Annotated in this window: 53 protein-coding genes and 3 tRNA genes (2 of these 56 only partly in view); 39 read left to right on the top strand and 17 right to left on the bottom strand. The window is 71.2% G+C overall.

Annotated features, from left to right (window positions below):
• Positions 1-69, bottom strand: partial view of a ribonuclease D gene (locus ACFQS7_RS16665; protein ID WP_380068231.1) — the beginning only. It extends 603 nt beyond the left edge of the window; 69 of the gene's 672 nt are visible here — the first part of the coding sequence; the start codon lies at positions 67-69; its stop codon lies off the left edge, out of view.
• Positions 70-134: 65 nt separating this feature from the next.
• Positions 135-221 (bottom strand) — tRNA-Leu (locus tag ACFQS7_RS16670).
• A 182-nt stretch (positions 222-403) separates the two neighbouring features.
• Here ACFQS7_RS16670 and ACFQS7_RS16675 point away from each other — a divergent pair.
• The 4 genes from ACFQS7_RS16675 to ACFQS7_RS16690 all read left to right on the top strand — a co-directional run bounded on the left by ACFQS7_RS16675 (position 404) and on the right by ACFQS7_RS16690 (position 8,330).
• Entirely contained in the window at positions 404-1,363 is a 960-nt protein-coding gene (locus ACFQS7_RS16675) for a complex I NDUFA9 subunit family protein (protein ID WP_380068232.1), read from the top strand.
• A 241-nt stretch (positions 1,364-1,604) separates the two neighbouring features.
• Entirely contained in the window at positions 1,605-3,047 is a 1,443-nt protein-coding gene (locus tag ACFQS7_RS16680; protein WP_380068233.1) for an NAD(P)-dependent oxidoreductase, read from the top strand.
• A gap of 5 nt (positions 3,048-3,052) precedes the next feature.
• Entirely contained in the window at positions 3,053-7,591 is a 4,539-nt protein-coding gene (gltB, locus tag ACFQS7_RS16685; RefSeq protein ID WP_380068234.1) for a glutamate synthase large subunit, read from the top strand.
• Between the two features lie 70 nt (positions 7,592-7,661).
• The gene (locus tag ACFQS7_RS16690) at positions 7,662-8,330 is read left to right on the top strand and encodes a glutathione S-transferase family protein (RefSeq protein WP_380068235.1); all 669 of its coding nucleotides are present in this window, start codon (positions 7,662-7,664) and stop codon (positions 8,328-8,330) included.
• 116 nt (positions 8,331-8,446) lie between these two features.
• Here the strand turns inward: ACFQS7_RS16690 and ACFQS7_RS16695 are convergent, their stop codons facing one another.
• Positions 8,447-9,274 carry a tetratricopeptide repeat protein gene (locus ACFQS7_RS16695; RefSeq protein ID WP_380068236.1) on the bottom strand — a complete coding sequence of 276 codons (828 nt, stop codon included), beginning with the start codon at positions 9,272-9,274 and terminating at the stop codon, positions 8,447-8,449.
• 60 nt (positions 9,275-9,334) lie between these two features.
• Here ACFQS7_RS16695 and ACFQS7_RS16700 point away from each other — a divergent pair, with 60 nt between their 5' ends.
• Positions 9,335-10,198 carry an SDR family NAD(P)-dependent oxidoreductase gene (locus ACFQS7_RS16700; RefSeq protein WP_380068237.1) on the top strand — a complete coding sequence of 288 codons (864 nt, stop codon included), beginning with the start codon at positions 9,335-9,337 and terminating at the stop codon, positions 10,196-10,198.
• Here the strand turns inward: ACFQS7_RS16700 and ACFQS7_RS16705 are convergent.
• Positions 10,154-10,972, bottom strand: coding sequence for an alpha/beta hydrolase (locus ACFQS7_RS16705; protein WP_380068238.1), 819 nt, complete (start codon positions 10,970-10,972; stop codon positions 10,154-10,156). The genes ACFQS7_RS16700 and ACFQS7_RS16705 overlap by 45 nt on opposite strands.
• Complete coding sequence (locus tag ACFQS7_RS16710) at positions 10,969-12,138, bottom strand: fumarylacetoacetate hydrolase family protein (protein WP_380068239.1); 1,170 nt, start codon at positions 12,136-12,138, stop codon at positions 10,969-10,971. The genes ACFQS7_RS16705 and ACFQS7_RS16710 overlap by 4 nt, the downstream gene beginning before the upstream one ends.
• Before the next feature lie 177 nt (positions 12,139-12,315).
• Here ACFQS7_RS16710 and ACFQS7_RS16715 point away from each other — a divergent pair, with 177 nt between their 5' ends.
• Genes ACFQS7_RS16715 through ACFQS7_RS16750 form a run of 8 tightly spaced genes read left to right on the top strand, consistent with a single transcriptional unit; the run spans position 12,316 to position 19,241 of the window.
• Positions 12,316-13,641 carry an ABC transporter substrate-binding protein gene (locus ACFQS7_RS16715; RefSeq protein WP_380068240.1) on the top strand — a complete coding sequence of 442 codons (1,326 nt, stop codon included), beginning with the start codon at positions 12,316-12,318 and terminating at the stop codon, positions 13,639-13,641.
• On the top strand, positions 13,641-14,051 hold the full coding sequence (locus tag ACFQS7_RS16720) for a GFA family protein (protein ID WP_380068241.1): 411 nt from the start codon (positions 13,641-13,643) through the stop codon (positions 14,049-14,051). The genes ACFQS7_RS16715 and ACFQS7_RS16720 overlap by 1 nt, the downstream gene beginning before the upstream one ends.
• Positions 14,051-14,968 (top strand): carbohydrate ABC transporter permease, encoded by a 918-nt coding sequence (locus ACFQS7_RS16725; protein WP_380068242.1) that lies wholly within the window; start codon positions 14,051-14,053, stop codon positions 14,966-14,968. Before ACFQS7_RS16720 ends, ACFQS7_RS16725 begins: the two co-directional genes overlap by 1 nt.
• Positions 14,965-15,783: a carbohydrate ABC transporter permease gene (locus ACFQS7_RS16730; RefSeq protein WP_380068243.1), complete on the top strand. Its 819-nt coding sequence runs from the start codon at positions 14,965-14,967 to the stop codon at positions 15,781-15,783. Before ACFQS7_RS16725 ends, ACFQS7_RS16730 begins: the two co-directional genes overlap by 4 nt.
• Before the next feature lie 11 nt (positions 15,784-15,794).
• Complete coding sequence (locus ACFQS7_RS16735) at positions 15,795-16,097, top strand: hypothetical protein (protein ID WP_380068244.1); 303 nt, start codon at positions 15,795-15,797, stop codon at positions 16,095-16,097.
• Positions 16,094-17,179, top strand: coding sequence for an Ldh family oxidoreductase (locus ACFQS7_RS16740; protein WP_380068245.1), 1,086 nt, complete (start codon positions 16,094-16,096; stop codon positions 17,177-17,179). Before ACFQS7_RS16735 ends, ACFQS7_RS16740 begins: the two co-directional genes overlap by 4 nt.
• A 32-nt stretch (positions 17,180-17,211) precedes the next feature.
• Positions 17,212-18,327, top strand: a complete 1,116-nt coding sequence (locus ACFQS7_RS16745) for a glycosyltransferase family 4 protein (RefSeq protein ID WP_380068246.1) — start codon at positions 17,212-17,214, stop codon at positions 18,325-18,327.
• Complete coding sequence (locus tag ACFQS7_RS16750) at positions 18,324-19,241, top strand: glycosyltransferase family 9 protein (RefSeq protein ID WP_380068247.1); 918 nt, start codon at positions 18,324-18,326, stop codon at positions 19,239-19,241. The genes ACFQS7_RS16745 and ACFQS7_RS16750 overlap by 4 nt, the downstream gene beginning before the upstream one ends.
• 9 nt (positions 19,242-19,250) lie before the next feature.
• Here the strand turns inward: ACFQS7_RS16750 and ACFQS7_RS16755 are convergent, their stop codons facing one another.
• On the bottom strand, positions 19,251-21,137 hold the full coding sequence (locus ACFQS7_RS16755; protein WP_380068248.1) for a PAS domain S-box protein: 1,887 nt from the start codon (positions 21,135-21,137) through the stop codon (positions 19,251-19,253).
• Positions 21,138-21,258: 121 nt separating this feature from the next.
• A complete protein-coding gene (locus ACFQS7_RS16760) occupies positions 21,259-22,716 on the bottom strand; it encodes an NYN domain-containing protein (protein WP_380068249.1) in 1,458 nt (485 codons plus the stop codon).
• 142 nt (positions 22,717-22,858) lie between these two features.
• On the opposite strand from ACFQS7_RS16760, the gene thrS reads away from it, so the two are divergent.
• The 12 genes from thrS to ACFQS7_RS16820 all read left to right on the top strand — a co-directional run bounded on the left by thrS (position 22,859) and on the right by ACFQS7_RS16820 (position 32,670).
• Positions 22,859-24,814 (top strand): threonine--tRNA ligase, encoded by a 1,956-nt coding sequence (gene thrS / locus ACFQS7_RS16765; protein ID WP_380068250.1) that lies wholly within the window; start codon positions 22,859-22,861, stop codon positions 24,812-24,814.
• Between the two features lie 68 nt (positions 24,815-24,882).
• A complete protein-coding gene (gene infC / locus ACFQS7_RS16770) occupies positions 24,883-25,407 on the top strand; it encodes a translation initiation factor IF-3 (RefSeq protein ID WP_380068389.1) in 525 nt (174 codons plus the stop codon).
• A 219-nt stretch (positions 25,408-25,626) separates the two neighbouring features.
• On the top strand, positions 25,627-27,024 hold the full coding sequence (gene ffh / locus ACFQS7_RS16775) for a signal recognition particle protein (protein ID WP_380068251.1): 1,398 nt from the start codon (positions 25,627-25,629) through the stop codon (positions 27,022-27,024).
• A gap of 28 nt (positions 27,025-27,052) precedes the next feature.
• Positions 27,053-27,385 (top strand): 30S ribosomal protein S16, encoded by a 333-nt coding sequence (gene rpsP, locus ACFQS7_RS16780; protein ID WP_380068253.1) that lies wholly within the window; start codon positions 27,053-27,055, stop codon positions 27,383-27,385.
• Between the two features lie 27 nt (positions 27,386-27,412).
• Positions 27,413-27,934: a ribosome maturation factor RimM gene (rimM, locus tag ACFQS7_RS16785; protein ID WP_380068254.1), complete on the top strand. Its 522-nt coding sequence runs from the start codon at positions 27,413-27,415 to the stop codon at positions 27,932-27,934.
• Positions 27,931-28,719 (top strand): tRNA (guanosine(37)-N1)-methyltransferase TrmD, encoded by a 789-nt coding sequence (gene trmD / locus ACFQS7_RS16790; protein WP_380068255.1) that lies wholly within the window; start codon positions 27,931-27,933, stop codon positions 28,717-28,719. The genes rimM and trmD overlap by 4 nt, the downstream gene beginning before the upstream one ends.
• A gap of 23 nt (positions 28,720-28,742) precedes the next feature.
• The gene (gene rplS, locus ACFQS7_RS16795; protein ID WP_380068256.1) at positions 28,743-29,168 is read left to right on the top strand and encodes a 50S ribosomal protein L19; all 426 of its coding nucleotides are present in this window, start codon (positions 28,743-28,745) and stop codon (positions 29,166-29,168) included.
• A gap of 56 nt (positions 29,169-29,224) precedes the next feature.
• Positions 29,225-30,655: a 3-isopropylmalate dehydratase large subunit gene (leuC, locus tag ACFQS7_RS16800; protein ID WP_380068257.1), complete on the top strand. Its 1,431-nt coding sequence runs from the start codon at positions 29,225-29,227 to the stop codon at positions 30,653-30,655.
• Positions 30,655-31,269, top strand: a complete 615-nt coding sequence (leuD, locus tag ACFQS7_RS16805; protein ID WP_380068258.1) for a 3-isopropylmalate dehydratase small subunit — start codon at positions 30,655-30,657, stop codon at positions 31,267-31,269. Before leuC ends, leuD begins: the two co-directional genes overlap by 1 nt.
• Before the next feature lie 22 nt (positions 31,270-31,291).
• Positions 31,292-32,407: a 3-isopropylmalate dehydrogenase gene (leuB, locus tag ACFQS7_RS16810; protein ID WP_380068259.1), complete on the top strand. Its 1,116-nt coding sequence runs from the start codon at positions 31,292-31,294 to the stop codon at positions 32,405-32,407.
• Positions 32,408-32,488: 81 nt separating this feature from the next.
• Positions 32,489-32,565 (top strand) — tRNA-Arg (locus ACFQS7_RS16815).
• A gap of 28 nt (positions 32,566-32,593) precedes the next feature.
• Positions 32,594-32,670: transfer RNA gene (locus tag ACFQS7_RS16820), tRNA-Arg, on the top strand.
• A 16-nt stretch (positions 32,671-32,686) separates the two neighbouring features.
• On the opposite strand, the gene ACFQS7_RS16825 is transcribed toward ACFQS7_RS16820, so the two are convergent.
• From ACFQS7_RS16825 to ACFQS7_RS16845, 5 genes are all read right to left on the bottom strand, one after another.
• On the bottom strand, positions 32,687-33,220 hold the full coding sequence (locus tag ACFQS7_RS16825; RefSeq protein WP_380068260.1) for a cytochrome P460 family protein: 534 nt from the start codon (positions 33,218-33,220) through the stop codon (positions 32,687-32,689).
• 186 nt (positions 33,221-33,406) lie between these two features.
• A complete protein-coding gene (locus ACFQS7_RS16830) occupies positions 33,407-34,336 on the bottom strand; it encodes an ABC transporter ATP-binding protein (protein WP_380068261.1) in 930 nt (309 codons plus the stop codon).
• Positions 34,333-34,980, bottom strand: a complete 648-nt coding sequence (locus ACFQS7_RS16835) for an ABC transporter permease (RefSeq protein ID WP_380068262.1) — start codon at positions 34,978-34,980, stop codon at positions 34,333-34,335. The genes ACFQS7_RS16830 and ACFQS7_RS16835 overlap by 4 nt, the downstream gene beginning before the upstream one ends.
• On the bottom strand, positions 34,980-35,597 hold the full coding sequence (locus ACFQS7_RS16840; protein WP_380068263.1) for an ABC transporter permease: 618 nt from the start codon (positions 35,595-35,597) through the stop codon (positions 34,980-34,982). The genes ACFQS7_RS16835 and ACFQS7_RS16840 overlap by 1 nt, the downstream gene beginning before the upstream one ends.
• A complete protein-coding gene (locus tag ACFQS7_RS16845) occupies positions 35,597-36,496 on the bottom strand; it encodes a glycine betaine ABC transporter substrate-binding protein (protein ID WP_380068264.1) in 900 nt (299 codons plus the stop codon). Before ACFQS7_RS16845 ends, ACFQS7_RS16840 begins: the two co-directional genes overlap by 1 nt.
• 99 nt (positions 36,497-36,595) lie before the next feature.
• On the opposite strand from ACFQS7_RS16845, the gene ACFQS7_RS16850 reads away from it, so the two are divergent.
• From ACFQS7_RS16850 to ACFQS7_RS16865, 4 genes are all read left to right on the top strand, one after another.
• Positions 36,596-37,405, top strand: coding sequence for a class II glutamine amidotransferase (locus ACFQS7_RS16850; protein WP_380068265.1), 810 nt, complete (start codon positions 36,596-36,598; stop codon positions 37,403-37,405).
• Positions 37,402-38,226 carry a uroporphyrinogen-III synthase gene (locus tag ACFQS7_RS16855; protein ID WP_380068266.1) on the top strand — a complete coding sequence of 275 codons (825 nt, stop codon included), beginning with the start codon at positions 37,402-37,404 and terminating at the stop codon, positions 38,224-38,226. The genes ACFQS7_RS16850 and ACFQS7_RS16855 overlap by 4 nt, the downstream gene beginning before the upstream one ends.
• 93 nt (positions 38,227-38,319) lie before the next feature.
• Positions 38,320-38,493, top strand: coding sequence for a hypothetical protein (locus ACFQS7_RS16860; RefSeq protein ID WP_380068267.1), 174 nt, complete (start codon positions 38,320-38,322; stop codon positions 38,491-38,493).
• Positions 38,480-39,577 carry a tripartite tricarboxylate transporter substrate binding protein gene (locus ACFQS7_RS16865; protein ID WP_380068268.1) on the top strand — a complete coding sequence of 366 codons (1,098 nt, stop codon included), beginning with the start codon at positions 38,480-38,482 and terminating at the stop codon, positions 39,575-39,577. Before ACFQS7_RS16860 ends, ACFQS7_RS16865 begins: the two co-directional genes overlap by 14 nt.
• A 237-nt stretch (positions 39,578-39,814) precedes the next feature.
• Here ACFQS7_RS16865 and ACFQS7_RS16870 read toward each other — a convergent pair whose 3' ends face one another.
• A complete protein-coding gene (locus tag ACFQS7_RS16870; protein ID WP_380068269.1) occupies positions 39,815-40,312 on the bottom strand; it encodes a cupin domain-containing protein in 498 nt (165 codons plus the stop codon).
• Positions 40,313-40,382: 70 nt separating this feature from the next.
• On the bottom strand, positions 40,383-41,393 hold the full coding sequence (cysK, locus tag ACFQS7_RS16875; protein WP_380068270.1) for a cysteine synthase A: 1,011 nt from the start codon (positions 41,391-41,393) through the stop codon (positions 40,383-40,385).
• A 141-nt stretch (positions 41,394-41,534) separates the two neighbouring features.
• Between cysK and ACFQS7_RS16880 the strand changes: the two genes are divergently transcribed.
• From ACFQS7_RS16880 to ACFQS7_RS16915, 8 genes are all read left to right on the top strand, one after another.
• The gene (locus ACFQS7_RS16880; protein ID WP_380068271.1) at positions 41,535-43,637 is read left to right on the top strand and encodes an acetate--CoA ligase family protein; all 2,103 of its coding nucleotides are present in this window, start codon (positions 41,535-41,537) and stop codon (positions 43,635-43,637) included.
• Entirely contained in the window at positions 43,634-44,587 is a 954-nt protein-coding gene (locus tag ACFQS7_RS16885; protein WP_380068272.1) for a tripartite tricarboxylate transporter substrate binding protein, read from the top strand. The genes ACFQS7_RS16880 and ACFQS7_RS16885 overlap by 4 nt, the downstream gene beginning before the upstream one ends.
• Positions 44,584-45,327, top strand: a complete 744-nt coding sequence (locus tag ACFQS7_RS16890; RefSeq protein ID WP_380068273.1) for an enoyl-CoA hydratase/isomerase family protein — start codon at positions 44,584-44,586, stop codon at positions 45,325-45,327. The genes ACFQS7_RS16885 and ACFQS7_RS16890 overlap by 4 nt, the downstream gene beginning before the upstream one ends.
• Before the next feature lie 137 nt (positions 45,328-45,464).
• A complete protein-coding gene (locus tag ACFQS7_RS16895) occupies positions 45,465-45,833 on the top strand; it encodes a hypothetical protein (protein ID WP_380068274.1) in 369 nt (122 codons plus the stop codon).
• Positions 45,834-45,860: 27 nt separating this feature from the next.
• Complete coding sequence (locus tag ACFQS7_RS16900; RefSeq protein ID WP_380068390.1) at positions 45,861-46,487, top strand: extracellular solute-binding protein; 627 nt, start codon at positions 45,861-45,863, stop codon at positions 46,485-46,487.
• The gene (locus ACFQS7_RS16905; RefSeq protein WP_380068275.1) at positions 46,487-47,542 is read left to right on the top strand and encodes an ABC transporter ATP-binding protein; all 1,056 of its coding nucleotides are present in this window, start codon (positions 46,487-46,489) and stop codon (positions 47,540-47,542) included. Before ACFQS7_RS16900 ends, ACFQS7_RS16905 begins: the two co-directional genes overlap by 1 nt.
• A complete protein-coding gene (locus ACFQS7_RS16910; protein ID WP_380068276.1) occupies positions 47,539-48,372 on the top strand; it encodes an ABC transporter permease in 834 nt (277 codons plus the stop codon). The genes ACFQS7_RS16905 and ACFQS7_RS16910 overlap by 4 nt, the downstream gene beginning before the upstream one ends.
• On the top strand, positions 48,372-49,163 hold the full coding sequence (locus ACFQS7_RS16915; RefSeq protein WP_380068277.1) for an ABC transporter permease: 792 nt from the start codon (positions 48,372-48,374) through the stop codon (positions 49,161-49,163). Before ACFQS7_RS16910 ends, ACFQS7_RS16915 begins: the two co-directional genes overlap by 1 nt.
• 59 nt (positions 49,164-49,222) lie before the next feature.
• Here ACFQS7_RS16915 and hydA read toward each other — a convergent pair whose 3' ends face one another.
• Complete coding sequence (gene hydA, locus ACFQS7_RS16920) at positions 49,223-50,677, bottom strand: dihydropyrimidinase (protein ID WP_380068278.1); 1,455 nt, start codon at positions 50,675-50,677, stop codon at positions 49,223-49,225.
• A gap of 91 nt (positions 50,678-50,768) precedes the next feature.
• Between hydA and ACFQS7_RS16925 the strand changes: the two genes are divergently transcribed.
• Positions 50,769-52,031: a hydantoinase/carbamoylase family amidase gene (locus tag ACFQS7_RS16925; RefSeq protein WP_380068279.1), complete on the top strand. Its 1,263-nt coding sequence runs from the start codon at positions 50,769-50,771 to the stop codon at positions 52,029-52,031.
• Between the two features lie 6 nt (positions 52,032-52,037).
• On the opposite strand, the gene ACFQS7_RS16930 is transcribed toward ACFQS7_RS16925, so the two are convergent.
• Entirely contained in the window at positions 52,038-53,078 is a 1,041-nt protein-coding gene (locus ACFQS7_RS16930) for a TRAP transporter substrate-binding protein (RefSeq protein ID WP_380068280.1), read from the bottom strand.
• Between the two features lie 70 nt (positions 53,079-53,148).
• On the opposite strand from ACFQS7_RS16930, the gene ACFQS7_RS16935 reads away from it, so the two are divergent.
• On the top strand, positions 53,149-54,051 hold the full coding sequence (locus tag ACFQS7_RS16935) for a polysaccharide deacetylase family protein (protein ID WP_380068281.1): 903 nt from the start codon (positions 53,149-53,151) through the stop codon (positions 54,049-54,051).
• Here the strand turns inward: ACFQS7_RS16935 and ACFQS7_RS16940 are convergent.
• Positions 54,037-55,303, bottom strand: the 3' portion of a protein-coding gene (locus ACFQS7_RS16940) for a TRAP transporter large permease (RefSeq protein ID WP_380068282.1). Its footprint extends 38 nt past the window's final position; the window shows 1,267 of its 1,305 coding nt (coding positions 39-1,305); the start codon falls outside the window, past its right edge — the gene reads right to left on this strand; the stop codon is at positions 54,037-54,039. The two genes, ACFQS7_RS16935 and ACFQS7_RS16940, sit on opposite strands and share 15 nt — an antisense overlap.

Consider the following 55,303-nt stretch of genomic DNA (forward strand, 5'->3'; position numbering starts at 1 on the left):
ATGCCGGTGCAGGGTGATCACGGGACGGCTCCTCGGACGGGGGCCGCGCGGGAAGAGGAATGTGCGCACGGGTCCCGATGACAGGTTCAGCGGCGCTGGCCCCGGAAGGGGAGGTGTTGGCGACGGGAGGGGAGTGGTGCCCAGGAAAGGACTCGAACCTTCACGACCTTGCGGTCACTGGCACCTGAAGCCAGCGCGTCTACCAATTCCACCACCTGGGCACAGGGTGCGGCGCCAGCGGGGTGTTCTCCGCCGGGAGCGCGGAAATAGAGCGGGGGCCGAAGGCCGTCAAGCGCCCCGAGGGCGGGTTTTTGCCGCGACCCGCGATGGCCGCCGCGGCCGCCGGTTGGCGCCGCCGGCCGGCGCGCCATATCGTCCGGCTGCCTCGACAGGAGCCCACAGAATGCGCGGAACCACGGTACGCAAGGTCGCCACGGTCTTCGGCGGCACCGGCTTCATCGGCCGCTACGTGGTACAGCGGCTGGCCAGCCTGGACTATGTCGTCCGCATCGCCACCAGCCACCCGAGCGCCGGGGGCTTCCTGCAGACGCAGGGGCGGGTCGGGCAGATCGTGCCGCTGGCGGCCAGCCTGACCGAACCCGGGGCGGTGGCGCGGGCGGTGGCGGGCGCCGACCTGGTGGTGAACCTGGTCGGCATCCTGCATGAGCGGAAGCCGGGCGACTTCCAGCGACTGCAGGCCGAGGGCGCCGGCACCGTCGCGCGGATCGCCGCCGAGGCGGGGGTGGAGCGGCTGGTGCAGGTCTCGGCGATCGGCGCCGACCTGGAGAGCCCCAGCCAGTACGGGCGGACCAAGGCGGCTGGCGAGGCAGCGGTGCGGGCGGCCTTTCCCGGGGCGGTGATCCTGCGGCCCTCCATCGTCTTCGGGCCGGAGGACCAGTTCTTCAACCGTTTCGCCGGTATGGCACGGCTGCTGCCCTTCATGCCGGTGGTAGCGGGCGCGACGCGCTTCCAGCCGGTCTATGTCGGCGACGTGGCCGATGCGGTGGTGGCGGCGGCGACCCGCGACGACGTGGCGGGGCAGACCTACGAGCTCGGCGGGCCGCGGGTGATCAGCTTCCGCGAGCTGCTGCGTTTCATCCTGGACACCACCGGGCACCGCCGGCCGATGGTCGACATGCCGGACGGCCTGGTGCGGCTGCAGGCGCGGCTGTCGGAATACCTGCCCAACCCGCCGCTGACCCGCGACCAGCTGGTCATGCTGCAGAAGGACAATGTGGTGGCGGCGGGCATGCCGGGGCTGGCGGCGCTGGGGATTTCACCGAAGTCGGTGGAGGCGGTGGTGCCGGGCTACCTGGCGCGCTTCCGGAGCGGCGGGGGCCGACGACCAGCGACGGCCAATTGAAAGGTCCGAATCGGACCTACAAAGCGGCGGCGGTCGGGTTGTAGCAACTGCCGACGACCCGTTCGAGATTATATAGGACAGCTTTGCTGTCCTTATGTTGAAAAAACACTGGTCTCGCCCGGCGGCCAGTCGTATTGCTGCGCACAACGCCCCAACGGGCGGCCGGATGCGCGTGCCGGGGCGAAGGTCCCGACCCGCCGCGGATAGCCGTGCCGCCCTCTGTGCATGCAAGGACCGCGCCATGGCCGAACGGATGCTGCAATTCGTGCGTCTTTCCCAGGCCCAGCCGGAGAAACGCGACGTCGCCGCGCGCAGGTCCGATTTCGGCGAGATCTACCGCGAATTCGCCGCCGGCGAGGCGGCCCAGCAGTCCAGCCGCTGCAGCCAGTGCGGCGTGCCCTTCTGTTCGGTGCATTGCCCGCTGAACAACAACATCCCCGACTGGCTGAAGCTGACCGCCGAAGGCCGGCTGGAGGAGGCCTACGAGGTCTCCGCCGCGACCAACACCTTCCCCGAGATCTGCGGCCGCATCTGCCCGCAGGACCGGCTGTGCGAGGGCAACTGCGTCATCGAGAAGGGGTTCGAGAGCGTCACCATCGGCGCGGTCGAGAAATACATCACCGACACCGCCTGGGAGAAGGGCTGGGTCAAGCCGCCGATCCCGCGCGCCGAGCTGCCGTACAGCGTCGGCATCATCGGCGCCGGCCCGGGCGGGCTGGCGGCGGCCGAGAAGCTGCGGCTGCGCGGCTACCAGGTGCATGTCTACGATCGCTACGACCGGGTCGGCGGGCTGATGATCTACGGCATCCCCAACTTCAAGCTGGAGAAGGAGGTCGTCCTCCGCCGCTGGGAACAGTACGAGGCGGGCGGCATCCACTTCCACCTGAACTGCGCCGTGGGGCAGGACGTGACGCTGGCCGAGCTGCGCGAGCGGCACGATGCCGTCTTCATCGCCACCGGCGTCTACAAGGCGCGGGACATCGAGGGCATCGGCAGCGGCCTCGGCGGCATCGTCCCGGCGCTCGACTACCTGACCGCGTCCAACCGCGACAACCTCGGCGATGCGGTACCCGAATTCGCCTCCGGCGCGCTGAACGCGCAGGGCAAGCGGGTGGTCGTGGTCGGCGGCGGCGACACCGCCATGGACTGCGTCCGCACCGCGGTGCGCCAGGGCGCGGCGGCGGTCACCTGCCTCTACCGGCGGGACAAGGCAAACATGCCCGGCTCGATGCGCGAGGTGAAGAACGCCGAGGAGGAGGGCGTGGAATTCGTCTGGCTTGCCGGCCCCGAGGCCTTCGTCGGCGACGAGAGCATCACCGGCGTCCGCGCCGTGCGCATGCATCTCGGCCTGCCGGACGCGACCGGCCGGCAGCAGGTGGCGCCGATTGCCGGCAGCGGCTTCACCATCCCCTGCGACCTGGCGATCAAGGCGCTGGGATTCGACCCGGAGGACCTGCCGAAGGCCTTCGACGAACCGGCCCTGCCGGTCACCAGGTGGGGCACGCTGAAGGTGCACCACCGCACCATGATGACCGACCTGCCCGGCGTCTTCGCCGGCGGCGACATCGTCCGCGGCGCGTCGCTCGTGGTCTGGGCGATCCGCGACGGCCGCGATGCGGCCGAGCACATCGATGCCTATGTCAAGGCAAAGGCCGGCGCGACGCTGGCCGTGGCGGCGGAGTGACGAGCATGGACGACATCAACGAGACCGGCGCGGCCTTCGTCGAAGGCTTCCTGGCCGACCAGGCCCGGCTGGAAGCGGTGGGGATCGACACCACCGAGCACGACGCCTGCGGCGTCGGCCTCGTCGCCTCGTTGGATGGCAAGGCCCACCGCCGCGTCGTGCAGGCCGGCATCGATGCGCTGAAGGCGGTCTGGCACCGCGGCGCGGTCGATGCCGACGGCAAGACCGGCGACGGCGCCGGAATCCATATTGAGGTGCCGCAGGACTTCTTCGCCGAAGTCGTGCAGCGCGGCGGCGACCGCATGCGCCCGGGCCGCATCTCGGTCGGCATGGTCTTCCTGCCGAAGACCGACCTGGGCGCGCAGGAACGCTGCCGGCAGATCGTCGAGACCGAGATCCTCGCCGCCGGCTACGGGATCTATTCCTGGCGCCAGGTGCCGATCAACACCGCCTGCATCGGCGAGAAGGCCAATGCGACGCGGCCGGAGATCGAGCAGATCCTGGCCTACGACCCGGAGCAGCGCGAGGAGGCAATCGTCGAGCGGGACATGTATGTCATCCGCCGGCGGATCGAGAAGCAGGCCATCGCCTCGCAGATCCCCGAACTGTACCTGTGCTCGCTGTCCAGCCGCTCGCTCATCTACAAGGGCATGTTCCTGGCCGAGAGCCTGACCGAATTCTACCCCGACCTGCTCGATGCCCGCTTCGTCTCGCGCTTCGCCGTCTACCACCAGCGCTACAGCACCAACACATTCCCGACCTGGCGGCTGGCGCAGCCCTTCCGGATGATCGCCCACAACGGCGAGATCAACACCGTCCACGGCAACGCCAATTGGATGAAGAGCCACGAGACGCGGCTGAGCCACGCGCTGCTCGACCCCTATCTGGACGACATCAAGCCGGTGGTGCAGGCCGGCGGGTCCGACACCGCGACGCTCGACAACGTCTTCGAGCTGCTGGTGCGCGGCGGCCGCGACGCGCCGATGGCAAAGGCCATGCTGATCCCCGAAAGCATCGGCAACAACGCCACGATGCCGGATGCGCACCGCGACTTCTTCCTCTATTGCAACGCCGTGATGGAGCCCTGGGACGGACCGGCGGCGATCTGCGGCACCGACGGCCGCTGGATGATCGCCGGGCTCGACCGCAACGGGCTGCGGCCGCTGCGCTACACCCAGACCGCGGATGGGCTGCTGATCGTCGGCTCCGAGACCGGCATGGTGAAGATCGCCGAGGAGGCGATCGTCGCAAAGGGCCGCGTCGGGCCGGGGCAATGCATCGGCGTCGACCTCGCCGAGGGCAAGTTCTACACTGACGCCGCGCTGAAGGACATGATGGCGGCGCGCCGGCCCTATGGCCAGTGGACCGACCGCACCATCCGCATCGACGGCATCGTCAAGGCCGAGCAGAGTGAGCCGGTGACCTATACCGGGGAGGCGCTGCGCCGCCGCCAGCTCGCGGTCGGCTACACGCTGGAGGAGCTTGAAAGCATCCTGCACCCGATGGTGGAGGACAGCGCCGAGGCCATCGGCTCGATGGGCGACGACACGCCGATCGCGGTGCTGTCCAGCCAGTACCGCGGCCTGCACCATTATTTCCGCCAGACCTTCAGCCAGGTCACCAACCCGCCGATCGACAGCCTGCGCGAGACGCGGGTGATGACCCTGAAGACGCGGCTGGGCAATCTCGGGAACATCCTCGACGAGGACCCGACCCAGTGCGACATGCTGATGCTGGACAGCCCGGTGCTGTCCAACGCCGAATTCGCGGCGATGCGCGACTACATGGGCGCCACCGCCTGCGAGGTGGACTGCACCTTCGCGGTGGCGGATGGCGAGCCCGGCCTGCGCCGCGCGATGGAGCGCATCCGCCGCGAGGCGGAGGAGGGCGTCCGCAGCGGCTGCGCCCACATCATCCTGACCGATGAGCGCCAGGGCCCGGACCGCGCGCCGATCCCGATGATCCTGGCCGTTGCCGGGGTGCATGCGCATCTGGTGAAGACCTCGCTGCGCACCTTCACCTCGCTGAACGTCCGCAGCGCGGAATGCGTCGACGTCCACTACTTCGCCGTGCTGATCGGCGCCGGCGCCACCACGGTGAACGCCTACCTGGCGCAGGAGAGCATCGCCGACCGCCACCGCCGCGGCCTGTTCGGCGAAGCCTCGCTGAAGGACTGCGTCGCCCACTACAAGAAGGCGGTCGACAAGGGCCTGCTGAAGGTGATGTCGAAGATCGGCATCTCGGTCATCAGCAGCTACCGCGGGGGCATGAATTTCGAGGCCATCGGCCTGTCCCGCGCCCTGGTCGCCGAATTCCTGCCCGGCATCCCGTCCCGTATCTCGGGTATCGGCCTTTCCGGCATCGCCCGGCGCGTGCTGGCGCTGCACCGCACCGCCTGGGATGCCGACGTGGTGACCCTGCCGATCGGTGGCCTCTACAAGCTGCGCAAGCGGGGCGAAAGCCATGCCTTCGACGGCGGCCTGATCCACACCCTGCAGCGGGCGGTGGAGACCGACAGCTACACCACCTTCAAGCGCTACTCCGATGCGGTGCGCAAGCTCCCGCCCGTGGCGCTGCGCGACCTGCTCGACTTCCGCACCGAGAGCGCCAGGCCGATCGCGCTGGAGGAGGTCGAGAGCATCACCGAGATCCGCAAGCGCCTCGTCGCGCCCGGCATCTCGCTCGGTGCGCTGAGCCCCGAGGCGCATGAGACGCTGTCGATCGCGATGAACCGCATCGGTGCCCGCAGCGATTCGGGCGAGGGCGGCGAGGACCCGGCCCGCGCCCGGCCACGCGCCAACGGCGACAACGCCAACAGCTCGATCAAGCAGATCGCCTCGGGCCGCTTCGGCGTCACCGCCGAATACCTGAATGCCTGCAAGGAGATCGAGATCAAGGTCGCGCAGGGCGCCAAGCCCGGCGAGGGCGGCCAGCTGCCCGGCTTCAAGGTGACCGGGCTGATCGCTAAGCTGCGCCACTCGACCCCGGGCGTGACGCTGATCTCGCCGCCGCCGCACCATGACATCTACTCGATCGAGGACCTGGCGCAGCTCATCTACGACCTGAAGCAGATCAACCCGGATGCGACGGTCTGCGTGAAGCTGGTCTCGCGCTCGGGGATCGGCACCATCGCCGCCGGCGTCGCCAAGGCCAAGGCGGATGCCATCCTGGTTTCCGGCCACTCGGGGGGCACCGGCGCCTCGCCGCAGTCCAGCATCAAGTATGCCGGCCTGCCCTGGGAGCTGGGGCTGAGCGAGACCCATCAGGTCCTGCAGCTCAACCGCCTGCGCCACCGGGTACGGCTGCGCACCGATGGCGGGCTGAAGACCGGCCGCGACGTGGTCATCGCCGCCATGCTTGGCGCCGAGGAGTTCGGCATCGGCACCGCCTCGCTGGTCGCCATGGGCTGCATCATGGTGCGGCAGTGCCACAGCAACACCTGCCCGGTCGGCGTCTGCAGCCAGGACGAGACGCTGCGGCAGAAATTCGCCGGTACCCCGGAGAAGGTGATCAACCTGTTCAGCTTCGTGGCGGAGGAGGTGCGGGAGATCCTGGCCTCGCTCGGCTACAGCAAGCTCACCGACGTGATCGGCCGCACCGACCTGCTGAAGCAGGTCAGCCGCGGGTCGGAAGACCTCGACGACCTCGACCTCAACCCGCTGCTGGTCCAGGCGGATGCGGGGCCGCATGCCCGCTACTGCACCCAGGAAGGCCGCACCGAGGTGCCGGAGACCCTGGATGCGGACATGATCCGCGACGCCGCATCCCTGTTCGAGCGCGGCGAGAAGATGCAGCTGCAGTACAACATCCGGAACACCCACCGGGCGATCGGCACCAAGATCAGCAGCAAGATCACCCGGAAATTCGGCATGACCGGGCTGCAGCCGGGGCACCTGACCGTTCGCCTGCGCGGCACCGCCGGCCAGTCGCTCGGCGCCTTCGCGGTGCAGGGGCTGAAGCTGGAAGTCTTCGGCGACGCCAACGACTATGTCGGCAAGGGCCTGTCGGGCGCCAGCATCGTGGTGCGGCCGGCGCCCTCCTCGGCACTGGTCTGGAACGAGAACAGCATCATCGGCAACACCTGTCTCTATGGCGCGACCGCGGGCGAGCTGTTTGCCGGCGGCCTGGCCGGCGAACGCTTCGCGGTGCGCAACTCCGGCGCCACGGCGGTGGTCGAGGGCTGCGGGGCCAATGGCTGCGAATACATGACCGGCGGAACCGTGGTGGTTCTTGGCCCGGTGGGCGACAATTTCGGCGCCGGCTTCACCGGCGGCATGGCCTTCGTCTACGACCTCGAGGCGACCTTCGAGAAGCGCGTCAACCCGGACACGCTGCTCTGGTCGCGGCTGGCCTCCGCGCATTGGGACGGCGTGCTGAAGGGGCTGGTCGAGCGCCATGTGCAGGAGACGGGCTCGCGTCTTGCCGCCCGGCTGCTGAACAACTGGGCGCAGGAGCGGGCGCATTTCTGGCACGTCGTGCCGAAGGAATATGCCCGCTACTTGGCCCAGCCGATGGCCGAATCGGCGGCCGTCGCCGCGGAATAAATCAGGGAAAGGGAAGGCGCCGGGCCGCTGGCGCTTTTCCCGACCCGGCGCGGATGGCATAAGCCATGCCGTGCGAACCTTGTATCACCTGCCGCTCTCGCCCTTCGCCCGCAAGGTTCGCCTTGCGCTGGCGGAAAAGCGCATCCCGTTCGAGCTCCGCGTCGAGCGGGTCTGGGAGCGGCGGGCGGAATTCCTCGAGATGAACGCCGCCTGCACCGTCCCGGTGCTGCAGGAGGCCAACGGCCTGGCGATCGCCGACAGCTACGCCATCTGCGAATATCTGGACGAGGCCTATCCGGACACCGGCCTATTCGGACGAACCCTGGCCGAACGCGCCGAGACGCGCCGTCTGGTCGCCTGGTTCGACGGCAAGTTCGCCACCGAGGTCACCCGCAACCTGCTGTTCGAGAAGCAGATGAAGCGGCTGCTCGGCCGCGGCAACCCGGATGCCTCGGCGATCCGCGCCGGTTACCAGAACCTTAAGCCGCATCTTGAATATATTGGCTGGCTGGCGGAGACGCGGGCTTGGCTGGCCGGGCCGCAGATCAGCTTGGCGGATTTCGCCGCCGCCGCGCAGCTCTCGACGCTGGACTATATCGGTGACATCGACTGGTCGATGAACGAGGCGGCGAAGGACTGGTACGCCCGCTGCAAGTCGCGGCCCTGCTTCCGCGCGCTGCTGGCCGAGCGGGTCAGCGGCATCACTCCGCCGGCGCATTACGCCGACCTGGATTTTTGAGGCTCCGGCAAGCAGGAAGATTGGGGGAGACGGCATTCTCCCGTTCGACGCATGCGTTCAACGGGGAGGAAATGCCTTTTCCTCGCCAAATCTGCTTTTCTGTCCTCCTGCAAGGTCTAGCGCCGCTTCGGCCCCGCCTCGTTCAGCGCCAGGTTCTGCTGCGCCAAGTCGGCCGCGGCGCTGTCCGGCGCCACCTCGATCACCCGTTCCCAGTCCGCCCGGGCGCCGCGCGCGTCTCCGCGCAGCTGGCGGATGATCCCGCGTTCCAGCAGCGCCTCGGCATTCTCCGGCGCCAGGCGCAGCGCCTGGTCCACCGCGGTCGAGGCCTGGTCCACCTTGTCCAGGCGCCGCAGCGAGGCGGCGCGGAAGACCCAGGCCTCGGCCCGGTCGGGCGCTGCCTCCAGCACCCGCGCCAGGTCCTCCAGCGCCTCGTTGAAGCGGCCGAGCGTGCCGAGTGCCACCGCCCGGTCAAGCATCAGGTCGAGATCGCCCGGCACGATGGTCAGCCCCATGGTTGCCGCGGCGAAGGCGCGGCCGGACTGGTTGTCCAGCATCCAGGCCTGCACCGCCTGGGAGAAGATCGCCGCCCGCGCCGTGGCGCTGCCGGTGCTGTCGCGGGCGAGCAATTCCAGCCGCTCCGCCGCCTGTTCCGTCTCCCCCAGGCCGAGCAGGGCGAGCGCGCCGCAATGCCGGGCGCCCTCGCCACCCTGGGCCGCCTGCCAGCTTTCGGCGAAGGCCAGGGCCCCGTCGGGGTCCTGCCGCAGCAGGCCAAGGCATTCCTCGTATTGCGGGCCGGCGGCGATGCGCGGGATGTCGGGCGGCAAGGGCAGGGGCCCACCCGCGGCCTCGGCTTCCGGGCCGTGCAGCAGGAACAGCGCCGCTCCCGCCGCGATGGCGAGGCAGGCGCCGGCGGCGCCGAGCAGGACGGGGCGGATGCGCGTCACGTCGTGGGTCTAGCCGAGTGCGCGATTCTGCGCCAGATCGGCGGGATGGTGGAGCAAGGCATGAGCAGGCTGGTGATCGCCGGCCTCGGCTACAGCGGCAGCGCGGTGGCCCGCGCGGCGGTCGCGGCGGGCTGGGCGGTGCAGGGCACGGTGCGAAACCCGGCGCGGGCCGCGGCGCCGCCCGGCGTCGGGGTGGTGCGGTTCGACGAGGCCGGCTCGGCGATCGTCGCCGCCACGCATCTGCTGGTCACCGCGGCGCCGGGGGAGGCGGGCGATCCGGTGCTGGCCGCACACGAAGCGGTGATCCGCGCCGCGCCAGGGCTGCGCTGGGTGGGCTACCTGTCCACCACCGGCGTCTACGGCGACCGCGGCGGCGCCGAGGTGGACGAGGCGACCCCGCCCGCGCCCGGCCAACCGCGCAGCCAAAGGCGGCTGGAGGCGGAACGGCAATGGGAGGCCGCCGCCGGCTACGCGCTCGACATCTTCCGCACGGGCGGCATCTACGGGCCCGGCCGCAGCGCCTTCGACGACCTGCGCGAAGGCACCGCCCGGCGCACGCTGAAGCCCGGGCATTTGTTCGGCCGCATCCACCGCGACGACATCGCGCTGGCCGTGCTGGCGGCCATGCGCCAGGAGCGGCCGCCGGGGCCGCGGGTGCTGCACCTGGTGGACGACGAACCGGCCGAGAGCGCGGCGGTGGTCGAGGAGGCCGCCCGGCTGCTCGGCCTCGCGCCGCCGCCGGCCGTGGCCTTCGAGCAGGCGCTGCCCGGCCTGTCGCCGATGGCGCGCAGCTTCTGGGCGGAGAACCGCCGGGTGGCGAATGCCGTGACCAAATCGGCGCTCGGGATCGCGTGGCGGTATCCGAGCTACCGCGAAGGGCTACGCGCCATCCTCGCCGAGGAGCGCGGCCAGGGTCCGGCGTAGCAGCGCCAGGTCCTGCGGCCGCGACAGCCTGTGGTCGCCATCCTTGATGAGCGTCACCTGCACGTCCGGTCCTTCGATCGCGGCGGCGATGTGCAGCGCCGTCTCCCAGGGCACGTCCGGGTCCTGCTGGCCCTGCAGCAGCCGCACGGGGGCGGCGATCGGCAGCGGGGCCTGCAGCAGCAGGTGGTCGCGGCCATCCTGTAGCAGCGCGCGGGTGATGGGGTAGGGGTCGCCATAGGCGCTCGGCCGGTGCCAGACGCCGTCGCGCTCCATCACGGCGCGGATCTCGGGCGGCAGGGCGGCCTCGATCCGGGTGGTGAAGTCGGGTGCCGCGGCGATGCCGATGAAGCCCGCGACGCGCTCCGGTCGCTGCCGGGCGAGCAGCAGGGAGATCCAGCCGCCCATGGAGGAGCCGACGAGGATCTGCGGTCCCTCGGTCAGCGCGTCCAGCACGGCGGCGGCATCCGCCGCCCAGCGGCCGATGGTGCCGTCGACGAAGCGGCCGCCGCTGGTCCCGTGCCCGCTGTAGTCGAAGCGCAGGAAGGCCTGGCCGCGCCCGGCGCAGAAGGCGGACAGGTCTTCCGCCTTGCTGCCGGTCATGTCGCTGTTGAAGCCGCCGAGGAAGACGACGCCGGGACCACGGCCGGCGCGGCGGCGCCAGGCGAGCCCGACGCCGTCGCCGCGGTCGAGCTTGCCGGCGTCCTCAGCGGCTTCCTGGCGCGGCCGATCCGGACCTGCGCGCCGGTCGGCGCTGCGGTCCTCGGACGCGCTCACCGCCGCGGCAGCCCGCGCTGCGCCAGGTTGGCGAACAACGCGCCGGTGCCGAAGGTCCAGGGCGGGCAGGCATCGGTCCGCGCCACCTCGTTCACCAGCGCGCCTAGCCGCGGCGTGGCGATGCGGACGATGTCGCCCGGCTTGTGGGTGAAGCCCTGGCCCGGCGCGCCGCGGTCCTTGGACGGCGAGAAGGGCGTGCCGAGGAACAGCACCGCGCCGTCCGGGTATTGGTGGTGCGGCCCGATCAACTGGCCGACGATGTCGCGCAGGCCCCGGCTGATGGCGCCGATCGGCCCGGTCTCCTCCAGCCGGAAGCCGTCGGCGCCGTCGATCGAGAGCGACAATTCGGCGTCCCGCACATCCTCCAGCGCGAAGTCCGGCTCGAACAGCCGCAGCACAGGGCCGAGCGCGCAGGACGCGTTGTTGTCCTTGGCGCGTCCGAGCAGGAGGGCCGAGCGTCCCTCCACGTCGCGCAGGTTGACGTCGTTGCCCAGCATGGCGCCGAGGATCTCGCCGCGGGCATTCACCGCCAGCACCGCCTCCGGCTCCGGGTTGCTCCAGTGGCTGATCGGATGCACGCCGATCAGCGCGCCAGGGCCGACGGAGGCCATCGGCGGGCATTTGGAGAAGATCTCCGCATCCGGGCCGATGCCGACTTCCAGGTACTGGCTCCACCAGCCCTTGGCGACCAGCGCCGCCTTCAGCCGCGTCGCCTCCGCGCTGCCCGGCTGCACCGCGGAAAGGTCGTCGCCGATGATGCCGCGGACCTCGTCGCGCACCGCCTCGGCTTGGCTGGCATCGCCGCGGCAGCGTTCCTCGATCACCCGCTCCAGCATCGAGCGCACATAGGTCACGCCGCAGGCCTTCACCGCCTGCAGGTCGACCGGCGCCAGCAGCCAGGGCTTCTCCGCGTTGCGGCGGTGGTGCGCGCTGTTGGCCAGGGCGGCCGCCAGGTCGAGCGGCAGCGGCACGCCGCGGGCGCGGATGGCGGCGACCGGGTCGGCCTCGTTCAGCCAGGCGCTGACCGTGCCGAAGGCCGGCGTCATGTCGAAGGCGGCGCCGCGCAGCACCGCGACGGCCGAGGGGCCTTCCTTCGTCATCACCCGCGCGGCGAAGCAGCCGTCCCGCCAATCCTCCGGCAGTGCCATCCCATCGAGCCGCGGCATGCGCCTGATCCTCCCGTGCTTTCTGCCGCGTAGCCTAGCCGAGCCGCGCCCGGCGGGAACCCCCCGGGCCGGCTTCGGAACGGGCTTGCCGGCGGGGCGGCTTTCGGCCGACCATCCGGCGATACAGGCGGCGGGCATGCATCCGCGCCGGGAATGGGGGAGAGGTCCATGGTTGGCATGACGCGCCGTCGGGCGTTGCAGGCGGGTGCTGCGGCCTTGGCCGCCCCCGCCCTGGTCGAGCAGGCGCTTGCGCAATCCGGCTTCGACTGGCGCCGCTTCCGCGGCGAGCGGATCGAGGTGACGGTGCAGCTTTCGCCGCGCGGCCAGCTGCTGCAGAGGAACGCCGCGGAATTCGAGGCGCTGACCGGAATCAAGCTCGGGCTTGAGGTGGTGCCGGAACAGCAGCACCGGCAGAAGATCATCGTCGAATATGCCTCCGGCCGGCCCTCCTTCGACGTCACCGAGATCAGCCTGCACGTGAACAAGCGCCAGGTCGGCAAGGCGCGCTGGAACACCGACATCAAGGCGCTGATCGCCGACCCGGCGCTGACCGCGCCCGATTTCGACTTCGCCGATTTCGGCGCCGGCATGGTGCAGTACGCCACCCAGGGGGATGGCCGGATGGACAGCCTGCCGGCCTTCGCCGACTATTTCATCCTCTACTACAACAAGGAATTGCTGGCGGCCCGCAACGTCGCCGTGCCGACCACCTGGGACGAGATGTTCGAGGCGTCGAAGCGGTTGGCCGACCCGTCGAAGCAGATCCACGGCCATGTCGGCCGCGGCCTGAAGAATGCCAACGTGGTGCTGTGGTCGAGCTACCTGCTCGGCACCGGGCAGCGCGACATGATCGATGCCAACCGCCAGCTGATCACCGACACGCCGGACGCCATCTGGGCCGGCGAGATGTACAAGAAATTCCTGCGCGACGTCTCGCCGCCCGGCTCGATCGGCTTCAACTGGAACGAGTGCCAGACCACCTTCATGCAGGGCCGCGCCGCGATGTGGGTGGACGGCATCGGCTTCGCCGCCCCCTTGGAGGACAAGACCCGGTCCCGCGTCGCCGGCAAGGTCGGCTATGCGCTGGTCCCGAAGGGGCCGGGGCCGAACCACCATTGCGCGCTGTTCGGCGCCGGCTACGGCATCCCCGAGGCGTCGAAGAAGAAGGGCCCGGCCTGGTTCTGGATCCAGTGGGCGCTGAGCAAGCAGAACCAGCTGAAATTCCTCACCACCGGCGCCGGCGTCCCCGCCCGCAGCAGCCCCTTCGGCAACGAGGAGGCGGTCAGCCAGAGCCACTTCCCGCGCGACTTCTTCCAGACGCTTTCGGGCAGCGCCAAGATCGCCCGCGCCGGCCTGCCGGAGATCGTCCCCGTCACCCAGTTCCGCGACGTGATCGGCTCGGCGCTGACCAACACGCTGGGCGGCGCCGACGTGGCGACGGAGCTGAAGCGGGCGACGGCGGAATTCCGCCCCGTCCTCGAACAGTCCGAGCGGGAGAGCTGATGCCCGAGCTCCATGCCGGCGGTTGCCTCTGCGGCCGGGTGCGCTTCCAGGTCAGCGGCGCGCCGATCCGCACCTCGGTCTGCCATTGCGCCTTCTGCCAGCGGCGCAGCGGCAGCGCCTTCGCCGTGCTGCCCTTCTTCAAGGCCGAGGCGGTGGAGCTGACCGGCGCGCCGCCCGCCACCTACCGGCACATCTCGGACGAGAGCGGCCGCTGGCTGGAGATCGAGTTCTGCCCGCGCTGCGGCACCAATACCGGCCTGCGGGTGGAGCGCGCGCCGCAGGGCCGCATCCTGGCAGGCGGCTGCTTCGACGATCCCGGCTGGTTCACCGTGGATCGACACATCTGGACCCGGTCGAAGCGGGACTGGGTGGCGCTGCCCGCGGATTGCGTGCTGGAGGAGAAGGGCTGATGCCGCGCGACGCCGCGGCCTTCGAAGGCCCAGCCGCGGCGGCGGTGCCGCGCCGGCGCAACTATGCCCGCCGCTATGCCTGGTTCGTGGTGCCGGCGGCGGTGGTCGTCGTGGCCGTCATCGTCTTTCCCTGGGCCTTCACTTTGTATGTCTCCGCCTTCGACTGGCGGCTGGGCGGGGAGCGGCACTGGGTGGGCCTGGGCAACTACCAGACGCTCTTCACCGATGCCCGCTTCGGCTGGGCGGTGGCGCGCACGCTGTTCTACACCGCGCTCGCGGTGGTGCTGCCGATGCTGTTCGGCCTCGCTGCGGCGTTGTGCTTCCACCGCCGCTTCCCGCTGCGCGGCCTGGCGCGCACCATCTTCATCCTGCCGATGATGGCGACGCCCGTCGCCGTCGCCCTGGTCTGGACCATGATGTTCCACCCGCAGCTCGGCGTGCTGAACTGGCTGCTGGCGCAGGTCGGGCTGCCGCCCAGCCTCTGGGTCTATTCCGCCGATACCGTGATCCCGACGCTGGTGCTGGTCGAGGTCTGGCACTGGACGCCGCTGGTGATGCTGCTGATCCTCGGCGGCCTGGCCTCGCTGCCGATCGACCCCTACGAGGCGGCGAAGATCGACGGCGCCTCGCCCTGGCAGGCCTTTCGCCACATCACCCTGCCGCTGCTGGCGCCCTTCATCGTGGTGGCGCTGATCATCCGCACCATCGATGCGCTGAAGGCCTTCGACACGATCTACGTCATCACCCAGGGCGGCCCTGGCCAGGCCAGCGAGACCATCAACATCTTCCTCTACCTCCAGGCCTTCGCCTTCTACAATGTCGGCTATGCCAGCGCGGTGGTGGTGGTGTTCTTCGCCATCATCATGCTGCTGGCCGCCCTGTTGCTCTGGACCCGGCAGCGGGTGCGCGTCACGTGAGGCGCCTGCTCGAACGCCTCGGCTTCGGCTTGGCGGTGCTGGTGCTGATCTCGCCGGCGATCCTCGTCTTCCTCTGGATGCTCTCGCTGTCGCTGAAGAACGAGCTGGACAACACCGCCTGGCCGCCGGTGTTCATCCCCGACCCGCCAACCCTCGACAACTACCGCGACGTCTTCGCCCGCAACGATTTCCTGTTGTACGCCTGGAACAGCGTCGTGGTGTCCTTCTCCGCCACCGGCTTCGCCCTGCTGGTTGGCGTCCCCGCCGGCTACGGCATCGCCCGGATGCGGGCCATGCGCGCCGCGGCGCTGATCCTGATCGCCCGCATCACGCCCGGCCTGTCCTACCTCATCCCGATGTTCCTGCTGTTCCAGTGGCTGGAGCTGACCGGCTCGCTCCTGCCGATCGTCATCTCCCACCTGGTCATCACGGTGCCGATCGTGGTCTGGGTGATGATCTCCTTCTTCGAAGGCCTGCCGGGCGAGCTGGAGGAGGCCGCGCTGGTGGACGGCGCCACGCTCTGGCAGGCCTTCCGCCACGTGGCGCTGCCCCTGGCGCGGCCGGGGATCACGGTGGCGACCATCCTCGCCTTCATCTTCTCCTGGAACAACTTCGTCTTCGCCATGGTGCTGGCGGGCCGGGAGACGCGGACCCTGCCGGTCGCCGTCAACAACATGCTGACCTTCGAGCAGATCTCCTGGGGCCCGCTTTCCGCCGCGGCGCTGCTGGTCACCCTGCCGGTGCTGCTGCTGACCCTGCTGGCGCAGAAGCAGATCGTCACCGGCCTCACCGCGGGTGGGGTGAAGGGCGGTTAGCGCCGCGATCGGTGTCCGCCGTCCCGGCGGGCGTCGCATCCTGGACGCGGAAGGGGGGATGCGTCGCCGACCTCCCGGCCGACCTGGTCGTCCCGGTGCCGCCGGCGCGGCTCGCCTCCCGCAGCATGGTGCCGAAGCCGCCGGGCGGGCTGGTGGTTGACGAATCCTTCCCCGCCCGTGAGGAGAACGGCCTCACCATTGTCGACGCCACGCCGGAGGATATGACCCTGCGAGACTTCACTTGGCGGCATGCCGCGCCCGAGGCCATCGATCCCCTGGCGCCGGTCCGCATCATCAGGCTGGCCCGCGCGTGAGCCTGCACGCTGACCGGACCGCGGGCCCGCGGTACGACGCGGCGTCGCTCCGCAGCTTCGCCGCCGCCCTGTTCGAGGCCGGCGGGATGGCGGAGGAGAAGGCCGCGACCGTCGCCGAGATCCTCGTCGAGGGCGACCTGATGGGGCACGACACCCACGGCCTCAACCTGCTGGCGCCCTACCTGGATGGCCTCGCCTCGGGCGACATGCAGGGCGACGGCCGCCCCACCGTGCTCTCCTCCACCCCCGTGGCCGAGACCTGGGAGGGCGACAAGCTGCCCGGCCCCTGGCTGGTCCGCACCGCCGCCGACCTGGCCTCGGAGCGCGCGGCGATCTTCGGCCTCGCCGCCGTGTCGATCCGCCGGGCGCACCATATCGGCTGCCTCGCCGCCTACCTGCCGCGGGTGGTGGAACGCGGCCAGGTGATGCAGCTGCTCTGCTCCGATCCCGGCACCGCCTCGGTCGCGCCCTGGGGCGGCACGCGGCGGGTGATCACCCCGAACCCGCTCGCCGCCGGCTGGCCGAGCCCGGAAGGACCGGTGATGATCGACGTGTCCATGTCCATCACCACCAACGGCATGACCGGCCGCCGCCGCGCCGAAGGCACGCACTTCCCCTACGAGGCGCTGCTCGATGCCGAGGGCCGGCCAACCACCGACCCCGAGGCCTTCTTCACCGAGCCCGCCGGCACCCTGCTGCCGCTCGGCGGCATGGTGGCCGGGCACAAGGGCTTCGGGCTCGGCCTGATGGTCGAGGCCTTGACCTCGGCGCTGGGCGGTTACGGCCGGGCCGATCCGCCGGCCGGCTGGGGCGCCTCGGTGCTGGTGCTGGTGATCGACCCCGCCCGCTTCGGCGGGACGGACGCTTTCCTGCGCGAGACCGGCTGGATGGCCGATGCGGTCCACGCCAACCCGCCCGTCGCCGGTGGCCCGGCGCCGCGCCTGCCGGGCGAGCGCGGCTGGCAGCGCCGCCGGCAGGCCCTGGCGGAAGGCGTGGTGCTGCACCCGTCCATCCCGCCGATGCTGGCGGCCCGCGCCGCCAAGGCCGGGATCGCCGCGCCCGTGCCGCTCGGCCAGGGGTGACGCCCGGCGGCCCGGCGGCTACCACGCTGGCCATGCCCATGCCGCTCACCGTCCTGCAGGTCCTGCCCGCGCTCATCTCCGGCGGGGTGGAGCGCGGCACGCTGGAGATTGCCGGTGCGGTGGTCCGCGCCGGCGGCCGCGCGCTCGTCGCCTCCGCCGGCGGACCGCTGGTCGGGCCGCTGGAGCGGCTCGGCGCGCGGCACGTGACGCTGCCCCTGGCGACCAAGAACCCGCTGGCGATCCTGCGCAATGCCGGCCGCCTGGCGGCGCTGATCCGGGCGGAGGGGGTGCGGATCATCCATGCCCGCTCGCGCGCCCCGGCCTGGTCGGCGCTGCTGGCGGCGCGGCGCACGGGGGCGCATTTCGTCACCACCTACCATGGCACCTACAACGAGAATGTCCCCGGCAAGCGCCGCTACAACGCCGTCATGGCGCAGGGCGAGCGGGTCATCGCCATCAGCAGCTTCATCGCCGGCCATATCCGCGAACGCCACGGCACCGAGCCCGGCCGCATCCGCGTCATCCCGCGCGGCGTCGACACCGCGCTGTTCGACCCGGCTTTGGTCTCCCCGGCCCGGCTGGCGGCGCTGCGCGGCGCCTGGAACCTGCCCGCCAGCCGCCCCGTCATCATGCTGCCCGGGCGCCTCACCCGCTGGAAGGGCCAGGGCGTGCTGGTCGAGGCCATGGCCCGGCTGCCCGATGCCACAGCCGTGCTGGTCGGCGGCGGCGCCCGCTACCAGGCGGTGCTGGAAGCCCGTATCGCCGAACTCGGCCTGGCCGACCGGGTGCGGCTGGTCGGCCATGCCGAGGACATGCCGGCGGCGCTGCTGCTGGCCGATATCGTGGTGCATGCCTCGACCGACCCGGAGGCCTTCGGCCGCACCGTGATCGAGGCCCAGGCCATGGCCCGGCCGGTGATCGCCGCCGATCTGGGTGCCCCCCGGGAGACGGTGCAGCAGGGTATCACCGGCTGGCGGGTGACCCCGGGCGACCCTGCCGCGCTGGCCGCCCTGCTGCGCCAGGTGCTCGACCTGCCGGCAGCGGCGCGCGCCGCGGTCGGCGCCGCGGCGCGGGCGCATGTGCTGCAGGCCTACACCACCGCGGCGATGCAGGCGGCGACGCTCGACGTCTACCGGGAACTGGCATGAGCGAGCGGGTGCTCGTCATCAAGCTCGCCGCGCTGGGCGACTTCGTCCAGGCGTTCGGCCCCTTCGCGGCGATCCGAGCGCATCATCCGGGCGCCGAGATCACCCTGCTGACCACGCCGCCCTATGCCGAGCTGGCGCGGCTTTCCCCCTGGTTCGACGCGGTCTGGACCGATGGCCGGCCGTCCTGGTCCGACCCGGCGGCGATCTGGCGTCTGGCGCGGCGGCTGCGCGGCGCCGGCTTCGCCCGGGTCTACGACCTGCAGACCTCCGCGCGCTCCTCGCGCTACCGCTGGCTGGTCGGGCGCGGCGTGGAGTGGTCCGGCATCGCCCGCGGCGCCAGCCATCCGCACGCCAACCCGCGGCGCGACCTGATGCACACGGTGGAACGGCAGCGCGAGCAGCTGGAGATGGCCGGCATCCGCGAATTTCCCGCGCCCGACCTCGGTTGGCTGGATGGCGACGTCGCCGGCCTCGGCCTGCCGCCGCGCTTCGCCCTGCTGGTCCCCGGCGCCTCCCCGGCGCGGCCGGGCAAGCGCTGGCCGGTCGGGCATTTCGCAGCACTTGCCGCCGGGCTGGACCTGCCGGTGGCGGTGGTCGGCGGCCCGGCCGAGGCGCCGCTGGCGGCCGCGATCCTCGCCGCCGCGCCGGGCGGCGTCGACCTCACCGGCCGCACCGGCTATGCCGCGCTCGGCGCCGTCGCCCGGCGGGCGGAATTCGCGCTCGGCAACGATACTGGTCCGACCCACCTGATCGCCGCCACCGGCTGCCCGACGCTGGCGCTGTTCGGGCCGGAGAGCGAGCCGGCCCTTTGTGCGCCGCGCGGCCGGGCGGTGGCGGTGCTGCAGCGCGACAGCCTGGCCGGGCTGACGGTGGCCGAGGCACGCGTGGCGCTGTCCGGGCTGGTCGCCGCCTGAAGCCCGGCGCTATTTCGGCCGGACATTCGCCAGCGGCAGGTCGGCTTCCAGCAGCAGCCCGGCCGGCCGCCAGTCCCGGCTGAGGCGGCCACCGAGCTGGCGTTCCAGCGATGCCTCCACCACCCGGGTGCCGAAGCCGTTGGCCGGCGGCGGTGCGGCGATCGGCGGCCCGCCCACTTCCTCCCAGCGCAGGCGCAGCCGGCCGACCGCTTCGTCCACCCGCCAGCCCAGCAGCACCCGCCCGCCGGCGGCGGACAGCGCGCCGTATTTCGCCGCGTTGGTCGCCATCTCGTGCAGCGCCATGCCGATCGCCTGCGCCGCATGCGGCGCCACCACCAGCGCCGGGCCCTCCACCACGATCCGCGGCGCCGTCGCGGCGGTGCCGGCCTCGGGCAGGAAGGCGCCCAATTCGGCCTGCATCAGGCTGCCGAGATCGGCCCCGGTCCATTGGTTGGCCGCCAGCAGGCTATGCGCCCGGGCCAGCGCCGCGACCCGTCCCTCCACCATGCGGGCATAGGCGGCCGGGTCGTGCCGCGGCGTCAGCCGCAGCGCCGCCTGCACCACCGCCAGCACGTTCTTGGCGCGGTGGTCCACCTCCCGCACCAGCAGGGCCTGGTGTTCCTCGGCCCGCTTGCGGTCGGTGATGTCGGCGGCGACGCCGGCCATGCGCGGGCTGCCCGGCCCGCCGGGCGGCAGCATCCGGCCCCAGCTCTGCAGCCAGCGTTCCGTCCCGTCCGGGCGGCGGACACGGAATTCGGCGGCATAGTCGCCGCCGGCCGCCACTGCCGCGTGGTAGGCGGCCATGACGCGCGGGCGGTCGTCCGGGTGCATGCAGGCCTCGACCTCGGCCAGCGCGACCTCGTACTCCGCGGGGTCGTGGCCGAGGATGGTGGCGAGCCGCGCGTCCCAGCGGGTGCGGCCTCCCTCGGTCTCGGTCTCCCAGGCGCCGAGCCGGCCGGCGGTCATCGCCACCCGCAGATTTTCCTCGCTGCGGCGCAGTTCGGATTCCGCCGCCTTGCGCGCGGTGATGTCCAGGTGGGCGCCATAGGTGACCCGGCCATGCCCCAGGTCGACGCCCTGCACGCGGACCAGGACGTCGCGCAGCTCGCCGTCGCGGGTGCGGTGCTGCGCCTCGAATTCCTGGGCGCCGGGGCTGGTCCGGTGCGCCCGGCCGCGGCGCAGCATCGCCTCCCGGTCGCCCAGCGCGTCGATGTCGGCGATCGTGAGCTGGAGGAATTCCTCCCGCCCATAGCCGTAATCGGTGCAGGCCTGCGCATTGACGTCGAGGATGCGGTAGCTCGCCGGGTCGATGACGATGATGGCGAAGGGCGCGGTGTCGAACAGCACGCGGTAGCGGGTCTCGGCCTCCCGCCGCGCGGTGATGTCGTAGGTGACGCCGGCGGCGCGCAGCGCCCGGCCGGTCAGCGGGTCGCGTTCGGTCACCCGGCCCTGCGAGCGCAGCCAGCGCGCCCTGCCGCACGGGTCGGACACGCGGAACTCGACCGCATCGAATTCGTCGGTCCCCGGCTGGCGGCTCATGGCATGCAGGATGGTCGCGGCGCAGCGTTCCCGGTCCTCCGGATGCACCGCGTCGAGCACCTGCTGCGTGGTGCTCAGCATCCCGGTAGGGCGGCCATAGAGCGCCTCCCGCCCCTCCGAGCCGGTGACGTGGTCGCCGATCGTGTCCCATTCCCAGTGCGCCATGCGGGCGGCATCGAGCGCCAGGCGCAGCCGGGCCTCGCTGGCGGCCAGGGCGGCACGGCTAGCGCGCAGTTCCGCATTGGCCTGGCGCAACGCCTCGTTCGCCGATTCCGCGCTGCGCAGGTCGGCGGTGCGGGCAGCGAGGTCCTGCTGCGCCTGGCTCAGCGCCGTGGTGTCGGCGTCCTGGGTGCTCATGCGGCGGTGGTGCCGACGGCCCGGGAGGTCGCCATGTCCATGCCAATCCCTCCGATCGCCCATGGGCTGTCGAGCATAGACGTGTAGGCGTCGGGGTGACAGTGCGGACCCACCGGGAGGTTCAGGCGTCCAGCGTCGGCATCGCCACCTGCCCGCTCCCGCCGACCGGCGCCTCGGCGACCGGCTCCGGGGTGGCCGGGCCGGGGTCGCGGCGGGCGCCGAGGCCGATCCAGTCGCGCAGCGCCCCCAGCGTGTCGGGCGGCAGCCGCGCCCCGGCGGCGGCGGCGGCCCGGGTGAGCTCGGCGAAGAGCGCGCGGCCGAAGCGGCCGGGCGTCTCCTCGTCCGGGCTGGCGCGCCAGTCCACCCGGGCGCGTTGCAGCCAGGCGACCAGCGCCTCCAGCGACCGGGCCGGCAGGTCGAGCCCGGCGGCCATCGCCTCGGCGACCAGCGCGGCGCGCGGCTCCGGCCCCGGTGCCGCCTCCAGCGGCAACATGCCGGCGAGGCGGCGGAGGGCGAAGTCCAGCGCCTCCGGCCCCAGCTGCGGCAGGTCCTGGCCGGGGCCGATGGCGTCGCGCAATGCGGCCATCAGCCGCGCCAGCGGGTCGTCCGGCAGGTTGGAGGGCAGGCCGGGCTGTTCCAGCGAGGGGCGTTCATGCCGCGCCGGGTCGTACAGCCAGCCGCCGCCCGGCCCGGCTTCCAGCGCCAGGCCCTCGGCACCCTCAATCAGCTTGGCCAGGGTTCCGGCGCCGCCGAAGCGCGACTGCCGGACCCAGGCGCCGCCCAGCACATGGATGCGCTTGCCGAGCGCCGGCAGGTGCAGCGGATCGGCCGAGCCGGCCACCAGCCGCCGCAGCAGGGCGAGGATGGCGGCGCGCTGGGCCGGCGGGTCGCCGGGGTCGGGCGTGGCGTCGGCCAGCGGCTCGGGCGGCACGGCGGCGGGACGGGACGGGGCGGCGGTGGCCGGGGCCTCGCCGGGCGCCGCCTCGGCCAGCGCGGCGTCGGCGAATTCCTCGAAGGGGATGACCGCATCGGCGGAGGCCCGGAAGGCCTGGGCCGAGAGCGGGTGGGTGACCACCAGGCTGCGCCGGTCATGCGCCCGCAGCCGGTGCAGCAGCGGGGTGAAGTCGCTGTCGCCGGACAGGATGAGGAATTCCTCGAACCGGGTCGGGTGGCTCAGCGCGTCCAGGATATCCAGCGCCATCTCCATGTCGGCGCCGTTCTTCAGCCGCGACAGGCGCGGGCAGTCGACCACCTGGATGCCGGCGCGGACCAGGGCCGGGCGGAAGCGGCTGAAATAGACCCGCGGCTGCTGCAGCCAGGCGGCCAGGCTGCCGCCGTGCTCGGGTTCCGCCCAGCCGGCCGGGTTCAGGTAGCAGCGGCGGACCAGCAGCCGGCGCGGCTCGCCGCCGGCCCCGGCCTCCAGCCAGGAGAGCCAGCGGGCGGGCTCTGAGCCGAAGCTCCAGGCCGCCCATTCGTCGATCGCCGCCAGGCTGGAATAGACATTGTCGAAATCGATGTAGAGCGCGGCGCGCAACGGGGTGCCGGCGGCAGACATGCTGGGGGCCATCGTGGAGGCCATGTCGTCTCCTGGTATGTTGCGCACTGTCTATTCCGGTGGCGGGCCTTGTCCAGGCCTTGTTGCGGTGCGGCGTGCTTGACGCAGGGGAGGCCGCCTGCCCATGGTCCGCCCCCCGCGACCCCTCGACCGAATGAGCCCGCCCATGCCCGCGATCACCCTGCCCGACGGATCCGTGCGCCAGTTCGACGCGCCGGTCACGGGCACCGAGATCGCCGCGGCGATCGGGCCTGGCCTGGCCAAGGCAGCGCTGGCGATGCAGGTCGACGGGGTGACGCGCGACCTGTCGATGCGGGTCGGGTCGGACGCCACGGTGCGCTTCATCACCCGGCGCGATCCCGAGGCGCTGGAGATGATCCGGCACGACGCCGCGCATGTGCTGGCGGAGGCCGTGCAGGCGCTCTACCCGGGCACCCAGGTGACCATCGGCCCGTCGATCGAGAACGGCTTCTACTATGACTTTGCCCGCAACGAGCCCTTCTCGCCGGAGGATTTCGGCGCGATCGAGGCGAAGATGCGGGAGATCGTCGCGCGGAACGCGCCCTTCGTCCGCAGCGTGCTGCCGCGCGACGAGGCGATCGAGTTCTTCAAGGACAAGGGCGAGAAGTACAAGGCGGAGCTGATCCAGGACCTGCCGAAGAGCGAGGAGATCAGCCTCTACAGCCAGGGCGACTGGATCGACCTGTGCCGCGGCCCGCACATGCGCGGCACCGGCGATGTCGGCACCGCTTTCAAGCTGACCAAGGTGGCCGGCGCCTATTGGCGCGGCGACCACCGCAACGCGATGCTGTCCCGCATCTACGGCACCGCCTGGCGCGACCAGAAGGAGCTCGACGCCTACCTGCTGCAGGTCGAGGAGGCGGAGAAGCGCGACCACCGCAAGATCGGCAAGGAAATGCACCTTTTCCACCTGCAGGAGGAAGCGGCGGGCAGCGTCTTCTGGCACCCCAAGGGCTGGAAGCTGTACCGGGTGCTGGAGGACTACCTGCGCCGCCGGCTGGATGCGACGCGCTACCAGGAGGTCAAGACCCCGCAGCTGCTGGACCGCAAGTTCTGGGAGCAGTCCGGCCACTGGGAGAAATTCCGCCACGCCATGTTCATCGCCCGGGTCGAGGACGAGGCCGAGCAGGACCGGGTGCTGGCGCTGAAGCCGATGAACTGCCCCTGCCACGTGCAGATCTTCAACCAGGGGCTGCGTTCCTACCGCGAGCTGCCGCTGCGCATGGCCGAGTTCGGGTCGTGCCACCGCTACGAGCCCTCGGGTGCGCTGCACGGCATCATGCGGGTGCGGCAGTTCACCCAGGACGACGCGCATATCTTCTGCACCGAGGACCAGATCGCCGCCGAGACGGTGGAATTCGTGGCCCTGCTGTCCTCGATCTACCGCGACCTGGGCTTCCCCGAATTCCGGGTGAAGTTCAGCGACCGCCCGCCGACCCGGGCCGGCACCGACGCGGTCTGGGACCAGGCCGAGGGCGCGCTGCGCGAGGCCTGCAAGGTGGCCGGGGTCGAGTACACGCTGAACCCGGGGGAGGGGGCCTTCTACGGCCCGAAGCTGGAATTCGTCCTGCGCGACGCCATCGGCCGCGACTGGCAATGCGGCACGCTGCAGGTCGATTTCGTGCTGCCGGAGCGGCTGGATGCGGAATACGTGGCGGAGGACGGCAGCCGCAGGCGCCCCGTCATGCTCCACCGCGCCATCTTCGGCAGCTTCGAGCGCTTCCTCGGCATCCTGATCGAGCAATATGCCGGGCGCTTCCCGCTGTGGCTGGCGCCGGTGCAGGTGGTGGTGACCACCATCGTCTCCGATGCCGACGATTTCGCGCGGGAGGCCGCGGCGGCGCTGCAGAAGGCCGGGCTGCGCGTCGACCTTGATCTGCGGAACGAGAAGATCAACCGTAAGGTCGTTGACCACATCGACCAGCGCATCCCCGTGCTGGCCGTGGTAGGACGCCGTGAAGCAGAGGAGCGCAGCCTGGTGCTGCGCCGCCTGCCGGGCCGCGAGCAGGTGACGCTGCCGCTGGCCGAGGCGGTGGCGCTGCTGGCCGGAGAGGCGGTGCCGCCGGACCTGAAGGCCGACCGCATGGTTGCAGTCGGATAAGTCAAGCCCCATAACAGACCGCCAAGCCGTTCCCACAGCGACAGGAGCCGACCATAGCAAGAGGACCCATTTCCAATCAGCCGCCGACGCGCGATGGCCCAAGGGTCAACGAGGATATCCGCGTCCCGCAGGTGCGGCTGATCGACCAGGACGGCGAGATGATTGGCGTCATGACCGCGCGCGAGGCGATGCAACGCGCCTATGACGTCGGGCTGGACCTGCTCGAGATCAGCCCGAATGCCGTGCCGCCGGTCTGCAAGATCACCGACTACGGCAAATTCAAGTACGAGGCGCAGAAGAAGGCCAACGAGGCCCGCAAGAAGCAGAAGGTCGTCGAGATCAAGGAAGTCAAGGTTCGTCCGAACATCGACGACCACGACTACGACGTGAAGATGCGGCAGATGAAGGGATTCATCGGCGAGGGCGACAAGGTCAAGGTCACCCTGCGGTTCCGCGGGCGCGAGATGGCGCACCAGGACTTGGGCATCAAGGTGCTGGAACGCATCCGCGTGGAGCTGGGCGAGACCATCAAGGTCGAGCAGATGCCGCGGCTGGAGAACCGGCAGATGATCATGGTGCTGGCGCCCAAATAGGCGCCGGCCGACCACGCGGGCCCGGGGCGCCGCCCCGGTCCTGCCCGCTTTCCCTTGACGCGGCGCCCGACCGGGCGTAGCAGCCTCCTCCCCCGGGTTTCCCGGGTTGCGGTCCCCTGCCGGGCAGGGGGCTCCGTCGCTCCGCGAAGACTCGCGCAGCGGCGCGTTTTCCTTTGGGGGCATGCCGGCCCCCGCCGCGCGAAGGGTGACCCAGGCCGCATGTTCGAGGCCCTGTCCAGCAAGCTGAACGGCGTCTTCGACCGTCTGCGGCGGCGCGGCGCGCTGTCCGAGGCCGATGTCCAGGAGGCGCTGCGCGAGGTCCGCGTGGCGCTGCTGGAAGCCGACGTCGCCCTGCCCGTGGTCAAGGACCTGACCAACCGGGTGCGCGAGCGCGCGGTGGGCGTCGAGGTGCTGAAGAGCGTCTCCCCTGCCCAGCAGGTCATCAAGATCGTCAACGACGCGCTGGTCGAGGCGCTGGGCGGCGGCGAGGGCGACACCGGGGCGCGGGGCATCGACCTCAACGCGCCCTCGCCGGTGCCGATCCTGATGGTCGGCCTGCAGGGCTCGGGCAAGACCACGACCTCGGGCAAGCTCGCGCTGCGGCTGAAGAACCGCGACAAGAAGAAAGTGCTGCTGGCGTCCTTGGACGTGCACCGCCCGGCGGCCCAGCTGCAGCTGGAGATGCTGGCCAAGCAGGTGGGCGTCGCCTCGCTGTCCATCGTCGCCGGCCAGACGCCGCTGCAGATCGCCGAGCGCGCCATGGATCTCGGCCGGCGCGAGCTGTTCGACGTGGTCATCCTGGACACCGCCGGGCGCCTGGCGATCGACATGGTCCTGATGGCCGAGGTCGCCGCGGTGAAGGCGGTGACCAGGCCGCACGAAGTGCTGCTGGTGGTCGATGCGATGACCGGCCAGGACGCGGTGAACACGGCGCGGGCCTTCCAGGACCAGGTCGGCGTCACCGGCATCGTCATGACCCGGATCGACGGCGATGCCCGCGGCGGCGCCGCGCTGTCGATGCGCGCCGTCACCGGCGCGCCGATCAAGCTGCTTGGCGCCGGCGAGAAGCTCGACGCGCTGGAGGACTTCCACCCCGACCGCATCGCCGGCCGCATCCTCGGCATGGGCGACATCGTCTCGCTCGTCGAGCGCGCGGCCGAGACCATCGACCAGGCGGAAGCCGAGAAGATGGCGGCCCGCATGCAGAAGGGCCAGTTCAGCCTCGAGGACTATGCGAGCCAGCTGAAGCAGATCGGCAAGATGGGTTCGCTCTCCGGCATCCTCGGCATGCTGCCGGGGATGGGGAAGATGAAGCAGCAGATCGAGGGCGCCAACCTCGACAACACCATGCTGAAGCGGCAGGCGGCGATCATCGGCTCGATGACGCCGAAGGAACGGCGCGTGCCGGACCTGATCAAGGCCAGCCGCAAGAAGCGCATCGCCGCCGGCAGCGGGACCTCGGTGCAGGAGGTCAACAAGCTGCTGAAGAATTTCGACGACATGTCCGCGATGATGAAGCGGATGAACAAGCTCGGCCAGAAGGGGCTGATGCGCGGCGGACTAGGCGCGCTGATGCCCAAGGGGATGCAGCTCCCCGGTGGCCGGAAACCCTTCTGAACAATTCCACACGGAGCGACCCGATACCATGGCCCTGAAGATCCGCCTCGCGCGCGCCGGCGCCAAGAAGCGCCCCTACTACCACATCGTGGTGGCCGACAGCCGCAGCCCGCGCGACGGCCGCTTCATCGAGAAGGTGGGCAGCTACAACCCGATGCTGCCGAGCGAGCACGCCGACCGCGTCAAGCTGGAAGCCGAGCGCATCGCCCATTGGCTCGGCAACGGCGCCCAGGCGACCGACCGCGTGGCGAAGTTCCTCGGCCATGCCGGCCTGGCGCCGATGCCGGTCTTCCCGGAGCAGCCGAAGCAGTCGGCGCCGAAGAAGAAGGCGCAGGAACGCGCCGCCGCCGCGGCCGCCTGATCGGCCGCTGACGACGGGTCATAGGCGATGGGTGCCAACCGCATTCTGGTGGGGGAGATCGGCAGGCCGCACGGGGTGCGCGGCCTGGTGAAGCTGCGCAGCTTCACCGCCGATCCCGCCGCGCTCGGCACCTATGGCCCGCTGACGGACGAGGCCGGCACGCGGCGCATCGCGCTCATCATCCTGGCCGAGGGGCTGGGGCGGATCGAGGGCTGCGCCGACCGCGACGCCGCGCAGCGGCTGACCGGCACGAAGCTCTACGTGGACCGCGACCGGCTGCCGCCGCCGGAGGAGGACGAGTTCTACCTCGCCGACCTGGTCGGGCTTTCGGCCGCGACGGACACGGGGCAGGGGCTCGGCGTGGTGCGCGAAGTGGCGGACCACGGCGCCGGCCCCTTCCTTGTGCTGAGCGGCCCGCCCGAGCGGCTGCTGCCCTTCACCCGCGCCGTGGTGCCGGTGGTGGACATCGCCGGCGGGCGGCTGGTCGTGGTGCTGCCGGACGAGGTGGTTGTGCAGCCCCGGCCGGGCGATGCGGAGGATGCGGCATGAGCTGGCACGCCTCCGTCCTCACCCTGTTCCCGGAGATGTTCCCGGGGCCGCTCGGCCAGTCCCTCGCCGGCCGCGCCTTGCGCGACGGGCGCTGGGCGATCGACAGCTTCGACATCCGCAGCTTCGCCACCGACCGGCACCGCACGGTCGACGACACGCCCTTCGGCGGCGGGGCGGGGATGGTGATGCGGCCGGACGTGCTGGATGCGGCGCTCGCCGCCGCTTTGGCGACTAATCCCGATCGTCCCGCAGTCTACCTCACGCCGCGCGGGCGCCGCTTGGACCAGGCCATGGTGCGCGATTTCGTCGCCGGCCCCGGGCTGGTGCTGCTCTGCGGCCGCTACGAAGGGGTCGATGAGCGCGTCGTCGCGGCGCGCGGCCTGCAGGAGGTCTCCATCGGCGACTACGTCCTCTCGGGCGGGGAGCCGGCGGCGCTGGTGCTGCTCGATGCCTGCGTGCGGCTGCTGCCCGGCGTCATGGGCGCGGCCGAGAGCGGCGTCGAGGAAAGCTTCTCGAGCGGGTTGCTGGAATACCCCCACTATACGCGGCCGGCCGAATGGCAGGGCCGCACGGTGCCGCCGGTGCTGCTCTCCGGCCACCACGCCGAGGTGGCGCGCTGGCGCCAGGCCGAGGCGGAACGGATCACGCGCGAACGGCGCCCCGATCTGTGGGCGCGATACACCGAAAACGCCGGCCGGGACCGGGTGCCTTCGGCACCCTGCGTCACGGCGACCGAAAACGCCGCGGCGCCGGGGGCCATGGACGGCCGCCCGGCCGCCGCCTAGATATTCTGGAAAGGACTGAGACGATGAACCTGCTGCAGCAGTTCGAGACCGAGCAGATGGCTCGCCTCCTCGCCGCCCGCGCCGTGCCGGCCTTCTCGCCGGGCGACACCGTCCGCGTGATGGTGAAGGTCGTGGAAGGCGAGCGGACCCGCACCCAGGCCTATGAAGGCGTCTGCATCGCCCGCAGCAACAAGGGCGTGAACAGCAACTTCACCGTCCGCAAGCTGTCCTACGGCGAGGGCGTCGAGCGCGTCTTCCCGCTGTACAGCCCCTCGATCGCCGAGATCGCCGTGGTCCGCCGCGGCAAGGTGCGCCGTGCCAAGCTGTATTACCTGCGTGGCCGCACCGGCAAGCGCGCCCGCATCGCCGAGCTGAAGGTCAACCGCGACCTGCCGGCCGCTGCCGCTGCGGCCCCGGCCGCCGCGCCGGCGGAAGCCGCGCAGGGTTGATTGGGTACCGCCCCGCGCCGCAGGGCGCGGGGTGCTGGAATGGGTGGGGAAAAACGATGTCAGGGCAGAAGCCGCGCACGCTATTCGACAAGATCTGGGACGCCCATGTGGTGGATACCCTCCCGGACGGCACGGCGCTGCTCTACATCGACCTCCACCTGACGCATGAGGTGACGACGCCGCAGGCCTTCGCCGGCCTGCGCGCCGCGGGGCGCAAGCTGCGCCGGCCGGATGCGACGCTCGGCGTCATCGACCACAACATCGCCACCGACAGCTCCCGCTACACCGGCATCGTTGATCCCGAAAGCCGCTTGCAGGTCGAGACGCTGGAGAAGAACGCCGCCGAATTCGGCATGCCGCTGATCCCGCTGCTCGATGAGCGGCAGGGCATCGTGCATGTCATCGGCCCGGAACTCGGCCGATCGCTGCCGGGCATGACCATCGTCTGCGGCGACAGCCATACCAGTACGCACGGCGCCATGGGCGCGCTGGCCTTCGGCATCGGCACCTCGGAGGTCGAGCACGTGCTGGCCACCCAGACGCTGCTGCAGCGGCCGGCGAAGAACATGCTGGTCCAGGTGGACGGCACGCTGCCGGTCGGCTGTTCCGCCAAGGACATCACCCTCGCCGTCATCGGCAAGATCGGCACCGCCGGCGGCACCGGCCATGTGATCGAATATGCCGGCGAGGCGATCCGCGCGCTCGGCATGGCGGGGCGGATGACGCTCTGCAACATGGCGATCGAGGGTGGCGCCCGGGCCGGCATGGTGGCCCCGGACGAAACCACCTTCGAATACATCCGCAACACCCCGAACGGCCCCAAGGGCGAGGCCTTCGAGCAGGCGCTGCGCTGGTGGAAGACCCTGCCTTCGGACCCCGGCGCGCATTTCGACACCGTCGTCACCCTGCGCGCCGAGGACATCATCCCGCAGGTCACCTGGGGCACCAGTCCCGAGGACGTGCTGCCGATCACCGGCGTGGTGCCCGATCCGGCCGCGGCGACGGACGAGGCGCGCCGCGCCCAGCTGCAGCGCATGGTCGAGTACATGGGCCTGACGCCCGGCCAGAAGCTGCAGGACCTGAAGATCGACGTCGCCTTCATCGGCAGCTGCACCAACAGCCGGATCGAGGACATCCGCGCCGCCGCGGCGATCGCCCGCGGCCGCCGCGTGGCTGACCACGTGCGCGCGCTGGTGGTGCCTGGCTCCGGCCTGGTGAAGAAGCAGGCGGAGGCCGAGGGGCTCGACCGCATCCTGACCGAGGCCGGCTTCGAGTGGCGCGAGGCGGGGTGCTCCATGTGCCTCGGCATGAACCCGGACAAGCTGACGCCGGGCCAGCGCAGCGCCTCCACCTCCAACCGCAATTTCGAGGGCCGCCAGGGCCCGGGTGGCCGCACCCATCTGCTGTCCCCCGCCATGGCGGCGGCGGCGGCGATCGCCGGCCATCTCGCAGACGTTCGTGACTACCAGCCGAAGGAAGCGCTGTGATGCAGGCCTTCACCACCCTGACCGGGATCGCCGCGCCGCTGCCCAAGGCGAATGTCGACACCGACCAGATCATCCCGGCGCGCTTCCTGAAATCCATCGAGCGGACCGGCTTCGGCAAGAACCTCTTCGCCAATTTCCGCTACAATCCGGACGGGTCGGAGAATCCCGACTTCGTCCTGAACCAGGAACCCTATCGCCGCGCCGAGGTGCTGGTCGCCTTCGAGAATTTCGGCTGCGGCTCGTCGCGCGAGCATGCGCCCTGGGCGCTGCTGGATTTCGGCATCCGCTGCGTCATCGCCCCCGACTTCGCCGACATCTTCCACAACAACAGCTTCAAGAACGGCGTGCTGCCGGTGAAGCTGCCGCGCGCGGTCTGCGAGCAGCTGATTGAGGATGCGCGCATGGGCGAGAATGCCCGCATCACCGTGGACCTCGAGCGCGAGGTGGTGGTCCGCCCGAACGGCGAGGAGATCCCGTTCAAGGTCGACCCGCTGCGCCGGCACCTGCTTCTGAACGGGCTCGACGACATCGGCCAGACCCTGCAGCACGCGCCTGCCATCGACGCCTACGAAGCCAAGCAGAAGACCGCCCAGCCCTGGCTCAACGCCGGCTGAGCCGCGCCTGAGGAAACCGTCCATGCCCGCGAACAAGAAGCTGCTGGTCCTGCCGGGCGACGGCATCGGCCCGGAGGTGATGCATGAGATCCGCCGCGTCATCGACTGGATGCAGCACCGCCGCAGCCTGACCTTCGAGATCGAGGAAGGCCTGGTCGGCGGCGCCGCCATCGATGCGGTCGGCTCGCCCTGCCCGGACGAGACGGTGGCCAAGGCGCGCGCGGCCGATGCCGTGCTGTTCGGCAGCGTCGGCGGCCCGAAATGGGACAGCCTGCCCTTCGACCAGCGGCCGGAGCTCGGCATCCTGCGGCTGCGGAAGGACCTTGGCCTCTTCGCCAACCTCCGCCCCGCGGTGGTGCTGGAGCCGCTGGTGGATGCGTCGTCGCTGAAGCCCGAGATCGTCCGCGGCGTCGACATCATGGTGGTGCGCGAATCCACCGGCGGCGTGTACTTCGGCGAGCCGCGCGGCACCGAGACGCTGGCCGACGGCCGCCGCCGCGCCTTCGACACCGACGTCTACCACGAGGACGAGATCGCCCGCGTCGCCCGCGTCGCCTTCGACCTGGCGCGCAAGCGCCGCAACAAGGTGACCTCGGTCGAGAAGGCCAATGTCATGCAGTCCGGCCGGCTGTGGCGCGCCGTGGTCGGCGAGGTCCACAAGGCGGAATTCGCCGATGTCGAGCTGGAGAACATGTACGCCGACAACTGCGCCATGCAGTTGTGCAGCCGGCCGAAGCAGTTCGACGTCATCCTCGGCAGCAATCTGTTCGGCGACGTGCTGTCCGACCTGGCGGCGGCGCTGACCGGCTCGCTCGGCATGCTGCCCTCCGCCACGCTCGGGGCGGTCGATCCGGCCAGCGGCAAGCGCTACGCGCTGTACGAGCCGATCCACGGCTCGGCGCCCGACATCGCCGGCCGCGGCATTGCCAACCCCTGCGCCCAGATGCTCTCCTTCGCCATGCTGCTGCGCTGGTCCTTCGGTCTGGAGGAAGACGCCAAGCTAGTGGAGACGGCGATCGAGAATGTGCTGGCCGGCGGCCTGCGCACCGCCGACATCATGCAGACCGGTCGCGCCCGCGTCGGCACCTCGGTGATGGGGGAGGCCGTGGTGCGCGAGCTGGAGAAGCTTTCCGCATAACTTCGATGTCGGGCGAGAGAAGGGGGTTGCGCGGTCCCGCCGCCTCCGCTATTTCGCCCGCCTCGCCGCAAGGCGGCATGCGCGCCCGTAGCTCAGCTGGATAGAGCACCAGACTACGAATCTGGGGGTCAGGAGTTCGAATCTCTTCGGGCGCGCCACTTTCTCTTCTAACCTTTGCACTCCGGGGCGCCCGTAGCTCAACCGGATAGAGCACCAGACTTCGGATCTGGGGGTTAGGGGTTCAAATCCCTTCGGGCGCGCCATGTCCTCTCGCCGGCTTTACCGTCTCGGGTAGGCGGTGAAGACATAGTCCTTCGCCTGCACCAGCGTATGGCAGGCCGCGCCGCAGGCGGCGCCGGTGCCTTCGGGCATGAAGCGGTCAGTCGCCGGGTCGTAGTTGAACTGGGCATAGCCCCAACCGCCGCTGTCGCGGAACCGCGTGCTGTCCTTCACCATGAAGTCGATGTCCTTCAGCGCGCCCGGTACGGTGGTCGGGGCGGGCGCCTCGGCGCTTGTTGCCGTCTTCCAATGGATCTTCGCCATCTTCGCGCCATCGGGGACCGGCTTGCCGTTGCCGGGGAAGCCGGCTCGGTAGGCCTCGATCATCGCCGGATTGCCAAGGATGGCGGCCATCACCTCCCCGGCCTGACTGACGGCGATCGTCTGCCAGTCCTCGTATCCCTTGAATTCGGCGAAGGCGAGGCCGTCCGGCACCTTCAGGCTGTATCGGTCCTGCGCGAACAGGGCACTGCCGCCAAGGCTGGCGAAGACCACCACGGCGAAGGGCGTGAGCGTAGGCGGAATTTTCAGCATTGATCATTCCTCCGTCGCAATATGGCCAAGGCTAACGGTGCGTCAAAGTCATGATTGCTCTATGCGTTTGATCGAAATGGCATGGCGCCGTCAGGCAGGCAGATGCGCGGTTACTATCTTGCCGCGACGAAGGCCGGGCAAGAGACTGCTCAGGCGAACAAACCGCGTGCCGATACTTGCTGCGGTTTATCCGGGCCCGCTGGCCTTGGCCTGGTCCAGCACCGCGGCCAGGCTGATCGCTCCGCCGCCGGCCAGCGGCACCGCCGCCGTCCCCCGCGCCACCATCGCTGCCAGCGCATCCCGCAGCGAGGCCTCGGTGGGCAGCGGTTCGCCCGCGGCCGCAGCCCCCGCCACCGCCACCGCCGGGATCAGCGCCAACCGCTGCAAGGCGCGGTCGCGGCCGAGGAATTCCGCCACGAACCCATCCGCCGGCCGTGCCAGCAACTCGGCCGGCGGGGCGTGCTGCGCCAGCCGACCGTCACGCAGCATGGCGACCGTGTCGCCGAGGCGGACCGCCTCGTCCAGGTCATGCGTCACGATCAGCACGGTCTTGCGCAGCGTCTTCAGCAGCCGCAGCACCTCCTCCTGCAGCCGGCCGCGCACCACCGGGTCGACCGCGCCGAAGGGCTCGTCCATCAGCAGCACCGGCGGGTCGCCGGCGAGCGCCCGGGCGACGCCGACCCGCTGGCGTTCGCCGCCCGAGAGCTGGTGCGGCCGCCGCGCGGCGAAGCGGGCGGGCTCGAGCCCGGTCAGCGCCAGCACCTCCTCGACCCTTGCTGCGATCCGCGCCGCCGGCCAGCCCAGCAGCTTCGGCACCGTCGCCACATTCTTGGCGATGCTCCAATGCGGGAAGAGCCCGACCTCCTGGATGACGTAGCCGATGCTTCGGCGCAGCGTGACGGCGTCCATGCGCAGCGCATCCTGCCCGGCGATGCGCAGTGCCCCGCCGCTCGGCTCGATCAGCCGGTTGACCATGCGCAGCGTGGTGGTCTTGCCGGAGCCGGAGGGGCCGATGAGGGCGCAGCTCGTGCCCTCCGGCACCGTCAGGGTCAGGTCGTGCACGGAATCCGCGATGGCGCCGGGCCAGCGCTTGGTCAGCCCCTCCAGCTCGATCATGCGCCCTGCACCCTCGCCGCGAGGCGCCTTTCCAGCAATCCGAACCCCGCTTCCGTCCCCAGCGCCAGCAGGGCGATGGCGACGGCGCCGACCAGCATCCGCCCGGTGTCCAGCAGCGCCAGCCCCTGGGTCACCAGGTCGCCGAGGCCCCCGCCGCCGATGAAGGTCGCCAGCGCCGCGGCCGAAACCACCTGCACGGCGGCGATCCGCAGCCCGGCAAAGACCAGCGGCGCGGCCAAGGGCAGTTCCACCCGCAGCGCCCGCTGCAGCGGCGTCATGCCGAGTCCGCGCGCCGCCTCCAGCGCCGCCGGGTCGGCGCCGCGCAGGCCGGTGACGGTGTTCACCAGCACCGGCGGCAGCGCCAGCAGGGCCAGCGCGATGACCGAAGGCGTGAAGCCGACGCCGAGCAGCGGCAGCAGCGCCGCCAGCACGGCCAGGCTCGGGATGGTGCGCAGCGCGCCGGCCACGGCGATCGCCGCCTCCGCCGGCCGTGGCCGCTGCGCGACCGCGATGCCCACCGGCAGGGCGATGGCGATGCCGATCGCCAGCCCCACCAGCGACAGCAGCAGGTGGTCGCCGACCGCGGCGAGGAAGGTCCCGGGATGGGCGCCGAGCCAGGCCGCGGCGCCCGCCAGCGTCTCCATCAGGCCAGCACCGGCAGCCGGCGCTGCACCGCGCCGAGGGCCGCATCCAGCAGCAGCGCCATCGCCGTCACCAGCCCGGCGCCGACCAGGATCTTTTCCGTATGCCCCTGGTCCAGCCCGGTGAGGATCAGCGTGCCCAGGCCCCCGGCGCTGATATAGGCCGCGACGGTCGCCGCCGAGATCAGCGTGACGGAGGCCACCCGCAGCCCGCCCAGCAGCGCCGGGAGCGAGAGCGGCAGCTCGACCCGCCAGAGCCTCTGCCACGGCGTCAGCCCCATGCCCGTGGCTGCCTCCAGCACCGCCGGCGGCAGCGAGGCGAGGCCGGCGACCAGCGCGCGCAGCAGGATCGGCACCGCGTAGCTGACCAGCGCCACCAGCGCCGGCCAGAAACCCAGCCCCAGCACCGGCACCAGCAGGGCGAAGACCGCCAAGGTCGGCAGGCTGTAGAGCACCGAGGCCGTTCCCAGCACCGCGCCACGCGCCGCCGGCCGCCGCGCCACCAGCAGGCCGAGCGGCAGCGCCAGCAGCAGCGCCAGGGCCAGGGCGGCGGCGACCAAGCCCAGATGGGTCAGCGTGGCGGTGCCGATGGTGTCGAGGTTGCGCGCGGTCCAGCGCATCAGCCGAGGCCCTGGCGTGTCAGGAAGCGGGCGGCGACCTCGCGCGGCTCCTCGCCATCCTGGTCGACCTGGCGGTTCAGCTCCTGCATCACCGGGTTGTCGAGCTTCGCGCCGATGGCGAGCAGCGGCGCCGCGAGGCCCGGCCAGTCCCGCAGCGCCTGGTCGCGCACCACGGCGGCGAGCTGGTAGGGCGGCCAGAGCCGCTTGTCGTCGGCCATCACCGTGTAGCCGCCGACCGCGATCTGCCAGTCGGTCGCATAGGCATTCACCACATCGGCCTGGCCGTGCTGCAGGGCGGCGTAGCGCAGGCCGAGTGCGGCGAATTGCCGGAAGCGGCGGAATTCCATGCCGTAGACACGCTTCAGGCCGGGCAGCCCGTCCGCCCGGTCGGCGAATTCGTTCCCCGCCGCCAGCGTCAGCTGCGGCGCGGCGCGGGCGAGGTCCGAGAGGGTCACGAGGCCGAGCCGCTGCGCCGTCCGCGGCAGCAGCAGCAGGGCATTGCCGTTGTCGATGCCCGAAGGATCGAGCCAGGTGAGGTCGAACTGCGCCTGGTAGCCGGCGCGGACCTTGGCCAGCACCTCCTCGGCGGTGCCGACGGGCGGCTGCTTCAGCACCACGCCGAGCCCGGTGCCGGTATATTCGGGGTAGAGGTCGATCTCGCCGGCCAGCAGCGCGGCCTGGGCGATGGCGGTGCCGCCGAGGTTGACCCGGCGCTCGACGCGGGCGCCGGCCTTCTCCAGCCCCTGGGCGAAGAGCTCGGCGACGACGAGCTGTTCGGTGAAGTTCTTCGAGCCGATGCGCAGCAGGGGGGCGGCGCGGGCCGGGCCGGCCAGCAGCGCCGGCAGGGCCAGCGCGCCGCGTCGTCCGAACGTCCTGCCGAAGGGGGCCGCTTGCGTCATCCCCGGAAGCTAGCGCAGCCGGAGCGGAAAGGCGCAAGCCGGCCACGCGGTCGTGCCGCCCCGCTTCCACCCCGCCCGCCCCGGCCCTACCTTCCCGCCATGTGCGAACTCCTCGGCATGAGCGCCAATGTCCCCACCGACATCGTCTTCAGCTTCTCCGGATTGATGCGCCGCGGCGGCGAGACCGGGCCGCATGCCGATGGCTGGGGCATCGCCTTCTACGAGGACAAGGGCTGCCGGTCCTTCCACGACCCGCGCCCTTCCGCCCAATCCGAGGTCGCCCGCTTCGTCCGCACCCACCCCATCAAGTCCCGCATCGTCATCAGCCATATCCGCCGCGCCAACCGCGGCCGCATCGCGCTCGAGAACACCCATCCCTTCCAGCGCGAGCTCTGGGGCCGGCCCTGGACCTTCGCCCATAACGGCCAGCTCAAGGGGGTGAAGCGCTGGCGGCTCGGCGCCTTCGCCCCCATCGGCAGCACGGATTCCGAACATGCCTTCTGCTGGCTGCTCGACGCGCTGCGCACCCGCTTCCCCGTCGCGCCGTCGGACCGCGACCTGGCCGCGGCGGTCGAGGAACTGGCCCGGCGGCTCGCGGCGACCGGCGTCTTCAACATGCTGCTGTCGGACGGCCGCAGCCTGTTCTGCCATTGCTCCACCAGGCTGGCCTGGCTGACCCGCCGCGCGCCCTTCGGCCCGGCGACCCTGGTCGATGCCGACCTGGTGGCGGATTTCGAGCAGGAGACCACCCCCGACGACGTGGTCACCGTGGTCGCCACCCGGCCGCTGACCCGCGACGAGGCCTGGACCGTCATGGACCCCGGCACCACCGTGGTGTTCCGCCAGGGCAACCCGGTCCCCCTGCCGAAGCGGCGGGCCGGCCCCAGCACCAGAAGGAAAGCGGCATGAGCGAGACCCTGGCCGGCCGGCGCGTGATGGTGCCGGAGACGCGGGAACTGGAAGTCCTGGCGAGGATGCTGGAACGCCACGGCGCGGTGGCGCTGCGCTGCCCGCTGGTCGCCATCGTCGACGCCGCCGACCCGGCCCCCATCGAGGCCTGGCTGCGCCGCTTCATCGCCACCCCGCCCGACGACCTGATCCTGCTGACCGGGGAGGGGCTGTCCCGTCTGCTCGGCGTGGCGCAGCGGGGCGGGATCGAGGCCGAATTCCGCGCAGCACTCGCCGGCGTGCGGCGGATCGTCCGCGGCCCGAAGCCGCAGGCCAGGCTGCGCGCGATCGGCCTCTCGGCCGACATCTCGGCCGCGGAGCCGACCACGGCCGGCGTCATCGCCACCCTCTCGGCGCAGGACCTCACCGGCCGGCGGGTCGCGGTGCAACTCTATCCGGACAACCCGAACGACGCGCTGCTGGATTTCCTGGCCCGCGCCGGCGCCACCCCGGACGCCATCCTGCCCTACGCCTATGCCACCAAGGAGGACGACGCCCGGGTCGAGGCCATGCTGGCGGAGCTGGAGGCCGGGCGGATCGACCTGGCGGTCTTCACCTCCACCCCGCAGGTCAAGCGCCTGGCCGCGCTGGCCGGGGCGGAGCGGCTGCGCGCGGCACTCGGCCGCACCCGGATCGCCGCGGTCGGGCCGCTGGTCGGCCAGGCGCTGGAGGCCGCCGGCGGCGTCGTCTCGGTGATGCCGGAGGACAGCTTCCACATGAAGCCGATGGTGAATGCCATCCTGGCGGCGATGGGCGCAGCGGAAGCGGGGGATCCGGCATAATCGCTTCGGATCGTCGTTAAATCCATTGACCTGCGTATTTCGGGCGTGGATTATCCGCCGGCGGGCCGGGCCCGCTGACGGAGACCATGTGACATGCTTGCGCTCGATGCCGCCCTGGCCCTTCCCGCTGCCCTGCCGGCCGAGGCAGGGCTGCTGCTGGCCCTGGCAGCGGGCCTCGCCGCCATGGTGACGCTTGGCCCGGCCGAGGCGCCGCCCTCGGAAGAAGTCACCGCGGCTGCCATCTTCGCGCTGCATGGCCATGTCTGAGGGCGGGGCGGGCAAGCAAGCTTGGGGAGGGAAACGTATACCCTCCCCAGGCCCCACCCTTCCTATCTCTGGGTCGAGGCCTGCCGCGCGGCAGGTCTCGACCCAGAGAAATAGAGGCTACCGCCTCCCCGGCCTTCCCCGCCGGGGTCTGCTCGCCGCCGCGGTCGCCCTGGCCAGCCCGGCCCGCGCCCAGCCCTGGCCCGACCGGCCGATCCGCTTCGTCGTCCCGGTCTCCCCCGGCGGCAGCGTCGACCCGCTGGCCCGGCTGATCGGCCGGCACCTCGGCGACGCGCTGGGCCAGCCGGTGGTGGTGGAGAACCATGCCGGGGCCGGCGGCAACATCGCCTTCGAGCTCGTCGCCCGGGCCCGGCCGGACGGCAACACGCTGCTGGTCGGCTGGGACAGCCTGGCGATCAACCCGGCGATCTTCCCGCGAGTGGACTACGACCCGATCCGCGACTTCGCCCCTGTCATCCAGACGGTGCGGACGGCGCAACTTCTGGTGGTGCGGGACGGGCGCGGGGTCGCCAGCCTGGCGGAATTCCTGGACCTCGCGCGGCGGCGGAGCTTGACCCTGGGCTCGCCGGGCAACGGCAGCATCGGCCACCTGGCCGCGGCGCTGCTGCGGTCCCGCGCCGGGGTGGAATGGACCCATGTGCCCTATCGCGGCGGCGGGCCGGCGATGGCCGACCTGATCGCCGGGCATATCGACGCGGTCAGCCTGACCCTGCCGGCGGCGACCGAGCATGTCCGGGCCGGGCGGCTGCGGGCGATCGCGGTGACCACCGCCGCCCGGTCGCCGGCGCTGCCCGCGGTGCCGACCCTGGCCGAGAGCGGCTTCCCCGGCTTCGAGGTCACCTCCTGGCAAGGGCTGCTGGCACCAGCCGGGACCGACCCCGCGGTGCTGCGGCGGCTGAATGCCGAGGTGGCGCGGATCCTGGCGCTGCCGGAGGTCGTGGCGCAGCTTGCGGCGCAGGGCTTCGAGCCGGTGGGCGGGGCGCCGGCGGTGCTGGCGGCCCGCCTGGCCGAGGACGTGCCGCGCTGGCCGGGGGTGGTGGCGCTGGCCGGGGCCCGGGTGGACTGAGGCGCGCCGCTTGTATTTCGGCGCCCAGCGTGCGATAGGAATATTGTCAACGGCAGCGCCTTGCCCGGCTTGGCTTGCCGACGCCGCTTCAAATCCTCAAATCCGGAATTGCAAAAGCGGCGCCGGCGCAAGGCCAGGTTCGATCTGGCCTCGCGCCGGATGGGGCCGTTGCGGCCTCAAGGACCTTGAGGCGAGTCGGGCGGAATTGCCGGGTTTTGCCGCTTCAATAACCCCGGCTCAGACGCCGCCATGTTTGTGGATCGGGTCGATCCAGAGGACGTGCTCCGGCTTCTCCACCGGCTCGATGTCGAGGTTCACCACCACCGCCTCGTTGTCCGAGCGGACCAGGACGCAGGACAGCGTCTCGTCCGTGCTCGCGTTGATCTCCTGGTGCGGGACATAGGGCGGGATGAAGATGAAGTCGCCCGGGCCGGCCTCGGCGGTGAATTCCAGCCGCTCGCCCCAGCGCATGCGGGCGCGGCCGGAGACGATGTAGATCACGCTTTCCAGCGCGCCGTGGTGGTGGGCGCCGGTCTTGGCATCGGGGTGGATATGCACGGTGCCGGCCCAGATCTTCTGCGCGCCGACGCGGGCGGCGTTGATGGCGGCGGCGCGGTTCATCCCCGGAGTCTGCGCCGTGTTGGCGTCCAGGCTGTCGCCCGGGATGACCTTGACGCCCGAGGTCTTCCAGCCGTCGGGCGGGACGTCGTGGCTATGGTGCCCATCATGCGGCATGGCTGCGATCCTTCTGGAGTCACGATAATGGATGGGGCACGGAGGTTGACCGTCCCCCGGCCCCGGCTTCCTACAACCCGGCAAAAAGCTCGGTGGAGAGATAGCGTTCCGCGAAGGACGGCGCGATCCCGACGACCAGCCCCCCCGGCATCTCGCACGCCACCTGCAGCGCGGCATGCAGCATGGCGCCGGAGGAGATGCCGACCGGCAGGCCTTCCACCTGGGCACAGCGGCGGGCGGCGGCGATCGCCTCCCGCTCGCCGACGCGCATGATGGTGTCGATCGCCCCGAGGTCGAGCACCGCCGGCTTGAAGCCCGCGCCGATGCCCTGGATGCCGTGCGGACCGGGCTCGTCGCCCGACAGCACGGCGGATTCGGCCGGCTCCACGCCGATGATCCGCAGCCCCGGCTTGCGCGGCTTGAGCGCCCGGGCGATGCCGGTCAGGGTCCCGCCGGTGCCGAGGCCGCCGATGACCACATCGACCTGGCCGGCGGTATCGGCCCAGATCTCCTCGGCCGTGGTGGCGGCGTGGATGTCGGGGTTGGCGGGGTTGTCGAACTGCTTCGGCATCCAGGCATCGGGGGTTGCGGCGACGATCGCCTCGGCCCGGCCGATCGCGCCGGCCATGCCGCGGCGGGCGGGGGTCAGCTCCACCTCGCCGCCCATCAGGCGGATCATCTTGCGGCGTTCGATGCTGGCGCCGTCGGGCATGACGACGATCAGCCGGTAGCCCTTGGCCGCAGCGACGAAGGCCAGCGCGATGCCGGTATTGCCCGAGGTGGGCTCGACCAGTGTCGAGCGACCGGGGGCGATGAGGCCCTCGCGCTCGGCGGCCTCGACCATGGCCAGGCCGATGCGGTCCTTCACCGACCCCAGCGGGTTGAAGAATTCCAGCTTGATGGCGAGGTCGGCCGCGAAGCCATCGGCCGCCTTCAGCCGCTGCAGGCGGACCAGCGGGGTGGAGCCGACGATGTCCAGCACGCTGTCGTAGATGCGGCCATGCGCGGGCAGGGGTTCGGCCCCGTGCGGGTCGGGGATCGGGCGGGGGGCACGGCGGGGCAGGTGGGCGATTTCCGACATGCGACTGCAATATCACCGTTCGCTGCCGTAGATCAGGGGGCAGGCGCGGGAAAATGAAGCGCCGGCGCGGAAAATACCGCCGGGGCTGGGCGGCGGCCGGCGCCGCGTGCCAAGCTTGCCGCCGAGGGAACGACCAAAGCCATGCCAGAGACGCCGCCGGACCGGATTCCGCTTGCGCAGATCGTGAACCCGCGTTCGGTCGCCGTCATCGGCGCCTCGGACGATGCCGGGAAATTCGGTGGGCGGGTGATCCACTACCTGATCAAGCATGGTTTCCCCGGCCGGCTGCTGCCGATCAACCCGGTGCGCGCGACGATCCGCGGCCTGCCCGCCTATCCCGGCATCGGCGCGGCGCCCGGGCCGGTGGATGTCGCGGTGCTGGCGGTGCCGGCCGCGGCGCTGCTGCGGGAGATTGAGGCCTGCGCCGCGGCCGGGGTCGGCGCCTGCGTCGTCATCACCGGCAAGCTGGCCGATGCGGGGGAAGCCGGCGCGGCGCTGGAGGCGCAGGTCGTGGCGGTGGCGCGGGCGGCGGGGATGCGGCTGGTCGGGCCGAATTGCCTCGGCCTGTTCAATGTCACCGATGCGGCGATGCTGTCGTCGTCGCTGGCGCTGGAGGTCGAGCGGCTGAAGCCGGGCGGGATCGGCATGGTCAGCCAGTCCGGCGCGCTGATGGGCGCGCTGGTGTCCTTGGGGCACCGGCACGGGGCGGGGTTCAGCCGCTGCGTCTCGGTCGGCAACCAGGCGGACCTGGAGCTTTGCGACTTCCTCGCCTACCTGATCGAGGACCCGGCGACTCGGGTGATCGCCCTCTATGTCGAGGGGCTGAAGGACCCGGCGCGCTTCGCCCCGCTGCTGCGCCGGGCGCGGGCCGCGGGGAAGCCGGTGCTCTGCGTCAAGGCGGGGCGGAGCGAGGCGGGGGCGCAGGCGGCGCGCAGCCATACCGCGAGCCTGGCCGGCAGCCACGCCGCCTTCGCCGCGCTCTGCCGCGATGCGGGCGCGGTGCTGCTCGACGATCCGGCGGCGATGGTGCTGGCGGCCGACGTGCTGGACCGGCTGGGCGGGCTGCCGCGGGCCGGGCTGGGAGTGGCGGTGGTCGCCTCCTCCGGCGGCAGCACGGTGACGACGACCGACATGCTTGCGGCCCATGGCCTGCGCACCGCCGCCATGTCGGACGCGACCCGGGCGGAGATGGCGCGCTGGATGCCGGCGAGCCATGTGCATTTGCCGCTCGATACCGGCAGCTTCCACGACAATACCAGCGAGGCTGCGCTGGCCGGGTGCCTGCGTGCCTTCATGGCCGACCCCGACACCGGCGCCATTCTGGTGCCGATGACGACGCAGCCGGCCATGGCGAAGCGTGCCGCGATGCTGCCGCCCTTGGCGCGCGAGGGCAGCCGGCCCTTGCTGTACGTGATGATGGCGGGCGAGGTGGGCGATCCGGCGCGGGCGGCGATGCGCGCCGCCGACTTCCCCTATTTCGACCATGTCGCCCAGGCGCTGGCGGTGCTGCGGGCGCTGGAGGCGGAGGCCGCGGGCCGCGACCGCGTCGGGCGGCCGGCGCCCGCACGCCCGGCCGGGATGGCGCTGCCGGAGGCGCTGCCCACCGGCGCGCTGCTGGAGGCGGAGGCGAAGCGCCTCGCCGCGGCCTATGGCATCCCGGTGACGCGGGAGGCCTTCGCCGCCACCGAAGCGGAAGCGGTGGCGGCGGCCGAGGCGATCGGCTTCCCCGTGGTGCTGAAGGGCGTCAGCCGCGCCGTGGTGCACAAGAGCGACCTTGGCCTGGTGACGCTGAACCTGCGCGACGCCACGGCGGTGCGCGCCGCGCATGGGTCGCTGCTGGCCCTGCCGGTGCCGCTGGAGGGCGTGCTGGTGCAGGAGATGGCGCGGGGCGAGGCGGAACTGATCCTGGGCGCGCGGCACGAACCCGGCCTCGGCGCCTTCGTCCTCGCCGGCACCGGCGGCGTGCTGGTGGAGGTGCTGCGCGACGTGCGACTCGCGCCCGCGCCGCTGCGGCCTGACGATGCGCGGGCGATGCTGCAGGGCCTGGCCTTGTGGCCGGTGCTGGAAGGCGTGCGCGGCCGGCCGGCGCTGGACGTGGCTGCGGCGGTGGATGCGCTGGTGCGGCTGTCCTGGCTGGCGGCCGATCTCGGGGAAGGGCTGGTGGAGATGGACCTCAATCCGATCCTGCTGCGCGCCGCGGGCGCGGGCTGCATCGCGGTCGATGCGCGGGCGGTGCTGCGATGATCCCGCGGCGCGTGCTGCTGGGCGCGCTGGCAGCGCCGGCCATCGCCCGGGCGCAGGGCGCATGGCCACAGCGGCCGGTCACCCTGATCGTCCCCTACCCGCCGGGCGGCAGCACCGACAACGTCTCCCGCCCCATCCAGCAGCCGCTCTCGGCGCTGCTGGGGCAGAACGTGCTGATCGAGAACCGCGGCGGCGCCGGCGGGTCGATCGGCGCCGCGGCAGTCGCCCAGGCCAGGCCCGATGGCTATACGCTGCTGGTCTTCCCGACCGCGATCATGACCATCAGCCCGCACATGATGCGGCTGCCCTACGACCCGGCGCAGGATTTCACCCCGATCAGCCTGCTCGGCATCTCGGACGGCGCGGTGGCGATGCATCCTTCCGTCCCGGTGCGGACGATCCAGGAACTGGTCGCCTATGCCAGGGCCAATCCCGGCAGGCTGCGCTTCAGCAGCGCCGGCAACGGCACTATCACCCAGATGACCGGCGAGATCTTTGCCAGCGCCGTCGGCATCCGGCTGGAACACGTGCCCTATCGCGGCTCGGCCCCGGCGCTGACCGCGGTGATGGCGGGCGACGTCGAACTGCAATTCGACCCGATCGCCATCCCGGCGATCAAGGACGGCCGGCTGATCGGCCTGGCCACCACCGGCGAGACCCGCAGCCCGGAACTGCCCGACCTGCCGACCTTGCGCGAACTCGGCATGTACGGCGCCGGCGGCCTGTCCTTCTTCGGCCTGGCCGGCCCGGCCGGCCTGCCGCCCGAGATCGTCGCCCGGCTGGCCGCGGCGCTGCGCCAGGTGCTGGCGATGCCGGAAGTGGCGCGTGCCATGGCGCCGGTCGGCCTGCGGCCGCAATTCGAGACCGGCGCGGCCTTCGCCGGCCGCATAGTGCAGGATCGCGCGATCTTCGCCGAGGCCGTGCGCAAGACGGGAGCCCGCGTCGAATGAGCTACGAGCATATCAAGGTCTGGCAGGACGGCCCTGTCACGGTGGTCGCGCTGAACCGGCCGGACAAGGGCAATGCCATCTCGAAGCGGATGGCGGAGGAGATCCAGGCGGCGATGACCGCCTTCGCCGCATCCGAACAGAAATGCGCCGTGCTGACCGCGATGGGCACCAAGGCCTTCTCCTTCGGCGCCGACGTCACCGAGCCGCCGGAGCTCTGGCGCGCCGTGCCCAATGTGGGCTGGCAGACCGACAAGCCGCTGATCGCGGCGCTGGAGGGCTGGTGCATCGGCGGCGCGCTGGTCCTCGCCATGATGGCCGACCTGGCGATCTGCGGCGCCAAGGCGAAGCTGTACTACCCCGAGGCCAAGATCGGCCTCACGGGCGGGATGATCGCCGCCCTACCGTCCCGCATCCCGCACAAGATCGCCATGGAGCTGATGCTGCTCTGCCGTGTCTTCGACGCCGAGCGGTCGGAGCGCGTCGGCCTGGTGAACGAGGTGGTGCCGGAGGGCGAGGCGCTGGCCCGTGCCATCGAGTGGGGCAAGGAGATGGCCGGCTATGCGCCGATGGTGCTGGGCGGCATCAAGCGCATGGTGCTGGACGACATCCTGCCGCGCGGCCCCTCCGAGCAATGGGCCTTGCAGCACCAGCGCCTCTCGGCGATCCGCGAGTCGGAGGATTTCCAGGAAGGTGGCAAGGCCTTCCGGGAAAAGCGGCCGCCGGTGTTCAAGGGCCGCTGATCTTGCGCAACGGGTAGGCAGCGGCGGCGCGATGCTGGGCAGCGCAGCGCCTTCCGGTGCGGTGCCCTGCGCCGCGTCGCCGAGGCACGCGGCTTGCTGGACAGCCCATGACGGAGCCTTCACACGGAGACGAAGCAATGCTGATCCGCCCGACACGGCGCGCCCTGCTGGGCGGCGCCACCCTGCTCGCCACGCCCGCCATCCTGCGCGCCCAGACGCCGGAGATCTTCGTCGGCGGCCCGGCCTCGCCCGGTCTGACCGACATCCTGTTCCCGCGCATCGAGAAGAAGCACGGCTTCAAGATCCTGTTCGAGGGCACCAACAGCCTCATCAACCTCGAGAAGATCCGCAGCAACCGCGCCCGCCCCACCATGACGGTGACGATGATGGACGATCCCGTCCTCATCCTCGGCGAACGCGAGGGCGTGCTGGAGCCGCTGCGTGGCAAGGCCATTCCCAACATGGCCGACCTGCAGCCGGAAGCCCGGCCGCGCGACGCCATGTGAGCAAATTGGTGCTTCCCCGCCGCCTCGATCAGCTACCAGACGCAGAACGTGAAGCCTGCGCCCACCAGCTATGCCGAGGTCTGGGACCGGAAGTACCGCGACAAGGTCATCCTGATCTCGATGCGCATCACCCAGGCGGTGGTGCCGCTGCTGGCGGCGACCAGCCTGGCCACCGGCAAGCCCATGGCGGAATGCCTGAAGCTGGCCGACGAGGGCTTCGGCAAGCTGCGCGAGCTGAAGCCGAACATCCTGCAGATCACCACCAACCCGCCGCAGGCGCAGCAGCTGCACGAGAGCGGCGAGGTGGACCTGTATTTGTCGCCCGACAGCCGCACCACGCTGTTCCGCAAGAGCCAGAAGGCCCCGGTCGACCTGGCCTTCCCGAAGGAGGGCACGGTCGCCATGCCGGCCGGCGTCGCGCTGGTGAAGGGCGGGCCGAACCAGGCCCTGGGCGAGAAATTCATCAACGAGCTGCTGGACCCCGAGACCCAGGCGCTGATCGCCGGCACCTTCTATTCCAAGCCGACCAACACCAAGGCCGTGGCCCCGGCCGGGCTGAACCTGCCCGAGCTGGTGGTGCTGGACTGGGAGTATTTCGCCGACAACCGCAACCGCTGGATCGAGCGGTTCGAGCGGGAGATCAGCGCGCGTTGATGCGGGGCCACCTGACCGTCGCCGGCGTCACCCGGCGCTTCGGCGCCGCGGTGGTGCTGGACGACCTCTCGATCGCGGTGGCGCAGGGGGAATTCGTCTCCCTGCTCGGGCCTTCGGGCTGCGGCAAGACCACGCTGCTGCGCTGCGTCGCCGGGCTGCTGCAACCGGATGCCGGGCGCATCAGCGTGGCGGGGACGGAGATCACCCGGCTGCCGGCGCATAAGCGCAACGTTGGCGTGGTGTTCCAGAACTATGCGCTGTTCCCCCATCTGACGGTCGCCGAGAATATCGGCTTCGGGCTGCGCGCGCAGGGCGTGGGCCGCGCCGAGGCGGCGCCGCGGGTGGCCGAGGCGCTGGCGCTGGTGCGGATGACGGAGCATGCGGCCAAGCCGGTGACGGCGCTGTCCGGCGGCCAGCAGCAGCGCGTCGCCGTGGCGCGGGCGCTGGTGGTGCGGCCGTCCCTGCTGCTGCTGGACGAGCCGTTCAGCGCGCTCGACCGCAAGCTGCGGGAGATCATGCAGGTCGAGCTCAAGCACCTGCTGCGCGAGGTCGGCATCACCGCGATCTTCGTGACGCACGACCAGGAGGAGGCGCTGGTCGTCTCCGACCGCATCGCGGTGATGAATGCCGGGCGGATCGAGCAGCTTGCCGATCCGGCGACGCTCTATTCCCGGCCGGAGACCTTGTACGTGCTGGACTTCGTCGGCCAGTCGACGCGGCTGGCCGGGCGGGTGACCGCGGCCTCGGCCGGGGCGGTCGAGGTGCGGACCGCGCTCGGCGCGGTGCGCGCGTCCGGCCATTTCGCGCCGGGTAGCGCCGTGGTGGTGGCGGTGCGGCCGGAGGCGGTGACCCTGGGCCACGGCGAGAACACGCTGGAGGCACGGGTGCGGGAGATCTCCTTCCTCGGCTCCCGCACGCAGCTGCACCTCGGCCTGGCCGATGAGGGCGACCGCGGCATGGTGGAATTGCCGCGGCTGCCGGAGGGTGTCGGGCCGGGGAGCGCGGTGACGCTCGGCTTCCGCGCCGCCGATGCCATGGTCTTCCCCGCGTCATGAGTGCGCGCCGCATCGACCCGCTGGCGCTGCTGGCCCTGCCGGGCGTCGTCTTCCTCGGCGTGGTCTTCCTGCTGCCGCTCGGGCTGCTGCTCTGGTCCTCGGTCCGCGGGGCGGAGGGATTCACCCTGGCCGGCTACTGGCGCGTGCTGGGGGACGACTACTATCGCGGCGTCATCCTCGCCTCCTTGCAACTCGGCCTGGTGACGACGTTCGGCGCGCTGCTGCTGGGCTACCCGGCCGCCTTCGCGCTGGCGCGCGCCCGCGGCACGGCGCAGGTGGTGCTGTTCGCGCTGGTCTTCCTGCCGCTCACCGTCTCGATCATCGTCAAGTCCTTCGGCTGGGGGATCGTGCTGCGGCGCGACGGCATCCTGAACTGGGCCATGCTGAACCTCGGCCTGATCGAACGGCCGGTGCGGATGATCTTCACCGAGGGCGCGCTCTATGCCGGCATGATCAACGTCTTCCTGCCCTTCATGGTGCTGCCGATCTTCTCCGTCGTGCGGATGATGGACCCGCGGCTGCCGGATGCGGCGGCGACGCTCGGCGCCTCGCCCTGGTTCCGCTTCACCCGGGTGACGCTGCCGCTGTCGCTGCCGGGGGTGGTGGCCGGCGTCTCGCTGGTTTTCTCGCTGGCGGTCGCCGCCTATGTCACGCCATCCCTGCTGATGGGCGACCGCTACATGACGATGTCGATGGTCATGGCGAAGGCCTTCCTCAACCTGCGCGACTGGCAATTGGGCGCGGCGATGGCCGCCGTGCTGCTGGCGGTTGCCGCCGCGGTGGTGGTCGGCGCCTCGGTGCTGCAACGCCGGCTGGGGGGCGGGCGCTGATGGAACGCCTTGGCATCGGGCTGGCCTGGACCGCGCTGGTCGCGGTCATCCTGTTCCTGCTGCTGCCGATCGTCGTCGTCATCCCGGTCTCCTTCACCGAATCGACGGTCTTCCGCTTCCCGCCGGAAGGCTTTTCCCTACAGTGGTATGCCAAGATCCGCAGCGTGGACGGGCTGCTCGGCGCGCTCTGGCTCTCGGCACGGATTGCCGCCCTGGCGACCGCGGTCTCGCTGCTGCTGGGCACGCTCTGCGCCATCGCCTTGGTGCGCGGCGCGGTGCCGGGGGCGGGGGCGATCACCACCTTCATGGTCTCCCCACTCATGCTGCCGGGCCTGGTGCTCGGCATCGCCCTGCTGCAGGCGATGCGGGAGGTGGGGCTGCGCGACGCCTGGTGGTCGCTGCTGCTGGCGCATGTGGTCATCACCATGCCCTTCGTGATGCGCACGGTGCTGGCGAGCCTGTCGCTGTTCGACTTCGCCATGGTGGATGCGGCGAGGACGCTGGGATGCAGCTACCCGGTCGCGCTGTGGCGGGTGCTGGTGCCGAACATCCTGCCGGGCTTCGTGTCCGGCGCGCTGTTCGCTTTCATCGCCAGCTTCGACAACTACCCGGTGTCGATGTTCCTGGTCGACGTGCGCACCAAGACGCTGCCGATCCAGCTGCTGAACTACCTGGAGATCAGCCCCGACCCGACCTTGGCCGCCGTCAGCACCGGGTTGATCGGGCTGACGGTGCTGGTGCTGGTGTTGTGCGACCGGCTGGTCGGGCTGCGGCGGATGGCGTCGATCTAGCGCAGATCGCCGCGGGGCGGCATCGCCTGACGGCGTGAATCCGCGCGGAAAACGACAGGCTAGACGGCGACGCCATCGACCGGGTTGAAATAGCCGGGAAAGACGCCGCGCGGCTTGATCAGGTCGTAAGGGCCGCGCGGCAGGAACCGGCCATGGCCGGCTGCACCCACCACGCGGCCGTCCTGCACCACGGCGATGCCGCGTACCAGCGTGGTTTCCGGCCAGCCGGTGACCTCGAAGCCCTCATAGGGCGTGTGGTCGTTGGCGTCCTGCACCAGCGCCTGGGTGATGGTCACCCGCTTCGCCGGGTCCCAGATCGCGATGTCGGCGTCGCACCCGAGCGCGATGCTGCCCTTGCGCGGATGCAGGCCGAACAGCTTCGCCGCATTGGTCGCGGTGATGGCGACGAAGGTCGGCAGGTCGATGCGGCCCTTGGCCACGCCTTCCGAGAACAGGATCGGCATCCGCACCGCCAGTCCCGGCACGCCGTTGGGGATCTGGGTGAAGGGCGCGTCGAGTCCGACCGCTGTCTTGCCGTCCGGCCCCTCGTAGCGCGAGGGCGCATGGTCCGAGGTGACGTTGCCGATGACGCCGCGGCGGATCATCTCCCACAGAGCCGCCTGGTCGGCGCGCGACCGCGGCGCCGGGCTGCAGACATACTTCGCGCCCTCGAAGCCCGGCCGGTCGAGATCGTCCGCGGTCAGCACCAGGTATTGCGTGCAGGTCTCGCCCCAGACCTTCAGGCCACGCTGCTGCGCCCGCTCGATCTCCTCGGCGCTTTCGCCGCCGCTGACATGGAAGACCTGGATGGGGACATCGAGCGCCTCGGCCATGGCGCAGACGCGATGGACGCATTCGCGCTCCACCACCATCGGCTTGGCCCAGGCATGGTGCTTCGGCCGCGTGAAGCCGGCGGCCAGCAGCGCCCTGGTATGGAACTCGATCAGCTCGTGGTGCTCGGCATGGATGCAGACCAGGGCGCCGAGCCGCCGTGCCGCGGCCATCACCTCCAGCGCCTGGCCGTCGGTGACGCGGGCGCCGGCGTAGGTGAGGAAGATCTTGAAGCTGCGGTGGCCCTCGGCGACCAGCTTCGGCAGTTCCTCCGCCAGGATCTCCGGCGTGGGATCGGTCAGGATCATGTGGAAGCCGTAGTCGATGCGGCTCTGCTGCGCGCGTGCCATGTGCTCCGCCACGCCTTGCGCGATGGAGCCGCCGCGTTCCTGGCGGGCGAAGCCGATGACGGTGGTGGTGCCGCCGACCGCGGCCGAGGCGCTGCCGCTGGCGAAACTATCGGCGTTGACGGTCGGGCCGCCGCGTGGCTCCTCGATATGGGTGTGGCTGTCGATGCCGCCGGGCAGCACCAGCTTGCCCGTCGCGTCGAGCTCCCGCGCGCCGGCGCCGAGCCCGCGGCCGAGCGCCACCACCTGGCCGCCGGTGATGCCGACATCGCCGGAAAACACGTCGCTTGCCGTGGCGATGGTGCCGTGGCGGATGACGAGGTCGAAATCGGGCATCTATGGCTCTCCGGTGCGTCGTGATGTTGCGGCGCATTGCAGCCGATCGGACCCCGCGCCACAAGGGCGGCGGCAAGGCGACGGGGGCGACATGGACGGCGATGCGGCGGTGCGGATGGCGGGGCTGGTCTTTGCGGCGCTGCGCGAGGCCTCGCTCGATGCGCCCGGCGTCAGCCGCGCCAGCTACGGCCCGGGCGAGCGGGCGGCGCATGCCATCCTGCGCGCGGCGGCGGAGGAGGTCGGGCTCGAGGTCGAGACCGACCCGGTCGGCACGCTGTCGATGACGCTGGCCGGGGCCGATCGCGGCGCCTCGCCGGTCGTCATCGGCTCGCATCTCGATGCCGTGCCGCATGGCGGCAATTACGACGGCGCGGCGGGTGTGGTGATGGGGCTCGCCTTGGCGGCGCGGCTGCGGCAGTCGGGGCAGGTGCTGCCGCGGGACCTGGTGGTCCTCGGCATCCGGGCGGAGGAGATGTGCTGGTTCCCGATGCTCTATCTTGGCAGCCGCGCCGCCTTCGGACTGCTGGCGCCGGATGCGCCCGACACGCTGCGGCGGACCGACAGCGGCCGTACCCTGGCCGAGCACATGCTGGAGGAAGGCTTCGACCCGGACTTCATCCGCCAGGGCCGCAGCTCGCTCGACCCCGCCTATATCCACGCCTTCGTCGAGCCGCATATCGAGCAGGGGCCGGTGCTGGTCGAGGCCGGGCTGCCGGCGGCGGTGGTCACCGGCATCCGCGGCAGCCTCCGCTACCGCGCCTGCACCGCGACCGGCGCCTGGGCGCATGCCGGCGCGGTGCCGCGGCAGGGCCGGCGGGATGCGGTTCTGGCGGTCACGGCGTTGGCGCAGCGCCTCGAGGAATTCTGGAAGGTTGCCGAATCCGGCGGGCGCGACCTGGTATTGACCATGGGCGAGTTCTCGACCGACCCGGTGATGCACGGCCCGACCAAGATCCCCGGCGCGGTGACCTTCAGCCTCGACATCCGCAGCGAGGATCCGGCGGTGCTGCTGGCGGCCGAGGCGCTGCTGCACGACCAGGCGGCGCGCATCGGGGCGGAGCGCGGCGTGGCGATCGATTACGGCACGCCGCTGCCGGTGCCGCCGGCGCCGATGGACCTGCGCATCCGGGCGGCGCTGATGCGGGGCGCCGAGGCGGCCGGCGTGCCGGTGCTGGAGATGGCCTCCGGCGCCGGGCATGACGCGCTGACCTTTGCCGGGCTCGGCGTGCCGACGGCGATGCTGTTCATCCGCAACCAGCACGGCAGCCACAACCCGGAGGAGGCGATGGACCTGGCCGATTTCGCCGCGGCGCTCGATGTGCTGGCGGCGGCGATCATGGAGATCGCCGCCTGACGCCAACTACGGGATGGTGTAGCCGCGTGTTGCGCCCACCGTGCGGTTCCAGACCGCGGCGCATTCCGCCCAGATGCGGTTGCAGCCGTCACGGAAGCTCGGCAGCACCACGCTGCTGACGGCGTCGCGCACCTTGGCATCGTCCTCCGGCGGCACGGCGGAGATCACCGCGCCGAATTTGCGCCCCTCGCACTCAGCCTTGCCGGCGAGGCAGGCGAGGGATTGCTGGTCGCTGACCTGGGCGAAGTCCCACATCTGCTTCTCCAGCCCCTGATAGGCCTTGACCAGCGCCGCCTGCTGGTCAGGGGTGAAGCGCTTCCAGGCGGCGAGGCTCATGAAGTGCCCCTGCACGCCGCCGGCGACCGAAAGCGGCAGGACATGCGTCGTCACCTCGCCCCAATTGCCGGCATAGGCGGAGACGGCGGAGGTGATGCCGCAGGTGACCAGGCCGCGCTGCAGCGCCGGGTAGACTTCCGAGAATTGCAGCGTCACCGGGATGGCGCCGAAATGCTGCACCAGCGCGGTCATGCTCGGCGTGTAGCTGCGGACCTTGAGGCCCTTGAGGTCGCCCACGCCCTTCACCGGCGCGTTGCAGAAGAAGTATTGCGGGCCGAAGGGCCACAAGGCCATGACCTTGGCGTTGAAGCGCTCCTGCAACCGCTTGTCGAAGGCGTCTCGCCCCGCATCCACCGCCTTGGCCAGGTCGGTGACGTTGGTCGAGACGCCGATCAGGTCCAGCCCGTCGAAGAAGGGTTCGTCGCGCGCGACCTGGCCGATCAGCACCGCCATGACGTCGAAGGCGCTGGTCCGCAGGTGGCGCAGCGCATCGGCGGCCTGCAGGCCGATCTGGTCCATCGGGTTGAAGCTGACCTGGAAATTCACCCCGGTCTGCGCGGGAAGCGCGGCGTAGAAGGCCTTCTCGATCTCGATTTGCTTGGTGTTCTGGCTGAAATGGCCGACCGCCCGCAGCGGCACGGGGGCCTGCTGGGCGAGGGCCGGGGCCGCGGCCAGCAGCAGGCTGGCGGCGAGGGCAAGCGGGCGGAACATGGCGTCTCCCGGGGCTGGCGAAGATGGCCGGGTCTTTGCAAGATCAATGCCGATACGCAGGAGAGCACCGATGCGCCGCGACCTGATGGGCTATGGCCTGAACCCGCCACGCATCGAATGGCCGGGCGGGGCGAAGCTCGCCGTCTCCATTGTGGTCAACTACGAGGAGGGCGCCGAGATGGCGCTCGAGGCCGGCGACGCCGAGAACGAGCGGATCGGCGAGGTGATCAGTGTCGTCCCGCCCGGACGGCGCGATTTCGGGCAGGAGGGCATCTTCTCCTACGGCACGCGGGCCGGGGTCGGCCGCTTCCTCGAAGCCTTCGACCGGCATGGGGTGAAGGTCACCTGGTTCATGTGCGGCCGCGCGGTGGAACGCACGCCGGACCTCGCACGGGAATGCATCGCGCGCGGGCATGAGGCGGCCAATCATGGCTGGGTCTGGCGGCCGCATGCCGATTTTACGTCGCGCGAGGAGGAGGAGGCGTCGCTGCTGCGCGCCACCGCGGCGATCGAGGCGGCGACCGGCGAGCGCCCGGTCGGCTTCTTCTGCCGCGGCAGCCCGAGCGCCTGGACCCGCGAATTGCTGGCTGCGCATGGGTACCTGTATGACAGCAACGCCTTCGACGACGACCTGCCGTACTGGGACCGCGACGTCGCCGGCGGGCCGCTGCTGGTTGTTCCTTACGCGCTCGACTGCAACGACATGAAATTCTTCCACCCCAACGGCTTCGTCGTGCCGCAGCAGTTCGTCGATTACGCCGAGGCGGCGATCGACCAGCTGATCGAGGAGGGCGAGCGCGGCACGCCGAAGCTGCTCAATATCGGCCTGCATTTGCGCATCTGCGGCAGGCCGGCGCGGTTCCGCGCGGTGGAGGGGATCCTTCGCGTGCTGGCGGCGCGCGGCGGGAAGGTGTGGGTGGCGCGGCGGAAGGACATCGCCGCGCATGCCTGCGCCGCGCTACCCGTAGGCTAGCCGCGCCAGCCAGGTCGCCATGCCCGGGAAGGCGATCAGCAGACCGGTCATCACCACCATGGCGATGAAGAAGGGCACCGTCCCGGCGAAGACCTGGGCGATCGTCCCCTCCTTGCGCACCGCCTGGATGACATAGAGCGTCATCCCCACTGGCGGGCTGATCAGCGAGATCTCGCACATCAGCACGATGAAGACGCCGAACCAGACCGGGTCGATCCCCGCTGCGACGATCACCGGGAAGACCACCGGCACGGTGCCGACCAGCATCGGCAGGGTCTCGAAGAACACGCCGAGCAGCAAATAGAAGACCGTCAGCGCCAGGATCAGCATGAGCTGCGTCGCACCCAGGCTGGTGACGAAGGCGCCCAGCGCCGGGGTCACGCCGAGCAGGCCAAGCACGAAGTTCAGGTAGAAGGCGACGGAGAGGATCAGCAGGCTCATCGCCGTCAGGCTGGCCGTCGCCACGAAGCAGTCGTGCAGCATGCGGATGCTGAGCCGGCCATACATCGCGGCGATGGGCAAGGCAGCGACGCAGGCCAGCGCCGCGCTTTCCGTCACCGTCGCCCAGCCGGAATAGATGCTGCCCATGATGATGGCGAAGATCACCAGCGGCGGCAGCAGGTCGACCAGCCGCCGCAGCCGCAGGCCCAAGCGGTCCAGCTCCTCGTGCTGGCGGACCCAGCCGGGCTTCAGCCAGGCCATCAGCACGATGGTCGCCATGAACAGCACCGTCATCAGGATGCCGGGGATGACGGCGGCGGCGTAGAGCTGCCCGACCGAGGTATTGGTCATTGCGCCATAGACGATCAGCGCGATCCCCGGCGGGATCAGGTTGCCGAGCGAGGCGCCGGCGGCGATCGAGCCCAGCACCAGCCGGTCGTCGTACTTGCGGATGCGGAAGCTCGGCAGCGCCACGGTGGCGACCGTCGCCGCGGTGGCGACGGAGGACCCGGAGACGGCGGAGAAGATGGCCGAGGCGGCGATGTTGGTGTGCAGCAGCCCGCCCGGCAAAATGTTCAGCCAGTCGGCCAGACTCCGGTACAGCTTGTCGGTGCTGCCGCTGCGCACCAGGATCTCACCCAGCAGGATGTACAGCGGGATCGACAGCAGGACGTAGTCCTCCATCGAGGCCCACAACTGCGTCCCCAGCGCATCCACCAGCGCCGGCGACAGGTACAGCGAGGCGCCGAGCACGCTGACCAGGAACATCGCGGTCGCCACATGCAGGCCGAGGAACAGCAGCCCCACCAAT

Origin of the sequence: Dankookia sp. GCM10030260, assembly GCF_042666655.1 — a bacterium.
GTDB lineage: Bacteria > Pseudomonadota > Alphaproteobacteria > Acetobacterales > Acetobacteraceae > Paracraurococcus.

Coding starts and splice junctions, on each gene's coding strand:
- ACFQS7_RS16845 (WP_380068264.1), bottom strand. CDS start 36,496: ATGACGCAAGCGGCCCCCTTCGGCAGGACGTTCGGACGACGCGGCGCG.
- ACFQS7_RS16880 (WP_380068271.1), top strand. CDS start 41,535: ATGCCAGAGACGCCGCCGGACCGGATTCCGCTTGCGCAGATCGTGAAC.
- ACFQS7_RS16725 (WP_380068242.1), top strand. CDS start 14,051: ATGCCGCGCGACGCCGCGGCCTTCGAAGGCCCAGCCGCGGCGGCGGTG.
- ACFQS7_RS16870 (WP_380068269.1), bottom strand. CDS start 40,312: ATGCCGCATGATGGGCACCATAGCCACGACGTCCCGCCCGACGGCTGG.
- rplS (WP_380068256.1), top strand. CDS start 28,743: ATGAACCTGCTGCAGCAGTTCGAGACCGAGCAGATGGCTCGCCTCCTC.
- hydA (WP_380068278.1), bottom strand. CDS start 50,677: ATGCCCGATTTCGACCTCGTCATCCGCCACGGCACCATCGCCACGGCA.
- ACFQS7_RS16675 (WP_380068232.1), top strand. CDS start 404: ATGCGCGGAACCACGGTACGCAAGGTCGCCACGGTCTTCGGCGGCACC.
- ACFQS7_RS16935 (WP_380068281.1), top strand. CDS start 53,149: ATGCGCCGCGACCTGATGGGCTATGGCCTGAACCCGCCACGCATCGAA.
- ACFQS7_RS16825 (WP_380068260.1), bottom strand. CDS start 33,220: ATGCTGAAAATTCCGCCTACGCTCACGCCCTTCGCCGTGGTGGTCTTC.
- leuC (WP_380068257.1), top strand. CDS start 29,225: ATGTCAGGGCAGAAGCCGCGCACGCTATTCGACAAGATCTGGGACGCC.
- trmD (WP_380068255.1), top strand. CDS start 27,931: ATGAGCTGGCACGCCTCCGTCCTCACCCTGTTCCCGGAGATGTTCCCG.
- gltB (WP_380068234.1), top strand. CDS start 3,053: ATGGACGACATCAACGAGACCGGCGCGGCCTTCGTCGAAGGCTTCCTG.
- ACFQS7_RS16710 (WP_380068239.1), bottom strand. CDS start 12,138: ATGCCGCGGCTCGATGGGATGGCACTGCCGGAGGATTGGCGGGACGGC.
- ACFQS7_RS16890 (WP_380068273.1), top strand. CDS start 44,584: ATGAGCTACGAGCATATCAAGGTCTGGCAGGACGGCCCTGTCACGGTG.
- ACFQS7_RS16910 (WP_380068276.1), top strand. CDS start 47,539: ATGAGTGCGCGCCGCATCGACCCGCTGGCGCTGCTGGCCCTGCCGGGC.
- ACFQS7_RS16680 (WP_380068233.1), top strand. CDS start 1,605: ATGGCCGAACGGATGCTGCAATTCGTGCGTCTTTCCCAGGCCCAGCCG.
- ACFQS7_RS16745 (WP_380068246.1), top strand. CDS start 17,212: ATGCCCATGCCGCTCACCGTCCTGCAGGTCCTGCCCGCGCTCATCTCC.
- ffh (WP_380068251.1), top strand. CDS start 25,627: ATGTTCGAGGCCCTGTCCAGCAAGCTGAACGGCGTCTTCGACCGTCTG.
- ACFQS7_RS16715 (WP_380068240.1), top strand. CDS start 12,316: ATGACGCGCCGTCGGGCGTTGCAGGCGGGTGCTGCGGCCTTGGCCGCC.
- ACFQS7_RS16895 (WP_380068274.1), top strand. CDS start 45,465: ATGCTGATCCGCCCGACACGGCGCGCCCTGCTGGGCGGCGCCACCCTG.
- ACFQS7_RS16860 (WP_380068267.1), top strand. CDS start 38,320: ATGCTTGCGCTCGATGCCGCCCTGGCCCTTCCCGCTGCCCTGCCGGCC.
- ACFQS7_RS16755 (WP_380068248.1), bottom strand. CDS start 21,137: ATGAGCACCCAGGACGCCGACACCACGGCGCTGAGCCAGGCGCAGCAG.
- rimM (WP_380068254.1), top strand. CDS start 27,413: ATGGGTGCCAACCGCATTCTGGTGGGGGAGATCGGCAGGCCGCACGGG.
- thrS (WP_380068250.1), top strand. CDS start 22,859: ATGCCCGCGATCACCCTGCCCGACGGATCCGTGCGCCAGTTCGACGCG.
- ACFQS7_RS16885 (WP_380068272.1), top strand. CDS start 43,634: ATGATCCCGCGGCGCGTGCTGCTGGGCGCGCTGGCAGCGCCGGCCATC.
- ACFQS7_RS16840 (WP_380068263.1), bottom strand. CDS start 35,597: ATGCGCTGGACCGCGCGCAACCTCGACACCATCGGCACCGCCACGCTG.
- ACFQS7_RS16750 (WP_380068247.1), top strand. CDS start 18,324: ATGAGCGAGCGGGTGCTCGTCATCAAGCTCGCCGCGCTGGGCGACTTC.
- ACFQS7_RS16905 (WP_380068275.1), top strand. CDS start 46,487: ATGCGGGGCCACCTGACCGTCGCCGGCGTCACCCGGCGCTTCGGCGCC.
- ACFQS7_RS16700 (WP_380068237.1), top strand. CDS start 9,335: ATGAGCAGGCTGGTGATCGCCGGCCTCGGCTACAGCGGCAGCGCGGTG.
- leuD (WP_380068258.1), top strand. CDS start 30,655: ATGCAGGCCTTCACCACCCTGACCGGGATCGCCGCGCCGCTGCCCAAG.
- rpsP (WP_380068253.1), top strand. CDS start 27,053: ATGGCCCTGAAGATCCGCCTCGCGCGCGCCGGCGCCAAGAAGCGCCCC.
- ACFQS7_RS16835 (WP_380068262.1), bottom strand. CDS start 34,980: ATGGAGACGCTGGCGGGCGCCGCGGCCTGGCTCGGCGCCCATCCCGGG.
- leuB (WP_380068259.1), top strand. CDS start 31,292: ATGCCCGCGAACAAGAAGCTGCTGGTCCTGCCGGGCGACGGCATCGGC.
- ACFQS7_RS16855 (WP_380068266.1), top strand. CDS start 37,402: ATGAGCGAGACCCTGGCCGGCCGGCGCGTGATGGTGCCGGAGACGCGG.
- ACFQS7_RS16720 (WP_380068241.1), top strand. CDS start 13,641: ATGCCCGAGCTCCATGCCGGCGGTTGCCTCTGCGGCCGGGTGCGCTTC.
- ACFQS7_RS16925 (WP_380068279.1), top strand. CDS start 50,769: ATGGACGGCGATGCGGCGGTGCGGATGGCGGGGCTGGTCTTTGCGGCG.
- cysK (WP_380068270.1), bottom strand. CDS start 41,393: ATGTCGGAAATCGCCCACCTGCCCCGCCGTGCCCCCCGCCCGATCCCC.
- ACFQS7_RS16850 (WP_380068265.1), top strand. CDS start 36,596: ATGTGCGAACTCCTCGGCATGAGCGCCAATGTCCCCACCGACATCGTC.
- ACFQS7_RS16830 (WP_380068261.1), bottom strand. CDS start 34,336: ATGATCGAGCTGGAGGGGCTGACCAAGCGCTGGCCCGGCGCCATCGCG.
- ACFQS7_RS16760 (WP_380068249.1), bottom strand. CDS start 22,716: ATGGCCTCCACGATGGCCCCCAGCATGTCTGCCGCCGGCACCCCGTTG.
- ACFQS7_RS16865 (WP_380068268.1), top strand. CDS start 38,480: ATGGCCATGTCTGAGGGCGGGGCGGGCAAGCAAGCTTGGGGAGGGAAA.
- ACFQS7_RS16930 (WP_380068280.1), bottom strand. CDS start 53,078: ATGTTCCGCCCGCTTGCCCTCGCCGCCAGCCTGCTGCTGGCCGCGGCC.
- ACFQS7_RS16915 (WP_380068277.1), top strand. CDS start 48,372: ATGGAACGCCTTGGCATCGGGCTGGCCTGGACCGCGCTGGTCGCGGTC.